The organism is Chitinophaga jiangningensis, assembly GCF_900142605.1.
GTDB classification, from domain to species: domain Bacteria; phylum Bacteroidota; class Bacteroidia; order Chitinophagales; family Chitinophagaceae; genus Chitinophaga; species Chitinophaga jiangningensis.
This window is the reverse complement of record NZ_FRBL01000006.1, coordinates 230,686-287,248: the sequence shown is the minus strand read 5'-3', so window position 1 is coordinate 287,248 and position 56,563 is coordinate 230,686. Positions and strand designations below refer to the sequence as shown.

General features: G+C 45.4%; 61 protein-coding genes (1 of these 61 cut by a window edge). 15 read left to right on the top strand and 46 right to left on the bottom strand.

All coding sequences use genetic code 11. The features are described from left to right. Positions 1-465: 465 nt before the first annotated feature. The 4 genes from BUB18_RS16745 (at position 466) to BUB18_RS16730 (ending at position 4,626) form a co-directional block, all read left to right on the top strand. Positions 466-2,655: a glutamine synthetase III family protein gene (locus BUB18_RS16745; RefSeq protein WP_073083304.1), complete on the top strand. Its 2,190-nt coding sequence runs from the start codon at positions 466-468 to the stop codon at positions 2,653-2,655. Positions 2,656-2,915: 260 nt separating this feature from the next. Then, entirely contained in the window at positions 2,916-3,683 is a 768-nt protein-coding gene (locus BUB18_RS16740; protein WP_073083301.1) for a hypothetical protein, read from the top strand. Further along, complete coding sequence (locus BUB18_RS16735) at positions 3,676-3,882, top strand: hypothetical protein (protein ID WP_073083299.1); 207 nt, start codon at positions 3,676-3,678, stop codon at positions 3,880-3,882. Before BUB18_RS16740 ends, BUB18_RS16735 begins: the two co-directional genes overlap by 8 nt. A 78-nt stretch (positions 3,883-3,960) precedes the next feature. Beyond that, positions 3,961-4,626: a hypothetical protein gene (locus BUB18_RS16730; RefSeq protein ID WP_143159974.1), complete on the top strand. Its 666-nt coding sequence runs from the start codon at positions 3,961-3,963 to the stop codon at positions 4,624-4,626. Positions 4,627-4,735: 109 nt separating this feature from the next. On the opposite strand, the gene accC is transcribed toward BUB18_RS16730, so the two are convergent. The 3 genes from accC to efp form a co-directional block, all read right to left on the bottom strand. Further along, a complete protein-coding gene (gene accC, locus BUB18_RS16725; protein WP_073083295.1) occupies positions 4,736-6,073 on the bottom strand; it encodes an acetyl-CoA carboxylase biotin carboxylase subunit in 1,338 nt (445 codons plus the stop codon). A gap of 103 nt (positions 6,074-6,176) precedes the next feature. Continuing rightward, complete coding sequence (accB, locus tag BUB18_RS16720; RefSeq protein WP_073083293.1) at positions 6,177-6,659, bottom strand: acetyl-CoA carboxylase biotin carboxyl carrier protein; 483 nt, start codon at positions 6,657-6,659, stop codon at positions 6,177-6,179. A gap of 60 nt (positions 6,660-6,719) precedes the next feature. Further along, entirely contained in the window at positions 6,720-7,283 is a 564-nt protein-coding gene (gene efp / locus BUB18_RS16715; protein WP_073083291.1) for an elongation factor P, read from the bottom strand. A gap of 188 nt (positions 7,284-7,471) precedes the next feature. On the opposite strand from efp, the gene BUB18_RS16710 reads away from it, so the two are divergent. From BUB18_RS16710 to BUB18_RS16700, 3 genes are all read left to right on the top strand, one after another. Beyond that, entirely contained in the window at positions 7,472-7,975 is a 504-nt protein-coding gene (locus BUB18_RS16710) for a peroxiredoxin family protein (RefSeq protein ID WP_073083289.1), read from the top strand. 209 nt (positions 7,976-8,184) lie between these two features. After that, the gene (mdh, locus tag BUB18_RS16705) at positions 8,185-9,126 is read left to right on the top strand and encodes a malate dehydrogenase (RefSeq protein WP_073083286.1); all 942 of its coding nucleotides are present in this window, start codon (positions 8,185-8,187) and stop codon (positions 9,124-9,126) included. Between the two features lie 160 nt (positions 9,127-9,286). Next, positions 9,287-9,748: a MarR family winged helix-turn-helix transcriptional regulator gene (locus BUB18_RS16700; RefSeq protein ID WP_073083284.1), complete on the top strand. Its 462-nt coding sequence runs from the start codon at positions 9,287-9,289 to the stop codon at positions 9,746-9,748. Positions 9,749-9,750: 2 nt separating this feature from the next. On the opposite strand, the gene BUB18_RS16695 is transcribed toward BUB18_RS16700, so the two are convergent. The 3 genes from BUB18_RS16695 to BUB18_RS16685 all read right to left on the bottom strand — a co-directional run bounded on the left by BUB18_RS16695 (position 9,751) and on the right by BUB18_RS16685 (position 13,138). Then, a complete protein-coding gene (locus BUB18_RS16695) occupies positions 9,751-10,986 on the bottom strand; it encodes an MFS transporter (protein ID WP_073083282.1) in 1,236 nt (411 codons plus the stop codon). Between the two features lie 93 nt (positions 10,987-11,079). Next, on the bottom strand, positions 11,080-11,769 hold the full coding sequence (locus BUB18_RS16690) for a DedA family protein (protein WP_073083279.1): 690 nt from the start codon (positions 11,767-11,769) through the stop codon (positions 11,080-11,082). A gap of 94 nt (positions 11,770-11,863) precedes the next feature. Further along, positions 11,864-13,138, bottom strand: a complete 1,275-nt coding sequence (locus BUB18_RS16685; protein WP_073083278.1) for a dicarboxylate/amino acid:cation symporter — start codon at positions 13,136-13,138, stop codon at positions 11,864-11,866. 189 nt (positions 13,139-13,327) lie between these two features. Here BUB18_RS16685 and BUB18_RS16680 point away from each other — a divergent pair, with 189 nt between their 5' ends. Both BUB18_RS16680 and BUB18_RS16675 read left to right on the top strand, forming a co-directional pair. Then, positions 13,328-14,824: an amino acid permease gene (locus tag BUB18_RS16680; RefSeq protein WP_073083275.1), complete on the top strand. Its 1,497-nt coding sequence runs from the start codon at positions 13,328-13,330 to the stop codon at positions 14,822-14,824. A gap of 82 nt (positions 14,825-14,906) precedes the next feature. Then, a complete protein-coding gene (locus tag BUB18_RS16675; protein WP_073083274.1) occupies positions 14,907-15,617 on the top strand; it encodes a YebC/PmpR family DNA-binding transcriptional regulator in 711 nt (236 codons plus the stop codon). Between the two features lie 146 nt (positions 15,618-15,763). Here BUB18_RS16675 and BUB18_RS16670 read toward each other — a convergent pair whose 3' ends face one another. Beyond that, entirely contained in the window at positions 15,764-16,519 is a 756-nt protein-coding gene (locus BUB18_RS16670; protein WP_073083271.1) for a response regulator transcription factor, read from the bottom strand. A 292-nt stretch (positions 16,520-16,811) separates the two neighbouring features. Continuing rightward, a complete protein-coding gene (locus BUB18_RS16665; protein WP_073083268.1) occupies positions 16,812-17,771 on the bottom strand; it encodes a D-2-hydroxyacid dehydrogenase in 960 nt (319 codons plus the stop codon). A gap of 167 nt (positions 17,772-17,938) precedes the next feature. On the opposite strand from BUB18_RS16665, the gene BUB18_RS16660 reads away from it, so the two are divergent. The 4 genes from BUB18_RS16660 to BUB18_RS16645 all read left to right on the top strand — a co-directional run bounded on the left by BUB18_RS16660 (position 17,939) and on the right by BUB18_RS16645 (position 25,265). Next, on the top strand, positions 17,939-18,508 hold the full coding sequence (locus BUB18_RS16660; RefSeq protein WP_073083267.1) for an RNA polymerase sigma-70 factor: 570 nt from the start codon (positions 17,939-17,941) through the stop codon (positions 18,506-18,508). A gap of 65 nt (positions 18,509-18,573) precedes the next feature. Continuing rightward, on the top strand, positions 18,574-19,683 hold the full coding sequence (locus BUB18_RS16655) for a FecR family protein (RefSeq protein WP_073083264.1): 1,110 nt from the start codon (positions 18,574-18,576) through the stop codon (positions 19,681-19,683). 392 nt (positions 19,684-20,075) lie between these two features. After that, positions 20,076-23,477: a TonB-dependent receptor gene (locus BUB18_RS16650; RefSeq protein ID WP_073083261.1), complete on the top strand. Its 3,402-nt coding sequence runs from the start codon at positions 20,076-20,078 to the stop codon at positions 23,475-23,477. Positions 23,478-23,495: 18 nt separating this feature from the next. Then, on the top strand, positions 23,496-25,265 hold the full coding sequence (locus BUB18_RS16645) for a RagB/SusD family nutrient uptake outer membrane protein (RefSeq protein ID WP_073083260.1): 1,770 nt from the start codon (positions 23,496-23,498) through the stop codon (positions 25,263-25,265). Between the two features lie 225 nt (positions 25,266-25,490). Here the strand turns inward: BUB18_RS16645 and BUB18_RS16640 are convergent, their stop codons facing one another. Next, positions 25,491-26,804 carry a DUF3472 domain-containing protein gene (locus BUB18_RS16640; protein WP_073083257.1) on the bottom strand — a complete coding sequence of 438 codons (1,314 nt, stop codon included), beginning with the start codon at positions 26,802-26,804 and terminating at the stop codon, positions 25,491-25,493. Between the two features lie 242 nt (positions 26,805-27,046). Then, on the bottom strand, positions 27,047-29,449 hold the full coding sequence (locus BUB18_RS16635) for an alpha-ketoacid dehydrogenase subunit alpha/beta (RefSeq protein ID WP_073083255.1): 2,403 nt from the start codon (positions 29,447-29,449) through the stop codon (positions 27,047-27,049). Between the two features lie 198 nt (positions 29,450-29,647). Here BUB18_RS16635 and BUB18_RS16630 point away from each other — a divergent pair, with 198 nt between their 5' ends. Both BUB18_RS16630 and BUB18_RS16625 read left to right on the top strand, forming a co-directional pair. Beyond that, on the top strand, positions 29,648-30,043 hold the full coding sequence (locus BUB18_RS16630; RefSeq protein WP_073083253.1) for a DUF1573 domain-containing protein: 396 nt from the start codon (positions 29,648-29,650) through the stop codon (positions 30,041-30,043). Positions 30,044-30,169: 126 nt separating this feature from the next. Continuing rightward, positions 30,170-31,372, top strand: a complete 1,203-nt coding sequence (locus BUB18_RS16625; RefSeq protein WP_073083250.1) for a pyridoxal phosphate-dependent aminotransferase — start codon at positions 30,170-30,172, stop codon at positions 31,370-31,372. An 841-nt stretch (positions 31,373-32,213) separates the two neighbouring features. Here BUB18_RS16625 and carA read toward each other — a convergent pair. The 36 genes from carA to fusA form a co-directional block, all read right to left on the bottom strand. After that, positions 32,214-33,326 carry a glutamine-hydrolyzing carbamoyl-phosphate synthase small subunit gene (gene carA, locus BUB18_RS16620; RefSeq protein WP_073083247.1) on the bottom strand — a complete coding sequence of 371 codons (1,113 nt, stop codon included), beginning with the start codon at positions 33,324-33,326 and terminating at the stop codon, positions 32,214-32,216. A 138-nt stretch (positions 33,327-33,464) separates the two neighbouring features. Further along, the gene (locus BUB18_RS16615) at positions 33,465-34,292 is read right to left on the bottom strand and encodes a hypothetical protein (protein WP_073083245.1); all 828 of its coding nucleotides are present in this window, start codon (positions 34,290-34,292) and stop codon (positions 33,465-33,467) included. A 141-nt stretch (positions 34,293-34,433) separates the two neighbouring features. Continuing rightward, positions 34,434-34,928 (bottom strand): 50S ribosomal protein L17, encoded by a 495-nt coding sequence (rplQ, locus tag BUB18_RS16610; RefSeq protein WP_073083243.1) that lies wholly within the window; start codon positions 34,926-34,928, stop codon positions 34,434-34,436. A gap of 100 nt (positions 34,929-35,028) precedes the next feature. Next, a complete protein-coding gene (locus BUB18_RS16605) occupies positions 35,029-36,024 on the bottom strand; it encodes a DNA-directed RNA polymerase subunit alpha (RefSeq protein ID WP_073083240.1) in 996 nt (331 codons plus the stop codon). Between the two features lie 67 nt (positions 36,025-36,091). Next, the gene (gene rpsD, locus BUB18_RS16600; protein WP_073083238.1) at positions 36,092-36,697 is read right to left on the bottom strand and encodes a 30S ribosomal protein S4; all 606 of its coding nucleotides are present in this window, start codon (positions 36,695-36,697) and stop codon (positions 36,092-36,094) included. 157 nt (positions 36,698-36,854) lie between these two features. Further along, positions 36,855-37,256, bottom strand: a complete 402-nt coding sequence (gene rpsK / locus BUB18_RS16595; protein WP_073083840.1) for a 30S ribosomal protein S11 — start codon at positions 37,254-37,256, stop codon at positions 36,855-36,857. 112 nt (positions 37,257-37,368) lie between these two features. Continuing rightward, the gene (rpsM, locus tag BUB18_RS16590) at positions 37,369-37,749 is read right to left on the bottom strand and encodes a 30S ribosomal protein S13 (RefSeq protein ID WP_073083235.1); all 381 of its coding nucleotides are present in this window, start codon (positions 37,747-37,749) and stop codon (positions 37,369-37,371) included. Between the two features lie 59 nt (positions 37,750-37,808). Beyond that, complete coding sequence (gene rpmJ / locus BUB18_RS16585; RefSeq protein ID WP_073083232.1) at positions 37,809-37,925, bottom strand: 50S ribosomal protein L36; 117 nt, start codon at positions 37,923-37,925, stop codon at positions 37,809-37,811. 66 nt (positions 37,926-37,991) lie between these two features. Then, positions 37,992-38,210, bottom strand: a complete 219-nt coding sequence (gene infA, locus BUB18_RS16580; RefSeq protein ID WP_012789309.1) for a translation initiation factor IF-1 — start codon at positions 38,208-38,210, stop codon at positions 37,992-37,994. Positions 38,211-38,358: 148 nt separating this feature from the next. After that, a complete protein-coding gene (gene map / locus BUB18_RS16575; protein WP_178372151.1) occupies positions 38,359-39,159 on the bottom strand; it encodes a type I methionyl aminopeptidase in 801 nt (266 codons plus the stop codon). A gap of 112 nt (positions 39,160-39,271) precedes the next feature. Beyond that, the gene (secY, locus tag BUB18_RS16570; RefSeq protein ID WP_073083227.1) at positions 39,272-40,615 is read right to left on the bottom strand and encodes a preprotein translocase subunit SecY; all 1,344 of its coding nucleotides are present in this window, start codon (positions 40,613-40,615) and stop codon (positions 39,272-39,274) included. A 78-nt stretch (positions 40,616-40,693) separates the two neighbouring features. Further along, positions 40,694-41,140 (bottom strand): 50S ribosomal protein L15, encoded by a 447-nt coding sequence (gene rplO, locus BUB18_RS16565; RefSeq protein ID WP_073083224.1) that lies wholly within the window; start codon positions 41,138-41,140, stop codon positions 40,694-40,696. 122 nt (positions 41,141-41,262) lie between these two features. Beyond that, positions 41,263-41,448, bottom strand: a complete 186-nt coding sequence (rpmD, locus tag BUB18_RS16560; RefSeq protein ID WP_073083222.1) for a 50S ribosomal protein L30 — start codon at positions 41,446-41,448, stop codon at positions 41,263-41,265. 93 nt (positions 41,449-41,541) lie between these two features. Continuing rightward, positions 41,542-42,060, bottom strand: coding sequence for a 30S ribosomal protein S5 (gene rpsE / locus BUB18_RS16555; RefSeq protein WP_073083219.1), 519 nt, complete (start codon positions 42,058-42,060; stop codon positions 41,542-41,544). Positions 42,061-42,110: 50 nt separating this feature from the next. Then, positions 42,111-42,464, bottom strand: a complete 354-nt coding sequence (gene rplR / locus BUB18_RS16550; protein WP_073083217.1) for a 50S ribosomal protein L18 — start codon at positions 42,462-42,464, stop codon at positions 42,111-42,113. Positions 42,465-42,556: 92 nt separating this feature from the next. Next, the gene (gene rplF / locus BUB18_RS16545) at positions 42,557-43,111 is read right to left on the bottom strand and encodes a 50S ribosomal protein L6 (protein ID WP_073083215.1); all 555 of its coding nucleotides are present in this window, start codon (positions 43,109-43,111) and stop codon (positions 42,557-42,559) included. A 128-nt stretch (positions 43,112-43,239) separates the two neighbouring features. Next, the gene (gene rpsH / locus BUB18_RS16540; RefSeq protein ID WP_073083212.1) at positions 43,240-43,638 is read right to left on the bottom strand and encodes a 30S ribosomal protein S8; all 399 of its coding nucleotides are present in this window, start codon (positions 43,636-43,638) and stop codon (positions 43,240-43,242) included. Between the two features lie 103 nt (positions 43,639-43,741). Next, the gene (rpsN, locus tag BUB18_RS16535; protein WP_073083209.1) at positions 43,742-44,011 is read right to left on the bottom strand and encodes a 30S ribosomal protein S14; all 270 of its coding nucleotides are present in this window, start codon (positions 44,009-44,011) and stop codon (positions 43,742-43,744) included. Positions 44,012-44,024: 13 nt separating this feature from the next. After that, complete coding sequence (gene rplE / locus BUB18_RS16530; RefSeq protein WP_073083207.1) at positions 44,025-44,600, bottom strand: 50S ribosomal protein L5; 576 nt, start codon at positions 44,598-44,600, stop codon at positions 44,025-44,027. Continuing rightward, a complete protein-coding gene (gene rplX / locus BUB18_RS16525; protein ID WP_073083204.1) occupies positions 44,600-44,938 on the bottom strand; it encodes a 50S ribosomal protein L24 in 339 nt (112 codons plus the stop codon). The genes rplE and rplX overlap by 1 nt, the downstream gene beginning before the upstream one ends. Before the next feature lie 173 nt (positions 44,939-45,111). Further along, on the bottom strand, positions 45,112-45,480 hold the full coding sequence (gene rplN, locus BUB18_RS16520) for a 50S ribosomal protein L14 (RefSeq protein ID WP_073083202.1): 369 nt from the start codon (positions 45,478-45,480) through the stop codon (positions 45,112-45,114). A 73-nt stretch (positions 45,481-45,553) separates the two neighbouring features. Next, on the bottom strand, positions 45,554-45,814 hold the full coding sequence (rpsQ, locus tag BUB18_RS16515) for a 30S ribosomal protein S17 (RefSeq protein WP_073083200.1): 261 nt from the start codon (positions 45,812-45,814) through the stop codon (positions 45,554-45,556). 62 nt (positions 45,815-45,876) lie between these two features. Continuing rightward, positions 45,877-46,077: a 50S ribosomal protein L29 gene (rpmC, locus tag BUB18_RS16510; RefSeq protein WP_073083198.1), complete on the bottom strand. Its 201-nt coding sequence runs from the start codon at positions 46,075-46,077 to the stop codon at positions 45,877-45,879. A 69-nt stretch (positions 46,078-46,146) separates the two neighbouring features. Then, a complete protein-coding gene (rplP, locus tag BUB18_RS16505; protein ID WP_073083196.1) occupies positions 46,147-46,566 on the bottom strand; it encodes a 50S ribosomal protein L16 in 420 nt (139 codons plus the stop codon). A gap of 55 nt (positions 46,567-46,621) precedes the next feature. Continuing rightward, complete coding sequence (gene rpsC, locus BUB18_RS16500; protein ID WP_073083193.1) at positions 46,622-47,395, bottom strand: 30S ribosomal protein S3; 774 nt, start codon at positions 47,393-47,395, stop codon at positions 46,622-46,624. A 58-nt stretch (positions 47,396-47,453) separates the two neighbouring features. Beyond that, the gene (gene rplV, locus BUB18_RS16495; protein WP_073083190.1) at positions 47,454-47,801 is read right to left on the bottom strand and encodes a 50S ribosomal protein L22; all 348 of its coding nucleotides are present in this window, start codon (positions 47,799-47,801) and stop codon (positions 47,454-47,456) included. A 45-nt stretch (positions 47,802-47,846) separates the two neighbouring features. After that, positions 47,847-48,113, bottom strand: coding sequence for a 30S ribosomal protein S19 (gene rpsS, locus BUB18_RS16490; RefSeq protein WP_073083188.1), 267 nt, complete (start codon positions 48,111-48,113; stop codon positions 47,847-47,849). A 67-nt stretch (positions 48,114-48,180) separates the two neighbouring features. Continuing rightward, entirely contained in the window at positions 48,181-49,014 is an 834-nt protein-coding gene (gene rplB, locus BUB18_RS16485; protein WP_073083185.1) for a 50S ribosomal protein L2, read from the bottom strand. Between the two features lie 86 nt (positions 49,015-49,100). After that, complete coding sequence (rplW, locus tag BUB18_RS16480) at positions 49,101-49,400, bottom strand: 50S ribosomal protein L23 (RefSeq protein WP_073083182.1); 300 nt, start codon at positions 49,398-49,400, stop codon at positions 49,101-49,103. Positions 49,401-49,452: 52 nt separating this feature from the next. Further along, positions 49,453-50,091: a 50S ribosomal protein L4 gene (gene rplD, locus BUB18_RS16475; protein WP_073083179.1), complete on the bottom strand. Its 639-nt coding sequence runs from the start codon at positions 50,089-50,091 to the stop codon at positions 49,453-49,455. A 1-nt stretch (position 50,092) separates the two neighbouring features. Beyond that, entirely contained in the window at positions 50,093-50,710 is a 618-nt protein-coding gene (gene rplC, locus BUB18_RS16470; protein ID WP_073083178.1) for a 50S ribosomal protein L3, read from the bottom strand. A gap of 192 nt (positions 50,711-50,902) precedes the next feature. Continuing rightward, positions 50,903-51,208: a 30S ribosomal protein S10 gene (gene rpsJ / locus BUB18_RS16465; protein ID WP_012789286.1), complete on the bottom strand. Its 306-nt coding sequence runs from the start codon at positions 51,206-51,208 to the stop codon at positions 50,903-50,905. A gap of 1,513 nt (positions 51,209-52,721) precedes the next feature. After that, the gene (locus BUB18_RS16460) at positions 52,722-53,318 is read right to left on the bottom strand and encodes a hypothetical protein (protein ID WP_073083175.1); all 597 of its coding nucleotides are present in this window, start codon (positions 53,316-53,318) and stop codon (positions 52,722-52,724) included. 276 nt (positions 53,319-53,594) lie between these two features. Beyond that, complete coding sequence (locus BUB18_RS16455; protein ID WP_073083172.1) at positions 53,595-54,371, bottom strand: polysaccharide deacetylase family protein; 777 nt, start codon at positions 54,369-54,371, stop codon at positions 53,595-53,597. A 10-nt stretch (positions 54,372-54,381) separates the two neighbouring features. After that, the gene (locus BUB18_RS16450) at positions 54,382-55,167 is read right to left on the bottom strand and encodes a glycosyltransferase (protein WP_083550146.1); all 786 of its coding nucleotides are present in this window, start codon (positions 55,165-55,167) and stop codon (positions 54,382-54,384) included. A 276-nt stretch (positions 55,168-55,443) separates the two neighbouring features. Continuing rightward, positions 55,444-56,563 carry the 3' portion of an elongation factor G gene (fusA, locus tag BUB18_RS16445; protein WP_073083170.1) on the bottom strand. Its footprint extends 1,025 nt past the window's final position, so 1,120 of the gene's 2,145 nt are visible here — the last part of the coding sequence; its start codon lies off the right edge, out of view; its stop codon occupies positions 55,444-55,446.

Here is a 56,563-nt window from a genome sequence, read left to right as displayed (position 1 = left end):
TAAGATATAAAACGAGTGAATAATGGGTAATACAAATTACATGATTTTCATACAACTGCCAAAGTGAAACATACCTGTCCCACGCACTTGTTTCTCATCTGTTCTCATTTTGGAGCGGGCCGGTGGCCCGCTCCAAAATGAGGTTCTAAGTGAGGGCCGAAGGCCCTCACTTAGAACCCAAACAATAAAATCCCCTATGATCCATAATATACTTTTCTCCCAGTCTCCACTCCGAAACCTGCCATGGGTATGAGATAGAAATATTTTCACATAAGATATGCAAGTGCTTATTATATTAATAATTTTTTAATTTATCAGTTTCAGACTCAACAAGCATCTTTTTTTTGACCAAATGGAAAAATAAGCAGCTTTTTTAGACCCAAAATGTAATTTTTTGGTTAAAGTGAACAATTTTATTGCATTTACCGGTGTTATTATGTTCTTTTGTGTAAAATTAATTACAGCATGCAATCGTTACGTTTTACCGCGCTGGAAGGATTAGCTGGCGTAGACTCTAAACTCACCGAACACAATGGCAAGATCACCGAGGTTTTCGGTTCCAATGTATTTGCCGGCAGAATTGTACGTGAATATTTGAGCGACGAGGCTTATAAGAGCCTGATGAATTCCATTAAAAACGGCTCTAAATTAGAGCGTAAAATGGCAGAACAGATTGCCTCCGGTATGAAAGCCTGGGCAATGAAAAAAGGTGTGACTCACTATACACACTGGTTCCAACCGCTGACTGGTACTACTGCAGAAAAACATGACTCTTTCTTCACCCTGAAAAGCGATGGCTCTGCCCTCGAAACTTTTGACGGTGATGCCCTGGTACAACAGGAGCCAGATGCTTCCAGCTTCCCTAACGGTGGTCTGAGAGCAACTTTCGAAGCTCGTGGTTATACTGCCTGGGACCCTTCTTCTCCTGCTTTCATCCTGGAACAGGGTTATGGCAAAACACTTTGCATTCCTACAATTTTCGTTGCTTACACCGGTGAATCACTGGATTACAAAGCACCTTTACTGAAAGCACTCGCTGCGATCGATAAAGCTGCGGTAGACGTATGTAACTATTTCGATAAAAACGTTACCAAAGTTACTCCTACCCTCGGTTGGGAACAGGAATACTTCCTGGTAGACGAAAACCTCGCTAACGCTCGTCCTGACCTGATCATGACCGGTCGTACCGTTGTTGGTCACGCCCCTTCTAAAGGTCAGCAGCTGGAAGACCACTACTTCGGTGCTATTCCTGAAAGAGCTTACGCTTACATGCGCGATTTCGAAGAAGAATCCTACAAACTGGGTATTCCTTTAAGAACGCGTCACAATGAGGTAGCTCCTTCTCAGTTTGAGTGCGCTCCTATCTTCGAAGAGTGTAACATCGCAGTTGACCACAACTCCCTGCTGATGGACGTGATGAACAAAGTTGCTAAACGTCACAAACTGAAAGTATTACTGCACGAGAAACCATTTGCCGGTATCAACGGTTCCGGTAAACACAATAACTGGTCTATGGCTACCGATACCGGCGTTAACCTGCTGGCTCCTGGTAAAACTCCTAAGACCAACCTCATGTTCCTCACTTTCTTCGTTAACACGATCAAAGCGGTACATGACTACGCAGACCTGATGAGAGCGTCTATCGCTTCTCCATCTAACGACTTCCGTCTGGGTGCTAACGAAGCTCCTCCTGCTATCATCTCCGTATTCTCCGGTAAATACCTCTATGATGTGCTGCAGGAAGTTAAATCCCGCGTAAACAACAAGTTCGACGAACAAGACGAAGCTATCCTGAAACTGGATCTGCACCGTCACATTCCAGAGCTGATGCTGGATAACACCGACCGTAACCGTACTTCTCCGTTCGCCTTCACCGGCAACAAGTTCGAGTTCCGCGCCGTAGGTTCTTCTGCTAACTGTGCCTCTGCAATGACCGTTCTGAACTCAATCGTGGCTAAAACCCTGACTGATTTCAAATCTGAAGTAGATGGCCTGATCGAAAAAGGTGAGAAAAAAGAGATTGCAATTATGCAAACTCTTAGAAAATATATTGTAGATTCGGAAAGAATCCTGTTTGAAGGTGACGGTTACTCCGAAGAGTGGGAAAAAGAAGCTGAAAAAAGAGGTCTTGAAAATATCAAAACCACTCCTAAAGCGCTCGACGCATTCGTTACGCCTAAAGCTGCCAAACTGTTCACCGAAATCGGTGTTTACAACGAAAAAGAACTGCATGCACGTCACGAAATCCTCCTGGAAGACTACGTGAAAAAAGTGCAGATCGAAGCACGCGTTATCGGCGACCTCGCTACCAACAACATCCTGCCTTGCTCTATCAGCTACCTGAACGAGCTGATCGAAAACATCAAAGGCCTGAAAGAAATTGGTTTCGGCGAAGAGTCCGTGAAAGCGCAGAAACAAATCGCTGCTAAAATTTCTGAACATATTAATGTCATCAGTGAGAACGTACAGGCTATGATCGAGGCGCGTAAAGTTGCTAATAAACTTACCGACAGCCGCCAGAAAGCGATCGACTACTGTGAAAAAATCAAGCCTTACTTTGATGTGATCCGTTACCACTCCGATAAACTGGAGTTCCTGGTAGATGACAAGAAATGGGCATTGCCTAAATACAGAGAGCTGCTTTTCTTGCGATAAAACCGTAAGATTGTTTTGGTGTATGATTAGCCCCGGATTTTCATCCGGGGCTTTGTTTTTTTAGAGAGATGTCAACTTCCCAAAGCTGTTTTTACCCTTTCTTATCCCCACTATCCCCCTGAAAAAACCATTATTTCCGCTGCTATTTTTCCCGGCTTCCATAATATCTTGCTAAAACCTTATACCGAATCCACCTCTCATTTTACCCATACCCTTTGTAGCCTGCGTCAATCATTTTTTCACCCCTCAACTGATTTTTTATGAGAAAAAATTTTCTCCTTCCGCTCCTGTTGCCAGTATTGGTGGTACTGTTTTCCTGCAAAAAAGATCACCACTATCCGTACCCGTTAGAACACAGGAAACACCGTATCAAACAGGTAATTAATTTCTCCAAGCTGGATTTCGAGCCGGATACCCTGACCTTTTACTACGACAAGAAAGGTAATCCTACCCGCATTATCCGTAACAAGGTAGGTACCGGCAAACCTAACATCCGGTTTAATTACGATGCTAAAGGCAGATTATATACTTATGTCAGTGAATATGAAGCTGGTGGCGATTTCACCGAGTTTGCACGTAAATTCTTTTACGATGCGAACAACAGAGTAATAGCTGACTCTGTATACGTTTACGCAGGCGTAAATGAGGATGTTTTCTTTCCCGCTCCGCCTTATAATGTTTATGGCCTGATCGGTAAAACCTCCTATTTTTATGATAACCAGGATAGAATCATTAGACTGGAAGTTGAAAGAGGAGGATCTTTCCCTGGCCATGATACCTATCATTTCACCTATAATTCCAATGGTAACCTCAACACCTATACGATTTGGGATAATAACGTGAATCCACGCAGGCTACATCCGGTATGGCAGCTGATCAGCCACGATTACAGCGTTAATAATCCCTTTACTACCGCTACTTACAACGACTTTAAGCTACCTATCCAAACACCCGGTGTGGATAACTATCTCAATGATGTTTTCCTTTATGATATTCCCTTGTCCAATTCTAAAATAGTATATGAATAGGGCTGCTTATGCGACTATAGCAATTTCGGGAGCCATGGCCGCTACAAGTGCTACAAGCAATACAGGTGCTACAGGTGTTACAGGTGCTACAGGTTTTACAGGTGCTATGGATGCTACAAGCACTAAGGGAGCGGGAGCGGGCCGCCGGCCCGCACGACCCCTCTCCATCGCCGAAGGCGATGGAGAGGGGTCGTCTTAACTAAACTTTACAAAATCTTAAACATTTCCTATTTAAACCCCGGAATCCCGCACAGGTCTAACCCTAAAACAACCTATTATGCTTAAGAACTTACTAATGATCTGCTTAATGGCGGCAGCCATTCCAGCCACGGCACAGGATTCCAGCAGGACTAAGCAATTAAACCTGACTTCAGAACAGCAAACAAAGCTGAAAGACATAAACCAATCCTTCTTTAAAGATGCCCAACAGGTACGGAAGGATACAACACTGTCTCCGGCTGACAAGAAATCTAAAATGCAGGCGCTCAGCAACGCCAGGGAAGCAAAGGTGAAGTCGGTACTCACCCCCGACCAAACCGCCAAATGGCAGCAGCAACACACCGCCATGAAGCATAAAATGGCGGATATGCATCAGAAAAATATGCACCGCAGCGACAGCACCAGGGGCAAAAAGGCATTAGCTTCCTTAAAACTCTCTGATGACCAAACCGCGAAAATGCAGGCTATCCACAAGGATTTCAAGTCTAAAGTCAAAGCGATCCGGCAGGACAGCACCGCTGCCAAACAAGATCAGCTGGCTAAATTAAAAGCCCTGCACCAGGAAAAAGATGCGCAGGTGAAATCTGTGCTCTCCGCTGATCAATACCAGCAGTATCAGGCCATGGCAAATGAAAAGGGTAAACACCACAAACATGGCCATCACAAAGGAGCTAAAAAGGATTTCAACAAAGATGATAAAGCTGCGGATAGTACCGCGAAGTAATGGATAAAGTTGCTAGTTGATTGTAAGAGGGTCGCCGTTGGCGGCCCTTTTTTAAACTCACAAAAAAAGGCCGCCACTGGCGGCCTTTCCTTTATATGTCTTCATTTCCTTACTGCATCTTGAAAGACTCAATAAACTTCGTGGTAAAGTTACCTTTACGGAAGTCTTCGTTCTTCATCAGTTGCTGATGGAAAGGAATGGTAGTTTTAACTCCTTCGATTACAAACTCGCTCAGGGCGCGCTCCATAGTATTGATGGCTTCTTCACGGGTTTGTGCCACCGCGATGATTTTAGCCACCATGGAATCGTAGAAAGGAGGAATAACGTAACCGGCATAGATGTGTGAATCCACACGTACACCGTGACCGCCAGGAATATGCAGGGTAGTGATTCTTCCCGGAGACGGACGGAAATCGTTGTATGGATCTTCCGCATTGATACGGCACTCAATAGCGTGCATCTGCGGAGTATAGTTTTTACCGGAGATAGGAATACCAGCTGCGATTTTGATTTGTTCTTTAATCAGATCGAAGTTGATTACTTCTTCGGTTACACAGTGTTCTACCTGGATACGGGTGTTCATTTCCATGAAGTAGAAGTTACGGTGTTTATCCACCAGGAACTCAATGGTACCAACGCTTTCGTAGTTGATAGCGCTGGCGGCAGCGATAGCTGCAGCACCCATTTTTTCACGCAGTTCAGGTGTCATGAAAGGAGAAGGTGATTCTTCTACCAGTTTCTGGTGACGACGCTGGATAGAGCAATCCCTTTCAGAAAGGTGACATACTTTACCGTACTGGTCGCCTGCTACCTGGATTTCAATGTGGCGAGGCTCTTCCACGAATTTCTCCATGTAGATACCGTCGTTGTTAAATGAAGCACGGGCTTCATTCTTAGCCATATTGTAAGCATTCTCCAGTTCAGCTTCTTCCCAAACTACACGCATACCTTTACCACCACCGCCGGCAGTAGCTTTCATGATTACAGGGTAACCCATTTTATTGGCCAGCATCTTAGCTTCTGCCACATCTTTGAGCAAACCTTCAGATCCCGGAATTACAGGAACACCGGCAGCAATCATGGTTTCTTTCGCAGTCATTTTATCACCCATTTTGCGGATCATCTCCGGAGTAGGGCCGATAAATTTGATGCCGTGCTCACCGCAGATCTCAGCAAAACGGGCGTTTTCAGCCAGGAAGCCGTAACCAGGGTGGATCGCATCAGCGTTGGTGATCTCCGCTGCTGCCATCAGGTGAGGGATATTCAGATACGACTCGCTGCTCTGCGGCTTTCCGATACAAACCGCCTCATCTGCAAACTTCACGTGCAGGCTGTCTTTATCTGCTGTGGAATATACTGCCACCGTTTTAATACCCATTTCCTTACAGGTACGGATAATACGGAGGGCAATCTCTCCACGGTTAGCAATCAATATTTTTTTGAACATTGTTTTCCTGATAAGTTAAGAAAAGAGGATAGCCCCCAGCAATTAGCCTTTAGTTATGCAAAGCTGCGAAAACTAAAGGCTAACAACCAAAGGCTACATGCAATTATGGTTCTACTAAGAATAAAGGCTGGTCGTATTCAACCGGAGAAGCGTCATCTACGAGCACTTTCACGATTTTACCGCTTACTTCACTCTCAATTTCATTGAACAGTTTCATCGCTTCGATGATGCAAACCACTTTACCTGGCGCAACTTCATCACCTACGTTGATGAATGGTGGCTTATCAGGACCCGCAGAACGATAGAAAGTACCGATCATTGGAGATTTAATGGTAATCAGGTTGTCAGCTTTAGGTGCTGCCGGAGCAGTGGCTGCTGGTGCAGCAGGTGCAACAGGCGCAGCTGCAGGAGCTACAGGTGCTACAGCCTGTACTGGCGCCACTGGGGCAGGTACAGCTATAACCTGTTGTACTTCGTTGTCTTTCTGTTTTATTGTAATCTTAAACTTGTCCTGCTCGATGCTCAGTTCACTGATATTTGATTTATTAATCATTTTTACCAGTTCCTGAATCTGTTTAAAGTCCATGTAGACAGCTTTTGGTTTAGAAATGTGATATAGTTAGTCTAGTAGTCTCTAGTCTGACAATTATTTTACTCTCTCGATATATTCGCCGGTCTTGGTGTTTACACGGATCAGCTCTCCTTCATCCACAAACAGCGGCACCATCACGGTAGCACCGGTTTCGATAGTAGCAGGTTTCAATGTACGGGTAGCAGTATCACCCTTAACGCCTGGTTCTGAGTAAGTTACCAGCGCAACGATTTTATCAGGCAACTCCACCGCCATGTACTGGTCAGTTTCGGTGTTGATCTGTACAGATACTTCCTGGCCGTCTTTCAGGAACTGAGGAGCATCAATAGTTTGCTCTTCCATCACGATCTGCTCGAAAGTTTCGTTGTCCATGAAGTTGTAACCACTCTCATCTTTATATAAAAACTGGAAAGGCTTCTTCTCGATACGAACCGGGTAAATGGTATCGCCGGAGTTCCAAGTATGCTCGATAGAACGTGTATTATCAACGCCCTTCAATTTAGCCCAAACCTTTGCAGCTGCGCGGGCGGTTTTGTTCTGACCAAACTCTACAACAGAATACAAGCTGTTATCCAGCTTGATGATTAATCCTGTTCTGATATCTGCGGTGGTAGCCATAAAAGCTTACTATTTTTTAAGTTAAAAATTTATAAGGAATGCAAAAGTAAAAATTTTCGCATATGAACAATCAATTTCCTCTCAAAAATAGGCAGAATAGTCCCTTTTTGACCCATTTTTCTTCAATTTTATGCAAATAATGACATTAAAGGGGTAAATTGACCCTAAATTTTAAGAAACTCTGAACTATGCGTTATTTGTTTTTACTGCTGTGTGCCTGCATGCCAATGATGCTGAAAGCCCAGTTCAATACAGCCGCTGCCAACAACAAACCGCCTTACCTCCAGTATCCGGTAAAGCCAGCCTTCGAAATGACCCTCCCTGATGGCCATAAAATCACTAAAAATGACCTCCGAAAGGAAAAAACCATGGTTTTCGTGTTCAGCGTAGATTGCGATCATTGCAAACACCTGACGGAAGAAATGCTCAGGAATATGGACAAATTCAAGAAATACCAGATCCTGATGGTCACTCCTTTCAATGTTGACCAGATGAAAGAGTATTACAAACAATATAACATCGCCAAATACCCGAACATCATTATGGCCAGCGAGCCTACCCGCCAGATCATGTATTTCTATGACCTGCACTACTTCCCCGGCCTCTATATTTACAGCGCCAAAGATAAGTTCGTAAAAGGGTTTGAAGGCTCCGCCAAAGTAGATTCCCTGTTGTTTTATTTAAATAAATAGTTCTGCTATTTGTGGCCTCCGGCCGCAAATAGCAGAACTATGAGCAGGGCCGCAGGCCCTGCTCATAGTTCTGAACCCTAAAAACGCTGTCCTGATAATCATTGATCTCCCCATAAAATTAAAATCCCCTCCAAAAACTCATTTGTTGAACCCAATTACGTAAATTCATCACCATAATATTTTTCGTTCACCTAAAAGCCATAGACAAGATGAAAGTTACAGTAGTAGGAGCCGGTAATGTGGGAGCCACCTGCGCCAACGTCCTTGCACACAGAGATTTCTTAACGGAGGTGGTTTTGCTTGATATCAAGGAGGGAACAGCAGAAGGGAAGGCACTGGACACGTGGCAGCAAGCGCCCATCGATTATTACAGCACCAAGGTAACCGGGGTTACTAACGACTACGCCAAAACCGCTAACAGCGATGTTGTAGTCATCACCTCCGGATTGCCACGCAAACCCGGTATGAGCCGGGATGACCTGATTTCTACCAATGCCAACATTGTAAGATCAGTTACAGAAAACGTTACCAAACACTCACCAGACGCAGTGATCATCGTAGTTAGCAACCCGCTCGATGTAATGACCTATTGCGCCTACCTCACCGCTAAAAAAGACAGCAGCAAAGTTTTCGGAATGGCCGGCATCCTCGATACCGCCCGCTATCGCGCCTTCCTGGCCGAAGAAATCGGCTGCTCCCCTAAAGATATTCAGGCCATCCTCATGGGAGGCCATGGCGATACCATGGTGCCCCTCCCCCGATACACCACCGTGGCAGGTATCCCCGTTACAGAACTGGTTGCAAAAGATAAACTCGACGCTATCATCCAACGTACCAAAGTTGGTGGCGGCGAAATCGTAAACCTCCTGGGAACCTCCGCCTGGTACGCACCTGGCGCAGCTGCCGCCCAGATGGTAGAAGCCATCCTCAAAGATGAAAAACGCGTGTTCCCCGTGTGCGCATGGCTCACCGGCGAATATGGCCTCAAAAATATCTACCTCGGCGTACCCGTAGTACTTGGGAAAAAAGGCATCGAGAAAATTATAGAACTCCAGCTCAACGGCGAAGAAAAAGCCTTGCTGGAAACCTCCGCCCAACACGTGAAAGAAGTGATGGACGTGCTGGACAACATGAAGGAACAAAAAGTATAACAGTACCATTCCACTCAAAAAAACTAAAAGGATCGGCAGCTTTTCACCGCCGATCCTTTTTATTTTCAAGGCATTAAAACCTGCAAGTGTTAATTACTGTTAAAAAAAGAATCGTATTTTCGTTATTATTCTGATACCATCTGATACATCTTTTGTGCATATGTCTAACCTGGAAAAGTTAATTACTCAAAAATCCTTTCTCAACGAGTATCACAAAGGACTTGTAAGTCTGATTTTTGTGGGCAACTGGCTGACATCCCGCCACCAGCAATTCTTTAAGAAGTACGATATCACCATGCAGCAGTTCAATATCCTGCGCATCCTCCGTGGCCAGCACCCCCAGGCCGCCAGTATCAACGTGCTTAAAGAACGTATGCTCGACAAAATGAGCGACGTTTCCCGCCTCGTAGAGCGGCTGCGTAAAGCCGACCTGGTAGTACGTAAAAGCAGTGAACTCGACAGGCGCTCCGTGGACGTTCGTATCACCGATAAAGGCCTGGAGCTGCTCAGCAAAATTGATGATGATCTCGAAGAACTGGAAAATACGTTGAAAGGCCTCGATGAATCCGAAGCCGCCCAACTAAACATGTTACTGGATAAGGTCCTGGACCGTTATTCCTGAACCTATATTTCTTCCAGGTAATTTAAATCTTTATTGAAGGTTTCCTCTATCGTCCAGGCAGCCAGCATAGCCACGCCTATACATATCACCGCCACTATCGCACCGCTCTGCAGCAAACTAAAGTGCGACTGCGCCGTCACAAATAAAATAGAGATCAGCGGCAGCATACCTCTCGCAAAATTAGGTACCGTAGTAGCCACTGTAGCCCTAAGGTTGGTACCAAAACTCTCCGCGCCTATTGTTACAAATATGGCCCAGAAGCCTACACTAAAGCCCATCAGGGTACAAACGGTATAAAACAACGCGGTACTGGCGCCATGCAGGTTGAGGTATATAGCCACCATAATGGCCGTGAGAGCAAGGAACAAGAGCATTACCTTTCTGCGGCTTTTCAGTAACTGGCTGATCACCCCACTGCTGAAGTCACCAATTACGAGGCCCGCGTAACAAAAAGCCACTGCATCTCCCGGATTAATATTTCCCTGAACATTCATTTCCCGGGCAAACTTGTTGGAAAAGGCAATCAGGATGCCCACCACAAACCAGGTAGGGGTACCGAGCAAAATGCATTTAATATATTTCAGTAGTCGCGCCCTGTTAGTAAACAGTGCCAGCAGGCTTCCACGGGTAGTAGCCGTTGCTTTTACCTGGTTAAACAAATGGGATTCCATTACAGAGATACGTAATACCAGCAGGGCCAAACCCAATCCACCACCAATAAAGTAACAGATGCGCCAGTCACCTACAGCCTTGGCAATCAGGTTGGCAGCAACTGCCCCCGAAACGCCTACGGTAGCCACTATCATAGTACCATACCCCCGCTTTTCCTTAGGCAGGATTTCAGAAACCAGCGTAATCCCCGCTCCCAGTTCACCAGCCAGCCCAAAACCGGCTACAAAACGCCATAACACATAGCCATTAATGCCCTGCACAAAACCATTGGCTATATTGGCTACCGAGTAAATGAGGATAGACCCGAACAATACACTCAAACGGCCTTTTTTATCTCCCCATACCCCCCAGAAAAGCCCTCCCAGCAGCAAACCTACCATTTGGACATTGATCAGCAGCAACCCCGCACCTGAGTCGATCTCACTCTGGGGCAGGCCCAGCGACTGCAAACTGGGAACTCGAACGATGGTAAATAACAGCAGGTCATAGATATCTACAAAATAACCCAGCGACGCGACGATGACGGCAATGTTAAAGATAGAAGCTGATTGGCTCTCGGTTTTCATGTGCGTGGTTGATAAAACTTAAAAAATAAACGTGGTTGATAAAAACAAAAATGCCATGAAAGATAGTATTTCATGGCATTTTTTCTTAATTATTTATTTGTTTGATTCTGTCAGTTCATCCGGATGATTCTCCCTGGTATGCTCATGCGGCACCTTAGCCTTTCCGAACACCAGTTTGAGGATAACGGGTAAGGTGGTGATCAGGATCAGGATACCCACAATCAGCTCCAGGTGATTTTTGATGGTAGGATAGCTGTTACCCAGGAAATAACCTGCCAGCATCATGGAAAACACCCAGGCAAAAGAACCTACAATGTTATAGAACATGAATTTCTTACGTTCCATACCCACAATTCCGGCAACAATTGGAGCGAAAGTGCGGATAATCGGCAGAAAACGGGCAAGAATGATAGCACCGCCACCATGTTTATCAAAAAACTCCTTCGCCTGAAAAAGATGCTTCTTTTTAAACAGGAAGGTATCCTTCCTGCTAAACAGTAACGGACCTGACTTACGGCCAAACCAGAAACCTACAATATTACCCAGCACACCGGCCATGGCAATAAGCAGCATTAATACAAAAAACGGCGCATCGTAAAAACTGGCACTTAACTCTTTACCGTAGATACCCGCCAGGAAAAGCAGGGAGTCCCCGGGCAGAAAGAAGCCTACAAACAGGCCGGTTTCTGCAAAAATGATTGCTACTAACAGGTATAACCCTCCGTGTTCAATAATCCATGCTGGATTAATGAGATGCTTAAATAACTCTATAATCTGGTCCATGCGCTTTTAAATAAACTTTCGGGATCGGTAAATTATAAATTATTCTCTAATGAGAATGTTAATGTTTTGGCAAAGGTCTTTATTGTCGGGCATTTCAGGCTTTCACTTCCGTCCCATTGAGGTCCAGCTTGTTTTCCCATTTCGATACTACAGCAGTAGCCATGGCATTACCGATTACGTTGGTAGCGGAGCGACCCATATCGAGCAGGTGGTCTACTCCCAGCAACAGCAGCAGGCCTGCTTCGGGGATGTTGAACATGGACAGCGTGCCTGCAATTACCACCAGGCTGGCGCGGGGAACCCCGGCAATACCTTTACTGGTGATCATCAGTACCAGCAGCATAGTGATCTGCTGGTCGAATGGCAGGTGCATACCATAGGCCTGGGCTATAAACAGGCTGGCAAAGGTCATATACATCATAGAACCATCCAGGTTAAAAGAGTAACCCAGTGGCAGTACAAAGCTTACTATACGTTTATCGCAGCCAAAGCGCTCCAGTTCTTCCATGGTGCGCGGGTAGGCCGCTTCACTGCTGGCAGTACTGAAAGCCAGCAGCACCGGGTCTTTGATAAGCCCGAGCAGGCGTAGAACAGGTTTCCCGAGTATCAGGAATCCTACGAATGCCAGCACTATCCAGAGGCTGAACAGCCCTGCATAGAACTGCGTAATAAATTTACCATAGATCCAAAGAACACTGAGGCCTTTATCCGCGATGATGGCTGCCATGGCCGCAAATACGGCAAACGGCGCGAAGTTCATCACAAAACCGGTTACTTTCAGCATAATATGTGCTACGCTGTCCATCAGCTTCACCACCGGGTTAGCCTGCTCACCAATAGCAGCAGCAGCTACACCAAAGAAGATGGCAAAAACTACGATCTGTAATATTTCGTTGTGGGCCATGGCGTTGATCACGCTGTCGGGCACCACGTGGTGGAAAAATCCTCTTAAGGTCATATCTGCCTTGGAGATACCGGAATCAGCGTGGGTATCAGGCAGCGGCAATGCCAGGGATAAACCTGGTTTCATCAGGTTTACCAGCACCAGTCCAAGGAACAATGATACAAAGGTTGCACTGATAAACCACAGCATGGTTTTACCGCCTACGCGGCCAACAGCTTTGATATCACCCATTTTGGCCACACCAACAACGAGTGTGGAAAACACCAGCGGAGCGATGATCATTTTAACAAGGCGTAGGAAAATGTCTGTCAGTATTGATACATTATCGGCAAACTTCTTAATACTTGCCTGTTCCTCCTGAGTGGGTGTTCCATTTCCAAAAGAGTAGTTTACGATGTATCCCGTTGCGATACCAATTATCATGGCGGCAAAGATGTACAAAGTAAGCTTGTTGGATTTCTTCATGCGACGGTAGAATTAATTGCGGTAAGTGTTTGTAACCTAAAATTTCCCAAAAATAAGGTTACTGGCTTAAATATGAGCCGCCGGAGGTAAAATAAAACCGGGCATTTTGATTTGCAGTTATTATATTTGGCGATTAACAATCAACAACAAACAAATCTACCTTTAAAACAATCAACCAACATTTGGCTTATGAGCAAACTATTTGCCAAGAAACAACTGTCTGTTCTGCTGTCTGAAGCTTCTGACTCTGAGAAGGGGCTTAAAAGGACTTTAGGCGCGGGCTCCCTCATTGCATTAGGTATTGGTGCCATTATCGGTGCTGGTCTTTTTGTTAGAACTGCCGCCGCTGCTGGCCAACACGCAGGTCCGGCTGTTACAGTTTCCTTCATTATTGCAGCTATCGGCTGCGCCCTTGCAGGATTATGCTATGCCGAATTTGCTTCCATGATTCCGATTGCAGGAAGCGCTTACACGTATTCCTATGCCACACTTGGTGAATTTATTGCCTGGATTATTGGTTGGGACCTGGTGCTTGAATATGCCCTCGGTGCCGCCACAGTGGCCATTGGCTGGTCACAGTACCTCAATAAGTTACTGACTAACGTCTTTAACATTACGATACCCTATGAGTGGTGTCATAGTCCATTTGAAATCAGCGATGCCGGCGTAAGAGGTATTATGAACGTTCCTTCCGTGTTCATTCTGCTGTTACTCACCATGCTGCTGGTTCGTGGTATTTCGGGTTCTGCTATTGTAAACAACATCATCGTGATTTGTAAAGTGGCTATCGTGATCCTGTTTATCTTCTGTGGATGGCAGTTCATCAACCCGGCTAACCACACGCCTTTCACCATTTCACCGGATGCAGGTACCGTTACCATGCACAACGGCCATGTGGTGGACTATTCCAACTTCTTCAACCATGGATGGGGAGGTGTACTAAGGGGTGCCGGCGTGGTATTCTTTGCGTTCATCGGTTTTGATGCGGTGTCTACTGCGGCGCAGGAAACCAAGAATCCTAAGAAAAACATGCCGATTGGTATCCTCGTTTCCCTCCTGATTTGTACGGCGCTGTATATCCTGTTCTCTTTTGTGCTGACAGGTGTGGCTCCGTTTAAAGACTTCCTGAAAGCAGGTGGTGAAGCTTCTGTGGCTTATGCGATTGATACCTATATGCCTGGTTATGGCTGGTTATCCACCCTGATTACCGTGGCGATCCTCGCAGGTTTCTCCTCTGTAATTCTGGTGATGCTGCTGGGTCAGACCCGCGTATTCTACTCCATGAGTAACGACGGCCTGGTTCCTCCTGTATTCTCTAAACTGCACCCTAAATATCGTACACCATACCGTTCACAGTGGATGTTCTTCGTATTTACCTGCCTGTTTGCTGCCTTTATTCCGGACAGCGTGGTGGGCGATATGACCAGCATCGGTACCCTGTTTGCGTTTGTACTGGTTTGCGTGGGCGTAATCGTAATGCGGAAGAACAATCCGGATGCACCACGTGCATTCAAAACACCTTGGGTGCCGGTAGTACCTGTTGTAGGTGCATTGTTCTGCCTCACTATGATTGTGAGTCTGGGTGTTGAAAACTGGTCCCGCCTGTTTGTATGGCTGGGAATAGGCTTTATTATCTACTTTGGGTACAGCGTGAAGCACAGTAAGGCCCGTAAGATGATGGATTAACCTGCCGGTGATTTCATTACTTAGCCAGATTAGCTTAAATTTGCGGATTATTTTAAAGATCCAACAATAAGATACCACTCCAATGGGAAGAATATTTGAAGTTCGTAAATCCACCATGTTTGCCCGCTGGGACAGGATGGCCAAACAGTTTACCAGAATTGGAAAGGACATTGCAATTGCCGTAAAGGCTGCGGGTCCTGACCCGGAAAATAACCCTGCACTGCGTCGCTGCATTGTGAATGCGAAAGCGGTGAACATGCCGAAAGACCGTGTTGAAGCGGCGATTAAGCGTGCAATGGGGAAAGACAAAACTGATTACGAAGAAGTTGTATATGAAGGTTACGCACCACATGGCATCGCCATCATGGTGGATACTGCTACTGATAACACTACCCGTACCGTTGCAAACGTGCGTACGCACTTCAACAAATGCGGTGGTAGCCTTGGTAACAGTGGTTCCGTGGCGTTTATGTTCAACCGCGTGGGCGAGTTTAAAGTGAAGAATGCCGGCCAGGACCTGGAAGAACTGGAACTGGAGCTGATCGACGCAGGTCTGGAAGAAATTGGAGAGGATTCAGAAGGTAATATTATTATCCGCGCAGCCTTTACCGAGTTCGGTAACATGTCTAAAGCCCTGGAAGACAAAGGCCTGGAAGTTATCAGTTCAGAACTGAAACGTATCCCTGCCAATGTGGTGGAATTATCAGAAGAACAGGCCAAAGAGGTGCTGGAACTGGTAGACCGCCTGGAACAGGACGACGACGTACAGGCTGTTTTCCACAATCTGAAGTAAGTACAATTTACCATACAAAAGAGAGGTCCTGCCAGTGAGGCAGGACCTTTTCTTTTTGTCAAGGAACCGAAATGATAAAGGTGTGTAATAGGAGCGCGCATAAAGCGCTTTGTAGGTTTTCAACGGAAAGTAGCAGCCACTGTTAATCAGGCTTTGATAATTTCCTGGTGCCGGTCCGCCTCATTGGCAATAAACATGATGCCTTTGCCGTGGTAGGTAGCCACGCTGAGGGTAGGATCCGGGGCAATATACCGGCGCAGCCGCGTCAGGTATACGTCCATAGATCGTTTATTGTATGATTCATCCCCATCCCATACGCAGGACATGATCTGGTCGCGTTTGAGCTTTTTATTGGGATTTTCACACAGGTATTTAAAGAGATCGGATTCTTTCGGGGGGAGTTGCAGGTGCTCTACTTCGATTTTAGTACCGCCGTCAGGAGCCGGCTTTTTAACTTCCACTACCACGTTGCACTGCTGATAGTTAAATCGCAGGTTGCCAACCAGGTAGGTAATTTGTTTTTCACTACGTAACAGCCTGGCTCTTTTGATAAAAACGTCCAGGCGAAGCAGGAATTCCTGCATGTTGAAAGGCTTTACGATGTAGTCGTCTGCTCCATTTTCAAATCCCAGCATACGGTCCTGCTCCATATAACGGGAAGAAGTGATGATGATAGGCACATTCTCGTTGATCGAACGGATGTCTTTAGTCAATGCAAATCCGTCTTTTTTGGGCATTACCACATCGAGCACGCACAGGTCAATGTCCCGTTGTTGGAATGTTTCCCATCCGGCCTCTCCATCGGCACAGTACAGTACTTCATAACCGGCTTTTTCGATATGTCTTTTCATCACTTTAGCAAAAAACTGGTCGTCTTCCACCAATAAAACGGTCGGCTTCATTTTAGATAGATTTTAATTGTAACGATTTAAACAAGCTAGACAGCGATTCTCGATTTTGGGCTTCACCCTGAAAAAGCAAAGGGTATTTTTTACGTTTATTCAAAGTACCGATTTCCTTGTGGTTCTACAATCGGTCTTTTCGTTCATTAAAGGAATTTCCGTTCATTTTGTTCATTCCTGGGGTTATTAATGAACATATGTATAAGTAGTTTATAGTGAGATGCAAACGCATAGTTTTTGAAAACCGTTTATTTTTTTCATCAACTATGCGTTTGTTTTAATATAAAATTTATTAACTGTTAACGACATTTATTGACCTTCCCGACAGGAATGCGTCAAGGTTGGCGACCACCGCCGATAATAACCTCCCCCGCGCCGCAGCAGTAGCCCAGGCAATGTGAGGCGTAATCAACATGTTAGGAGCACCCAACAGCGGATTGCTTGCCGGTGGCGGCTCCGAAGAAAGCACATCCACACCCGCACCTGCAATACGGCCGCTACGCAGCGCCGCCGCCAGGTCAGCCTCATTAATAAGGCCGCCGCGACTGGTATTAATCAAAAATGCACCTGGCTTCATCGTACCCAGCAACGCCGCATTCACAAACTCCTTGTTGGCAGCGCTCATCGGCGTGTGCAAGCTCACTACATCCGCTTCCCGAAAGCAGGTAGCCAGGTCCACAAAGCTCACCCCGTCCATCTTATCACGCTCCGGGTGCTTGTGGTGGGCGATCACCTTCATCCCAAACGCCAACCCTATTCTGGCTACCGCCTGCCCTATCTGCCCCAAACCTACTATACCCAATACCTTGCCCGCTAACTCCACCAGCGGAAAATCCCAGAACGAAAAATCTTTACTGCTGCTCCACCTGCCCTCGTGAACAGCCTCGCTATGCGCACCCACATGATGACATAACTCCAGGATCAATGCAAACGTCAGCTGCGCCACCGCTGCAGTACTGTAAGCCGGTACATTCGTGACCGTTATACCCCGTTCCTTGGCAGCAGCAATATCCACTACGTTATAACCGGTAGCAATCACCCCAATATATTCCAGCTTCGGCAAAGCCGCTATGGAAGCCGCACTTAGTATCGACTTATTAGTGAGCACAATCTCTGCATCTTTTGAACGCTCCACCACGAGCGACTCCGGCGTGCGATCGTATACCGTAACTTTGCCCAGCGCCTCCAGGCCATCCCAGCTTAAATCCCCCGGGTTGAGGGCATAGCCGTCCAATACAACTATATGCTTCATATCGTCTTTTAAAATGCTAAAAAAATCAGGCGATAAAAATATATAAACTCAGCCAATACCCGCAAACAAGAAAATAACATGATCTAATGCGAAAAAAACATCAATAATGAGCGGCTATAAAAAGTAGATTGCAGGTATAATATCCCGCTTAAATTTATTATCGGCTTATGTTCGGTTGGACAGCGATGGAGGACAGTGAACTACTTTCGTACCTGAAAGACGGCAACGTGCGTGCGTTTGATACGATTTACGCACGTTACTGGGCTGACCTGTACAAACACGCTTGCTGCACGCTCCGCAACCGGGAACAGGCACTCGATATTATCCAGGAAGTATTTACCTGGCTATGGGTAAACAGGGAAACCGTGCAAATCACCTCGCTCAAACAATACCTGAAAGGCGCTGTCAGATTCAAAATGGCCAACTACCTCCGCGCCAGCAAATCACAAAAGCAATTAATCAATTCACTCCAATACCTCGCAGAAGATACCGTCGCACCTGTCGACATCCACCTGAAGGAATTACAGTCCCTCATAGCATCCGCGGTGGATGCACTTCCGGAAAAATGTAAGGAAGTATACAGCATGAGTCGCCATGAACAACTCTCCCATGCTGAAATTGCCAGTCGCCTCAATATTTCCGTTAAAACAGTGGAGAACCAGATTTCCATTGCACTAAAGCGCATCCGCATTCACATCGGTTCTACCCTGCTCTCCCTTCTCCTGCTCCTGCTCTGAAAAAAAATTAAAATTCTTTTGGGGGATAAACCTCTCTCACGTTACTAGGATATAAACGGCCTTACTTGATCCACGAAAAACTGGCTGCCATTGCTGAAAAAATCGCCGATGGCACCGCAACCAAACAGCAAATAGAGACGTATCATGCACTGCTGGACACCCTGGAAGAAAGTGAACAATGGGACGAAACCCTGATGGGAAGCCAGCAGGAAACAGCCACCCTGCTGAAAGCACGCATATATGAAAATGCCGGCATAACCCGGAAAGTGCAGCGCATACGCATGATGCGCCTCAGTGTGGCCGCCAGCGCAGCCCTACTGATAGGCCTTACCACCATGTTGTGGCTGCATTACAAACAACCGGCAGGTAGCAAACAAATGCTGGCAGATCATACAGCCGGCCAGCACGTGGTGCTCAAACTGGCCAACGGCAGGGAAATTACACTCAGCAACGATTCATCCGTCATTACACAGGGCAGCAGCACCATCACGCTCGCTAAAGGCGGAGCCACCTATCATAACAGCGCCGCCGCACCGGATGAAATCAATGAACTGATTACGCCACCAGGATTTCAATTTATGATGGTACTGGGCGATGGCACCAAAGTATGGCTGAACACCGCATCCCGCTTACGTTTTCCTGCCGCCTTTCATGGCCCCGAACGGGTGGTGGAACTGACAGGAGAAGCCTATTTTGAAATCGCACAAAATGTTAACATGCCTTTTGTGGTAAAAAGCAATGAAAAAACCGTCAGGGTATTAGGAACCAGTTTCAACCTGATGTCCTACGCGGACGAACCTACGACTAACATCACCCTCCTTAACGGTGCAGTGAAAGTCTATCATAAACAGGATTCCCTGCTGCTGCATCCGGGCCAGCAAGCCAGGATGACAGATGACAAAGGAATAACGCTGATTCCGCACGCAGATATTTCCAGCATTACCGCCTGGAAAAATGGCTACTTCGCCATGCAGGGTGAAAATACAGCAGTGATATTAAGGCAAATCGCCAGGTGGTACAACCTGGATATCGAATATACCGGGAACATTCCCGATCTGAAATTTGAGGGCAGCATCAAAAAAAGTTATGAATTACAGGATGTAATAGCCATCCTCAGCGAAAGCGGCATCCACCTGAAACTGGAGCATAAAAAACTGGTAGTATTTCCAAACTAGATACTAACATAATTATCATGTAGCTAAACAAAACCAAAATAAAACCGGGCATGCGCCAACATAACCCGGTTTAAATGGCAATAAACACAATACGATCAAGCATTTTTTTATCACCTAAATCAAATTTATGTTTTTAGCAACTCCTTGTCAAACGCAATCCGCAAGCTAACCTGAAAAGGTACATCACAGTGAACAATTTGCCTGAGGAAAATACGCCTCCGCAATCCTGATGCTCACCTAATTCCAAATGACACTAAACCGGACAGCCACGTCACGGACGTACACGCCTGTCCCACTATTCTGGTATCCTTAATCATCCAAACATGCAGTTATTTACAACTCTGCTAAATCGTTTAAGTCGTCACCGACGTCACACCAAAATCTGGAAAGTTATGAAACTAACAACGGTACTTTTGTTGGTAGGTTTCCTGCAGGTAAGCGCCCATGGCCTCGCCCAGAAAATTACCATGAGTAAAACCGACCGGCCGATCCAGGAAGCACTGACTGAAATAGAAAAACAATCAGGCTATAAATTCTGGTACCATGCCGGCCTGCTCAACAATGCAAAAAACGTAAGCATCAGCGTCACCGATGCACCGCTCACCGCCGTACTCGACCTGCTGGTGAAAGACCAGGGCCTCTCCTGGAAAGTGATTAAAGAAACCATCGTACTAAATAAGGCCGCCACACCACCACCACCGGCACTTCCACCGGCCGATACCCTGCACGGGAAAATAGCGGACGAAACAGGCAACCCGGTACCCGGCGCTACCATCCTCGTAAAAGGCAGCAAGAAAGCAACGGTATCCAACGTGAACGGTGAATTCTCCCTGACAAATGTACCCGACAACGCTACCATCGTAGTATCCAACATCGGCTTCCAGACACAGGAAATTGCCGTAAACGGCAGATCACGCATTAATGTGAAATTCCTCGCGGAAGTATCGCAGCTGGAAAACGTAGTGGTAGTAGGTTATGGTACACAAAAGAAAGTAAACCTGACCGGCGCTGTAGCACAGGTATCCGGTAAAGTGCTGGAAAACAGGCCTATCACCCGGGTTACACAGGCCCTGCAAGGGATGGTGGCAGGTCTTAATATCACCTCCACTACCAGCGGTGGTGCACCTAATGCTACCCAGAACATTAACGTGCGCGGCTATACGGGACTTAACGCCTCCGGTGGCCCGCTCATCGTGATAGATGGTATCCAGGGTGGCGACATCAACGCCATCAACCCTTCTGATGTAGAAAGCATCTCCGTACTGAAAGATGCGGCCTCCACCGCTATCTACGGATCTTCCGCCCCTTACGGCGTAATCCTCATCACTACCAAAAAAGGTAAAGCCGGCCAGCCTACTAAAATTACTTACGACAACAATCTGTCGTGGGCACAGGCGATCAACCTGCCTAAAATGATGAACTCACTGGACTTCGCTAACCTCTACAACGAAGCCTTTGTAAACGCAGGCCGCGCACCATTTTTCGATGATGCTACGCTGCAGCGCATCAAGGATTACCAGGCAGGCACGCTCAAGGAAGAAGCCATGAAAAGCCCTTCTGCTCCTAACGACTGGACTTCCTGGAATACATCCAACGCTAATAACGACTGGTTTAAAATCTACTTTAAAGATTTTGCATTCAGTCAGCAGCATAACATCGGTATCAGCGGCGCCTCCGATAAAAGCAACTATTACATAGGCATTGGCTACAACAACAAGGAAGGGATGTACAACTTCGGCGACGATGATTTCAAACGTTTTAATATACGCGCCAACGTTAGTTCCAATGTTACCAACTGGTTGCAGTTTAACCTGCGCAGTACCATCAGTCGCACACTGTACAATACTCCCAATACTTATTCCGGCAAAACAGGCGGTAACTACATGCACCAGATCGCACGTAAATTCCCGACTGTACAACTGAAAAACCCTGATGGCAATTACTCCGACCCAAGCGATGTATTGCTCCACCAGCAAGGCGGACGCTGGAAATACACCGAAGATCAGCCGATGATTACCGGTGAGTTCAAAATCACACCGCTGAAAGATTGGACTATCACCGCCAACTATACCTTTGACGGCGACCTCTATGATGAACAGAACCAGACTAAAACCGTATTCACCTTTCTGCCAGATGGCTCCACTGCGCCTGTCAGCGGTACCACACCGAATAGCTTTTCACGCCTAAATAACCGCTATGAGCATCATATCGTGAACGCGTTTTCTTCCTATGAAAAAAGTTTTAACAAACACAATTTTAAAATACTGGGCGGCTTCACCAGTGAGCTGACCAACTTCACCTCGTATTCTGCATCAAACTCCCTGCTGTATTCCAACGATATCCCATCACTGAATCTGACCTACAACACTACCCCATCTGTAGGTGACGGTATTCGCAGGCTGGCTGTGGAAGGCTTCTTTGGCAGATTTAATTATGCATTTGCAGACAAATACCTGATAGAGATTAATGGTCGCTATGACGGTACTTCTCGTTTTCTTTCCGACAACAGGTGGAAATTCAGTCCGGGTATCTCAGCAGGCTGGAACATCGACAGGGAAAAATTCTGGCAACCGGTCAGCGAAGTAGTGAATACCTTTAAACTACGCGGTTCATTTGGTTCATCACCTGATCAGCTGTTCCTCGGGGATCCGTCTATCAGCACTTATTATCCGTTTTATCCGAGTCTGGCTACTACCCGCCCCAACAGTACTTCCTGGTTATTTGGTGGCGCTAAACAGGCTAGCGTAAGCCAGCCTTCATTGGTAAATCCTGATCTCACCTGGGTAACCACTACTTCCTATGATGTAGGTGCTGATTTTAGCATGTTTAAGGAGAGATTAAATGTCAACTTCGATTATTATATCCGTAAGGCAAATGATTTCGCGGGGCCCGCACAGGTACTGCCGGCCATCCTCGGTGCAGCCGTGCCACGCGTAAACAATGCAGCCATCCGTACAACCGGCTTTGAGCTCACCATGCAGTGGAACGACCGTATCGGACAGGTAGGTTACTCCGTACGCGCTAATCTCTCCGATTACAAAGGAACGGTAGTGAAATACAATAACCCTTCCCGCTCCCTCTCCACCTTCTATGAAGGTCAGAATATGGGCGATATCTGGGGTTATGTTTCTTCCGGCTTATATGCAACAGATGCGGATGCAGCCAAAGCACCCAAAGCACAGTTCTGGAACAGCACCTGGCGCAGCGGTGACGTGATCTATGAAGATCTCAATAAAGACGGTGTTATTAACAACGGAAAAAACACAGTGGACAGCAGTGGCGACCGCCGCATCATCGGTAACAACACCCCACGCTATCAGTATAGCCTGAATCTCTCTTTTGACTACAAAGGATTTGACCTTGGCATCTTCATGCAGGGCGTAGCTAAAAGAGATGCATGGGTGGGCTCCAACTACTTCTGGGGCATCGTTGGAAGTGAGTGGCAGAGCTCTCCTTTCAGTATTCACTACGACCGTTGGACGGCTACCAACCCCGCTGGTTATTTTCCTAAGTTTTACATGAGTTCTGAAAACGATAAGAATACACAAACGCAAACCCGCTATCTCCAGAACGGAGCCTATCTGCGTATTAAAAACCTGCAGCTGGGATATACTATTCCAACGCAGATACTGTCGCGCATCCATGCACAGAAAGTACGTTTATACTTCAGCGTGGAAAACCTTGCCACCTTTACTAAAATGGCCAAAACCATCGATCCGGAACTCTCCATCAGCGATGCGAAAATTTATCCGTTGCAAAGAACCTGGTCTTGTGGCATCAATGTAATTCTCTAATTAAAAACATTTGAGCATATGCGATTTCCGAAGATATTCACCGCCACTATACTATTGTCGTCCGTACTTTTTTCCTGCAAGAAAAGCTTTCTCGAAAGGTCGCCTGAAACGGTGATCAGTGACGCGCAGTACTGGAAAACATCGAACGACCTGAAACTCTACGCCAATAGCTTTTACAATAACTTCCCCGCCTATACGGGCTTTGGTACCATTGGCATTTACGGGGAAGATGCCGATCAGGGTTCGGATAACATGGTATACATCAGCTACAACACCCGTATGAACGGGGAAAGCGTGGTGCCTGCCACCTCCGACACCTGGAGTACTGCTTCCTGGGGTAACCTCCGCAATATCAACTACCTGCTGGCGAATTACAGCAAGGTAAAAGAGCCATGGAGCAATGTAAAAACCTATGTGGGTGAAGCCAGATTTTTCAGGGCTTACTGGTACTTCAACATGCTGCGCAACTACGGTGATCTGCCGTGGGTAAGCCAGGTATTGGACCCTTCATCAAAAGAGGTGTATAACAAAAGATTACCGCGCAATGTGATTGCAGATTCCATCATCGCGGATCTCGACAGTGCGATTGCTTACCTGCCGGCAAAAGGAACAGCACAGGCCAGCCGGGTGTTCAGGGAATATGCACAGGCTCTGCAGGCGCGTATAGCCCTGTACGAAGGTACCTGGGAAAAATACCAGGCCGGTACTCCTTTTGGTGTGAGCGGTGCTACACCTGACAAATACTTACAGAAAGCCGTTGAAGCGTCTGCTGCTGTGATGGCCAGCGGTGTATTCACACTGGATAACGTAGGTAAAAATTACGGTTACTGGTCGCTCTTTAACCAGGTGGATTACAGTGGCAGCAAGGAAGTGATTTTCTGGCGACAGTACAATATTACAACGGGTCCTTCCCATAACTGGCACAGATATACGAATACAGGCGCAGGCAGGGGCTTAACCAAGAGCCTGGTGGACGATTATCTCTGTGCAGATGGTCAGCCAATTTCGGTGAGTAGCCTGTATAAAGGCGATGATTCCCTGCAGTTGGTGGTAACCGGTCGTGATCCGCGCCTGGCGCAAACCATGTATGTCAACGACGGCAACCACATTGTTACCAGCAACCAGCCTAATGGTGCAGCCAACCTGTTATTCCAGGTCCCTACTTTTGATGCAGCCAGCGAAAACCGCCCTGCTACGGGCTACCAGGTGTATAAGGGGCATAATACCGATTATATGCAGCAGTATGCAGCAGAACTAGGTACCACCGGCCTGATCCTGATGCGCTATGCCGAAGTATTGCTGATAAATGCAGAAGCAAAAGCGGAATTAGGGGTTTTAACACAGGGAGATGTAGATCTCACTATAAATAAACTGCGCGACCGTGTAGGTATGCCCAAACTCAACATTGGCGCTATCGTTACCGACCCTAAATGGATATTCCCCCAGTTGAGTGCGGTAATGAACGAAATCCGCCGGGAACGCAGAGTAGAGCTTGCCTGCGAAGGTTTCAGGAGAGATGATATTTACCGCTGGGGCGCAGCACAACGCCTGATTGTAGGCTGGAAACCGAAAGGTGCCAAGCTGAAACAGTGGCAGGGCCGCGTTTCTGCAAGCCTGCTCTCCGGCTATCCGGTAGATGCTAATGGCTATATTGAACCTTATCAGAAGGTAGGAGCCCTGAGCAATGGTTACAAATTCAACGTAAACCGCGATTACCTGCTCCCTGTGCCACTGGGAGAGCTACAGGTGCCAGGTAATACCATGACACAGAATCCGGGCTGGAATTAGGCTTAAAATCAATTTTTTGAGAACCGGCCTTTCATCCATGTAAAGAAATCATTAATTAAGATCACCGCCATTCTAAAGACTGAAATATTACCCCACCTTTGCAGCGCCATAAATAATTAACTAAGCCTGCAACTGATTTAATTCATTTATTTAAAGAAGCCACTACACCAGCACTCTTATATGCTTTGTAGTGGCTTCGCCTATTTTACACGGAGCACCGCCTCATTAAGGAAGTGTGGAAAGGTTTACTGACGGCGCGCTGCCGCTGGATGGACGCGTGTAGGTTACGCCTACACTATTACCCACCTGGCGGAAACCACCACTGTACATATACATCATACTTGTTTCAATGCCTGCACCAATATCATATCGCTGGTGCGCCGCATCAGAAGCAGTGGTAGTGAAAGAAGCCTGTGTCACTTCTATCCAGTTGCCATTTTTAGTACGTACCCACTGGTTGCCATAGCGGGCTTTGAAATAATTTTGACCGTTACTGCCAAAGTTTTCCACAAAGGAATATAATCCTCCCAGCAGCTGTCCATTGGTTTTGGATTTATCCCATTCTGCCAGCAGTTTCCAGGCACCGTTTTCAGGCGCATAGTACCAGGCGGTGAAAAGTGTATGTGTACCAGCAGCCTCGGCGTGTACCAGCATTTTATACGTGTTGCCGGTTACCCATGGAAATACGAGGTAGGTTTGTCCGCCGGACCCCTCATTACCAAAGGCATTATCCACAACGCCTGTGCCTTTTCGCACCAGTGTTACCGCATAATCCGCCGGAATTTCATTCGGATCATTGGTGTTGTAATTACTCCAGATGCTGAAAAGAATCCTGCGCTCTGTCGGGGAATTTACCTGAATACCGAAATAACCATCCCAGAAGCCATTGGTCATGTAATAGGCATACAGCGGATCTGCGCCGGAAGGCACGTTTACTTCTGTGTAGAACCAGGAAATGGCGCTGTCGCCCGGATACTTATAGCTCAGGTGTGTAGCCGGTGCACCGCGATACTGGCTCTTATTGTACTTGAGCCCCAGTGAGCTGGTGATCACCACCGACTGTACATCCGGCAGGTAAGTACCATTTTTTGTAACGGCTTTGATCTCTATGCAATGATAGTTAGCCGACGAAATATTAAATGATCCTACGTTGAGGGTAACATAGGAAGAGGTTTGGTTTACCACTACGTTGTAGGCAGTACCTGAACTATCCAGGCGGATACGCAGCGTATTGGTGTTGCCAGGAGCCTTTACGCGGATAGATACATTAATACTACCGGTAGTAGTTGGATAGAAGTAAACCCTGGTGATGCCGGAAGTATCCGTCCAGGCGCCGAGCCCGGAGGTGCCGATGGTGCCATACCCATTGCTTTGCTCTTTCGGATATACGTAACCGTTACTGTATAGTGTAACCGTGTCCGTTGTAACCAGCTCGGTAGTGGCTTTTGGGGAATTACTTTTTTCTGCCAGTTCACTGTCAATGCTTTTTGCACATGCTGCCAGCAGCAGGCAAAGCATAATAATAGGGTACTTTTTCATGCGTGATCGGATTTTGGTTTAGCATATATTAAGTGCTCCGTGTACAAATGGAATTAACTACGTTCACTGGTGCTTGTCCACTGTTTAAATCAGATTTGCGCTGGGTCGGGTCTTCAACAAAATGAAGGTAATTTTTACATTTATTATTCGCTAATACCGGTTTTTTTTCTGGCAGTATTATGACACAAAAAAAGACCGATCCTGGCGATCGGTCTTTTTTATATTATGAGATGGTTTGTCGGCTATTCTTCCATCATTTCCATCACTATTTTGATCACATCTTCTGCATTTGGTTTGGAGAAGTAATCGCCATCAGAGCCATACGCCGGCCTGTGGGCCTGTGCGCTCAGGGTGCGTGGCGCTACGTCGAGCCAACGGTAACCACCCTGCTCTTCCATCACCTGCTGGAACATGTAGGCGGTACCACCACCTGGCACGTCCTCGTCAGCAAAGAGGATGCGGTTGGTTTTCTTCAGTGATTCAACAATGAGGTGATTGATATCGAAAGGTAATAACGTTTGCACATCAATTACTTCGCAGGAAACACCCAGTTCTTCGAGTGTACTTACTGCCTCTTCCACGATGCGGGTCATGGAACCGTAAGTAACGATGGTCACGTCATCCCCCTGTTTCAAAATTTCAGGGATACCTAATGGCACCGTGTATGCGTCGAGGTTAACCGGCAGTTTTTCTTTCAGGCGGTAACCGTTGAGTGATTCAATCACAATAGCAGGCTCATTGGCTTGCAGTAAGGTATTGTACATACCGGCTGCCTGCACCATGTTACGTGGCACGCAAACATACATACCCCGCAGGGAGTTGATAATCATTCCCATTGGAGAGCCGCTGTGCCAGATACCTTCGAGGCGGTGACCACGGGTACGTACAATCAGCGGACAGTACATGGCGCCTTTGGTACGGTATTGCAGGGACGCCACATCATCGCTGAGTGGTTGCAGTCCGTACAGCAGGTAATCCAGATACTGAATTTCAGCAATTGGGCGAAGGCCGCGGAGAGCCATCCCTATACCCTGCCCCATGATGGTGAGTTCGCGGATACCGGTATCGGCTATACGGAAACCTCCATGCTTTTGTTGCAGGCCTGCAAAGCCCTGGTTTACATCTCCTATTTTACCCACATCCTCACCAAAAGCAAATACTCTTGGGTTGTTGGTAAAGAGCTGGTCAAAGTATTTGTTCAGTACTTCGTAACCGTTGATAACGGTAGGCTCATCGCCGTATTGAGCAGGGATAACCGGCACATTCAGCGCGGAATTGGCGCCGGATGCGTGTAAACCTGAAGTATAGTTTTCCTTTTCCTGTTGGAAGTAGGTATCGTAGTAAGCTTGCAGTTGTTGTACTGCTGCTTCGTTTTTCTGTGCTTTGAGGCGTACAAGGATAGCAGCGGCAGCTTTCAGGATATCGCGGCGTTGCGGCTCGCGATTGGTCTGCACTTCATGAATGGCCTTCTGTACAAATTCTGCTTTGCTGCCTGCAATCGCCAGTACCGGCGTAGCAGTTGCTATAAACTGTTGAACATCGGCTTTAATCGGCGTGATGTATTTTTCCCATGCTGATTTACGGGCATCCTGGGCGGTAGTTTTTGCTTCCGCTTCGATGGCTGTGAGTGTAGCTTCATCTGCCAGGGCATTTTCCAGAATCCAGGAACGCATTTTTACGTTACAGTCGAATTCTTTTTCCCAGGCGAGGCGCTCCTTGCTTTTGTAACGCTCGTGGGAACCGCTGGTAGAGTGGCCTTGCGGCTGAGTGATTTCTTCCACGTGGAAGAGTGCGGGGACGTGGGTTTCACGGATCTTGCGGATGGCAGATTCCAGTACTTCGCACATGCCGGCATAATCCCAGCCTTTGATATTATATATGTCGAAGCCATTGGTTCCGTTAGCTTTACGGAATCCTTCGAGGGCTGCGGAAATGGAGTTTTTGGTAGTCTGGTATTTACGTGGTACAGAAATGCCATAACCATCGTCCCATACGAATACAGCCAGTGGCACCTGCAATACACCAGCAGCATTCATGGTTTCCCAGAAATGCCCTTCCGACGTAGAGGCGTCACCGATAGTAGCAAACGCGATTTCGTTACCGCCGTTAGAGAGGTGTTTCATATCCTGCAGCTCCTCCACTTTACGGAAAAGCTTGGATGCCAGGGCCAGACCTAATGCGCGGGGCATCTGGCCGGCGGTAGGTGCCATGTCAGCAGCAGAATTCTTCATCTCTACCAATGGCAGCATATTACCCTCCTTATCAATATTAGGAGTAGCAAAGTGCGAGTTCATTTGTCGGCCACCGGAAAACGGATCATGGTTCACATCCGGATCGGCGTATAACTGCGAAAAGAATTGTTCAGGAGTGGCGATGCCCGTAGCAAAAGCTACAGTCTGGTCGCGATAATAACCTGAGCGAAAGTCCCCCGGCTGAAAATATTTGGACATCGCTATCTGCGCCACTTCCTTTCCATCTCCAAAAATGCCAAACTTAGCTTTACCGGTAAGAACCTCCTTACGGGCGAGCAGACTAACTTCTCTGCTTACGCAGGCCAACCTGTAGTCATTTAACACCTCCTTGCGGAATTCTTCGAATGACAACCGGCTTTCTATATTCATAGCGAGTTCGTTATTTTCTATCATGCCTCATGGTTAAAGTACAAAAGTAAGGTTAATTATACAGTTCGGAAATGCCTTGAAAATTCATATTTAAAATAATCTGATTTTTTTAATAAGAATTTAATAAATTGTTAGGTAACAAACAGTTTTTGGCCGTAAATTTGTCTGAGAACTTGGAAAAATTTATTTTTTTTAACCAGTCGCTTTTAAAACCAGTATAAAATGAAAAAGTTTCTTCTATCCCTATTTGCAACTCTGTTGATCTCAACAGCACTCTGGGCACAACAAAACCCTGCTGACGCGAAGGTTAAATTCGCGAAAGAAACCATTGATTTCGGCAAAACCGATTTGAACAAGCCGGTGACAGTTGATTTCGAATTCACTAACATCTCAAAAGAACCAGTTTTGATTGAAGCGGCGCGAGCGAGCTGCGGTTGCACGACTCCAAAATGGACGAGTGAACCAATTCTCCCTGGCAAAAAAGGCAAGGTGACTGCCAGCTACAACGCGAGCAGCATCGGCCAGCAAAACAAAACTATCTGGGTTAAATTCAGAGGAGTGGATTCAGACAAAGAACTGCATCTGACTGGTACAGTAGGAAGTCCATCCAGCAAATAACACAAGTTATTTCTTCATAGAAAAAGCCTTACAGATAGTCTGTAAGGCTTTTTTGTTGCCTTTATGTTTGATATCCAGACATCTAATTCACCTATCTTTGCAACGCAAAAGAATCAAAACAATTATATGCCTACCATTAGCCAGAGAGGGAAGGTTATGCCGCCCTCTCCCATCAGAAAACTTGTCCCTTTTGCTGAAGCAGCAAAGAAGAAAGGTGTAAAGGTATATCACCTCAACATCGGTCAGCCGGACATTGAAACACCAAAACAAATCCTGGATGCGGTACGTCATTCTGACTTTAAAATTCTGGAATACAGTCACAGCGCCGGCAACGAAAGTTATCGCCGCAAACTGGTGGAATATTACAAGCGTTTCGATATCGCAGTGAATCACAACCAGATTATTGTAACCACCGGTGGCTCCGAAGCCATCCTGTTTGCATTTATGGCCTGCCTCGATCCGGGAGACGAAATCATTGTGCCGGAACCATTTTACGCGAACTACAATGGTTTTGCCGTAGAAGCTGAAGTTAAGATTAAAACTATCACTGCTAATATCAGCACCGGTTTTGCCCTGCCTGCCATGGAGGATTTCGAAAAAGCAATTACTCCACGCACCAAAGCAATCCTGATCTGTAACCCTAATAACCCAACCGGGTACCTGTACAGTAAAGAAGAGATGGAGGTGTTAAAAACCCTGTGTCTGAAACATAACCTGTACCTGTTTTCCGACGAGGCATACCGCGAGTTTTGCTATAGTGGCAAACATTTCAGCGCTGCCAACCTGGAAGGTATGGACAACAATGTAATCCTGATGGACACTATTTCCAAGCGTTACAGCGCTTGTGGTGGCCGTATCGGTGCATTTGTTACCAAAAACCAGGAAGTACTGGATGCTACCATGAAGTTTGCACAGGCCCGCCTGAGCCCTCCTTCCTTTGCACAGATCGCTGGTGAAGCCGCTGTGGATCTGCCAGCAGACTACTTCGACGGTATTAAGGCGGAGTATCAGAGTCGCCGTGACCTGTTGGTAAAAATGCTCAACGAAATTCCGGGCGTATTCTGTCCGAATCCCGGTGGGGCGTTTTATGCCATGGCGCAGCTGCCAATTGATGACTCCGATAAGTTCTGTCAGTGGATTCTGGAGCATTTCCAGTATGAGGGTCAAACAGTTATGATGGCGCCTGCTACCGGTTTCTATGCTACTGCCGGACTGGGATTGAATGAGGTGCGACTGGCTTATGTGCTAAACCTGGAGGATATCCGGAGTGCGATGATAAGCCTGGCAGAAGCTTTAAAAGTATATCCTGGCCGTACGGCTATCAAATAAAAAAAATCCATTGCAGGAGGTGGATGCTAAAATAAGAGCATAAAACACATTATAAAAAATTTTATATATTGTTTTTTGTCCAAAAACACGATTTTTTTAGGTGCACCTCTTGTAATTTTCGATTTTTGTTTCGTATATTTGATACAGAAACAACAAAGAAATCAAAAACAACCAAAAATAAAAATATTTACATATACGATGAATTTTGCAAAATCTAAACTTGTTTAAGAATAATTTAACCTGCAGAATTTTTCAAAACGTTCTTTTGGTCCGACCTTTGGATTACAATTACAGGATTGAGAAAATGGAATTATCAACAATCTGTAAAAAAACTAAGTTTAACTAAAACGTTTTAGCAAAATATCGTATTTTTGTATCAGTTTTTCATAACGTGGAATTTATAAAGGCAAACGGCTCTGATCACAGAGCCGTATTTTTTTGCCCTAAAGGCTGATTTCGTCCCTGATTATTGCGTTTTTGTCGCTTTTTCCCGTGATTTCGAAAAATTTACCCACTCCTTTTACTTATTGCACATGTTTTTTTTATAATATTGTTATGTAATAAAACGGCGGAACATACCCGTGCCTCGGCATGGTGATATTTTTCGTTTGTTTTCATAACGTGGAATTTTAAAATGCAACGGTCCCGACTCTTCGGGACCGTGTCATTTATATACATTATCATATTCCAGAGAACACCCGTGCCTGCGGCACGGGTGTTCTCTGGGTTCAAATGAATGCCTTCGGCATTCATTTGAACCCAGAGAAAGCTAAATACAAAAAAAATCCCTCCGCGACACCGCGAAGGGACCCTCTAAAAGAAAATATCTGATCTAACTGAATTATTTCATGTTAGCCTTGATCATGGTAAAGAAATCATCAAACAGGTAGCGGCTGTCGTGCGGGCCCGGAGTGGACTCAGGGTGGTACTGCACAGAAAACGCAGGCTTGTTTTTGATCCGGATACCTTCTACGGTATTGTCGTTCAGGTTGATGTGTGTTACTTCCACATTTGGATTCGCTTCCACCGCTTTCGCGTCTACAGCAAAACCGTGGTTCTGGGTAGTAATTTCACATAAACCGGTCTGCAGGTTTTTCACCGGATGGTTCAAACCGCGGTGACCGTGGTGCATTTTGTAAGTTGGGATGTCGTGTGCCAGCGCCAGCAGCTGATGACCGAGGCAGATACCAAACAGCGGCTTTTCAGCAGCCAGGATCTGTTTTACAGTATCAATCGCATATTTCAGCGGGGCCGGATCCCCAGGACCGTTAGAAATGAAGTAGGCGTTAGGTTTGAATTCTTCCGTTACTTCAAATTTGGTGTCGGTTGGGAATACTTTCAGGTAGGCACCTTTTTCAGACAGGCATTTCAGCATGTTACGCTTTACACCGTTGTCCATCACCGCAATGCGGATAGCTGCTTCCGGATCACCTACAGTGTAAGCTTCTTTGGTAGAAACTTCCTGGCTGAGTGCGAGGCCTTCCATGGAAGGAACTTTCGCCAGTTCAGCTTTCAGTTGGTCTACGTCCAGGATCTCGGAGGAAATGATGCAGTTCATAGCACCTTTGCTGCGGATATGAGAAACCAGCGCGCGGGTGTCTACATCATAAATCGCTACCAGGTTGTTGTCGGCCAGGAACTTTTCCAGTGATTCATCGGCCATCTTCCTGGAATAGTTGTACGCGATATTCTTAGCGATCAGACCACTGATCTTAACAGTGCTACTTTCTACGTCATCGGACTTAGTCCCGTAGTTACCGATGTAGCAGTTGTTCATAATAAGGACCTGTCCTTTGTAGGAAGGGTCTGTAAACACTTCCTGGTAACCCGTCATACCGGTATTGAAAGCTAACTCACCGGCAGCAGTGCCAATTTTCCCAAAAGCTTTTCCCTGAAAAACCGTACCGTCGTCTAACAGCAGTATGGCAGGTTGGATGGTTCTTGTCTGAGGCATTTCTGGTATCTGTCTTGTTTTATTTTTTTAAAAAAAACCTTCGAGGGCTTGTGCCCAGGAAGGTTCGGATAAAAAACCGTGCAAAGTTATGAAATGCAAGCCTTAATTCCAGATTTTTTTACCTCAGATTTGTAATCGCTATTTAATTTTAACAGATTTCAGTACGCGGGCGGCTACTTCCTGCCCCACAGGGTCATCGTCCCGGTAGTTAATATGGATCTGCCAACGGCTGCTTTCCCGCACTATGACGAGGTTTGAAAAGCTGAGCTTGATAGCGCCTTTGTATATATAGGTTCCTTCCTCCAGGGTTCCCTGTAATCCGGAAATTAATACCGGAACAGATTTGCACTGGATATCCGTGACCATTCCTCCATCCTGCAGTGCTTTGTGACTGCTGCTTACTGCCGATTCCAGGGAGTTATCGGATCCCGGCTTGTAACTGCGCAGGTTGACGGCTATTTGTACACCACCGCCATCTTCATTCCGGTAAGTTTTTGAGTATTCCACACTGGCGGCCTCTTCCGGTTTAAGGGGCTGGTCGTGCACCCATAATTTAAGTGGCGTGCTGATTTCCAGCGCATGCCGGCCAATGGTGGCGGTATGCCAGGCGGCATATAAGCTTGATGTAGGTACTTTCGGATATAGGAGCGTATATACGGCCCTTTTCCCGAAGAGTGTACCTGCACCAGCGATACAGATAAACAGAAGAGTAAAGAAGATAATCACTTTTCCCCGGTTCTGTGGCTGCATCTGCCGGTTTACCCAGGCGGTGAATATATTTTTGCGGGGAACTTTGATGGTGACGCCCACTGTTTGCTGAAATTCGGCAAAGGTAGCCATGGGGTGCGACTGACGCCAGTCTGCAAAAGTAATTTGAAATTTTTTGCCACAGGATTCACAGAAGGTCTGGTACTCAGACTTCATGACATTGGGATGCTGACAGTTTGCACAAATCAGGTATTTCATAGGGACGGTCAGGTTTTTATGGTATTTCGCTACGGTAAATATACAATTTTTTATAAATATATTTAGGTAGATGTTAAGGCTATAAAGCAGAAAGGCCTCGCAATGCGAGGCCTTTCCAAGTATTGTAATCTATTGAATAAATTACTCAGCTGATTTTTCTTCAGTTGAAGCATCAGCAGCAGGAGCAACTTCATCTTCAGCTTTTTTCTTAGCACCACCAGCGCGGCGTGTTTTCTTAGCAGGAGCTTTTTCAGCAGCGGCAGATTTACCGTAGATTTCGTTGAAATCAACCAGTTCAATCATTGCAACTTCAGCGTTATCACCTACACGTTTACCCAGTTTAATGATACGGGTGTATCCACCAGGACGGTTAGCGATTTTTTCGCTGATCACACCGAACAGTTCTTTGATAGCTTCTTTGTCTTGCAGGTAAGAGAAAACGATTCTACGGTTGTGAGTAGAGTCGGCTTTACCTCTGGTCAGGATTGGTTCAACGTAAACACGCAGTGCTTTAGCTTTAGCCAAAGTGGTGGTGATACGTTTGTGACTGATCAGTTCGCAAGCCAGGTTAGACATCAGGCTTTTGCGGTGTGCAGCTGTTCTGCTTAATTTGTTTAATTTAACTCCGTGACGCATGACATTTGATTTTACCCCTGCACCGTGTCAGGAATTGCAGGGTACTTTTATAAAAAATAAGAATCCCCTTCACACTTGTGGTGAAAAGGGGATATAAAGATTATTCTTCGTCGAGTTTCAGTTTGGACAGGTCCATACCGAAGTGCAGACCTCTTTCGCCCAGTACCTGTTCGATTTCGCTCAGAGATTTCTGACCGAAGTTTCTGAATTTCATCAGTTCTTCCTGTTCGTACTGTACCAGTTCGCTCAGGGAGTTGATTTTAGCTGCTTTCAGACAGTTGAATGCACGTACGCTCAGATCGAGATCTTCGAGAGGTGTTTTCAGTATCTTACGGAGCTGCAGTGTTTGTTCGTCTACTACATCTTCTTTTTCAGCGTCTTTGGTATCAAAGCTGATGTTTTCATCTGTGATGATCATCAGGTGCTGGATGAGGATGCGGGAAGCCTGCTTCACTGCTTCTTCAGGGTGAATAGTACCGTCGGTAACAACCTCCATGATCAGTTTCTCATAGTCGGTTTTTTGTTCCACACGGGTATTTTCTATGCTGTACTTTACGTTTTTGATTGGCGTAAAGATAGAGTCGATGGCGATATAGCCAAACACTGCATCCTTAGGTTTATTCTCTTCTGCAGGAACGTAACCACGGCCTTTACCGATAGTCAGCTCGATATCCATCTTAGCAGATGGGTCGAGGGTACAGATGAGTAATTCCGGGTTCATGATCTGGAAAGCGCTGGTGGCTTTTTCGATCATATCTGCACGGAATTCGGTTTTACCTTTGATTGACAGTGTGATCTTTTCGTTCGTCACATCATTTTCAGAAATTCTCTTGAAACGAACCTGTTTCAGGTTCAGAATAATTTCTGTAACGTCTTCGGTAACACCTTTCAGTGTAGCGAACTCGTGATCAGCCCCTTCAATCTTAATACCCACAATGGCATAGCCCTCCAAAGAAGACAACAGCACGCGACGCAACGCATTACCGATAGTCACAGCATAACCTGGTTCTAATGGTCGGAATTCGAATTGAGCTTCAAAGTCGGTAGACTTCTGCAATACGATCTTATCAGGTTTCTGGAAATTTAAAATTGCCATTGATATGATAGATTTATGAGTTTAAATATGAAGTTAGTCCATGGCCGGAGCCATGGACTAGTATTTATTACTTAGAATACAATTCCACAATCAGTTGTTCCTTGATATTCTCAGGAACGCTCTCTCTCTCAGGATAAGCAATGAATGTACCTTTCATTTCTTTCTCGTTCCAATCCAGCCAGCTGAATTTAGGATTTTTACCACGGATAACGCTGGTCAGAGCGGTATTGTTTGCGGTTTTGTTTTTCAGGGATACAATATCACCTGGTTTCAGTTGGAAAGAAGGAGTGTTAACAAGGATACCGTTAACAGTGATGTGTTTGTGAGACACGAGCTGACGAGCAGCAGGACGGGAAGGAGCGATACCCAGACGGAACACGGTGTTGTCCAGACGAGCTTCCAGTAATTTGATCAATACCTCACCAGTAACACCTTTTCTACGGTTAGCTTCGTCGAACAGGTTGCGGAACTGACGCTCCAGTACACCGTAAGTGTATTTTGCTTTCTGTTTTTCTCTCAGCTGCAGTGCGTATTCGCCTAATTGTTTACGTTTGCGGTTTGCGCCATGCTGACCCGGAGGGTTGCTGTTTTTACCTAAATACTTACCATTACCGAGAATGGGTTCACCAAAAATTCTGGAAATTTTGGTCTTTGGTCCTGTGTACCTTGCCATAATTGAAAATAATAAAGATTTTTTAGTTAATGATGTATGCTCTTCAAAAAATCTAAAAACCTGATCATACACCCATTTTTATAAATATTAAACTACAAAGTCCAGACACCAGTCAGTTATATCCTGACCAGTATCTGGAATCTGCAATAATATATTCCTACACTCTTCTTTTCTTAGGAGGACGGCAACCGTTATGAGGCAGAGGAGTAACGTCTTTAATCATGCTCACTTCGATACCAGAGTTTGCGATAGCACGGATAGCGCTCTCACGACCAGCACCCGGACCTTTCACAAATACATCTGCTCTTTTCAGACCGGCGTCCATAGCAACTTTAGCAGCATCCTGTGCAGCCAGCTGAGCTGCGTATGGAGTGTTCTTTTTAGAACCTCTGAAGCCCATTTTACCAGCAGAAGACCAGGAGATAACCTGACCGTGTTTGTTGGTAATGCTTACAATGATATTGTTAAAGCTAGCAGAGATATGAACATCTCCGTAGTTATCTACCTTTACTACTCTCTTTTTATTAGCAGCAGTTTTTGTATTAGTTGCTTTTGCCATAATGATATTAAATTCCAAATATTGAAATCCAGATCCCAAATCAACACCCTAAGTGTGTCACTTGAAACCCCCTCACCTTGGAATTCGGGATTTCAACCTGGGATTTTATTTATTATTTCTTAGTTGCTTTTTTCTTACCAGCCACTGTCTTACGTTTACCCTTACGAGTACGGCTGTTGGTACGGGTGCGCTGACCTCTTACCGGTAAACCTTTCCTGTGACGCAGACCACGGTAGCAAGCGATATCCAGCAGACGCTTGATATTCATTTGCACCTCGGAACGCAGCTGACCCTCTACCTTAAACTCGCCGTTGATAATGTTACGGATGGCAGCTTGTTCATCATCGTTCCAATCCTTCACTTTTTTGTTTACATCAATTTCCGCCTTGTTCAGGATATATTGGGCGGTAGAACGGCCTATACCGAAAATATAGGTGAGGCCAATTTCTCCTCTTTTATTTTTAGGAAGATCTATACCGGCTATACGTGCCATATTTCTATTTTATTTTTATATGATTCTGATTAAAAAATCAAATTCCGTCAAGAAACTAATTACCCCTGACGTTGTTTGAAGCGAGGGTTCTTTTTGTTGATCACCAACAGAACACCTTTTCTACGAACTATTTTACAATCCGCACTTCTTTTTTTGATTGCAGCTCTTACCTTCATGATGATTTATTTATAAAAGGTTATATTTTAAAATTGTATTTCCGTACTACACCGTTGCTCCCGCGCTTACTTGTATCTGAAAATTATACGGCCTCTTGACAAATCGTACGGGCTCATTTCAACCCCCACCTTATCTCCTGGCAGAATGCGGATGTAGTGCATTCTCATCTTTCCAGAAATGGTGGCCAGAATCTCGTGCCCGTTTTCCAGTTTTACACGGAACATAGCGTTTGATAAGGCTTCTAATATAATTCCATCCTGCTTAATGAGTGCCTGTTTTGCCATAAAAATTTTTAGGACTGCAAAGATAGCGATTATCTTTTGAAATAGAAAAATTTCCCCGGATTATTATTACTATTGCCCGTCTTTTAATTTAATCCTATCTCTCTTTTTATTAAATACTACTAAATATGAATAGGTATCCTATTTATAATTAATAGTTTGTATTCAATTCTGGGTTGTTTTTCTCCGCCTTTTCGATCTCTGCAAAATTGGACAAAATATCCGCTTTTCCTTTCCCAACAGCCACCGTATGCTCAAAATGAACGGATGGGCTGTTATCCCTGGTCACAACTGTCCAGCCATCTTCCAGGTATTCCACATCTTTGGAGCGGAGGTTGATCATTGGTTCGATAGCGATCACCAGGCCTTCTTTCATTACGGGTCCGCTACCGCGTTTACCGTAGTTAGGGACCTGTGGATCTTCGTGCAGGTGACGACCCAGGCCGTGCCCAACCAGTTCTCTTACCACACCGTAGCCTCTCTCCTTTTCAGTATATTCCTGGATAGCGTAGGAGATATCCCCGATACGGTTACCTACAATCGCCTTCTCGATACCTTTATATAAGGAGGCTTTGGTAGCGCCCATCAGGCGAAGGATGTTGTCTGCCACGTTGCCGATAGCAAAGGTATAGGCACTGTCGGCATGAAAACCGTTCATGAACACTCCACAGTCTACCGTCACGATATCACCGTCTTTCAGCACATATTTATCAGGAATACCGTGTACTACTGCTTCGTTTACGGAGATGCAGCAGGCAGCAGGGAATCCCTTATAGTTTTTGAAGGAAGGAGTAGCGCCATGATCAACAATGTATCTATCGGCCACTGCATCCACTTCCAGGGTAGACATACCAGGTTTGATGGTACGGGCTACTTCTGCCAGTGCATCGCTCAGGAGCAGCGCACTTTTGCGGATGAGTTCTATCTCTTCTTTTGTTTTATATTGAATCATAACAATCTTTTTCTAACCTGACAGTTAAATAACATAGCCACTAAAGCATAAAAATGGGTTTATGCTTCTGTGGCTATGTTTATTTCTATGCCCTTGCGGGCAGCCTGATAGCTTAAGCGTTTGCCGGGGCTGTTCTGCCTTTGATACGGCCGGTGCTCATTAAGCCGTCGTAATGACGCATGAGCAGCTGGCTTTCGATCTGCTGCAGGGTATCCAGGATAACACCCACCATGATGAGGAGGGAGGTACCACCGAAGAAGGTAGCGAAGTTGCTGTTAACGCGGAAAGCGGCAGCAACACCTGGAAGAATACCTACAAGCGCCAGGAAGAATGCACCAGGCAGCGTGATACGGTCCATTACCGCGCCGATGTAATCAGCAGTAGCGGTACCTGGTTTAACACCAGGGATGAAACCGTTATTGCGCTTCATTTCATCCGCCATTTGAGTTGGATTGAAGATGAGTGCAGTATAGAAATAAGTGAATACAATTACTAACACACCGTAGATCACGTTGTACCAGCCGTTCGTATGATCAGAGAAGATACGGATGAAGCTGGAAGCACTTTCAGAAGAAGTGGCAAAACCGATAACGGTGGCAGGAATAAACATGATAGCCTGGGCGAAGATGATCGGCATTACACCGGCAGCATTCACTTTCAGCGGGATGAACTGACGTACACCACCATATTGTTTATTGCCTACAATGCGTTTTGCGTAGTTAACCGGAATTTTGCGGGTACCTTGTACCAGGAGGATCAATCCTACAGTGATCAGGATGAAGATGGCAATCTCGATCAGGAAGAGGATCGGACCACCGCCACCACCTTCTACTTTAGTAGAGAATTCAGCGAGGATAGCCTGAGGCAGACGGGCAAGGATACCCATCATGATGATGATGGAAGTACCGTTACCGATACCTTTATCCGTGATTTTCTCACCCAGCCACATCACGAACAGGGTACCTGCTGTGAGGACGATGGTGGTAGATAACCAGAAGAAGAAGGTGCCATACTCAGGGATAATAGCGCCACCAGACTGATTACGCAGATAGGCCACGTAAGCACTTGCCTGGAATCCAGTTACCACAACTGTAAGGATACGGGTGTACTGATTGATCTTTTTGCGGCCGCTTTCTCCTTCTTTCTGTAATTTCTGGAAATAAGGTACTGCTATCGTTAACAACTGGATAGCGATAGACGCGGAGATATAAGGCATGATACCTAACGCAAAGATGGAAGCCCTTGAAAACGATCCACCTGCAAACATGTTGAACAGCCCCAGAATCCCCTGGTTAGAACTCTTGGAAAAGTTGGAGAGAGCGTTGGCATCAATACCAGGTAAAGTGATATAGGATCCTACACGGTAGATGAGGACCAGGAGCAGGGTGGTTAAGATGCGGTTACGCAGGTCCTCAATACTCCAGATATTCTTGATCGTTTCGATAAATTTCTTCACAGGAAGACAAAGGTTTAATAGCGCTATTAAATATGAAAAGACGCACTACTCCGTAGGCGTCTCCTCAGTCGTAAAGTCTTATACCAGTTCTACTGATCCACCTGCTGCTTCGATGGCTGTTTTAGCTTTTTCGCTGATAGCGTTTACTTTAACAGTCACTTTGCTTTTCAGTTCACCGTTAGCCAGGATCTTAACTTTAGCAGTTCTGTTGATCAGGCCATTCATGAACAGGTTGTCCAGATTGAACTCCTGCAGACCATATTTTTCAACTAAGTGATCGATCTGGCCCAGGTTGAAGATTTGGTATTCTTCGCGGTTATTATTTTTGAAACCACGTTTAGGCATACGGCGCTGGATAGGCATCTGACCTCCTTCGAAGCCTCTCTTGCTGGAGTAACCAGCACGGGATTGAATACCTTTGTTACCTTTTGTGGAAGTACCACCTTTACCGGAAGCCTCACCGCGGCCGAGACGTTTCTCTTTATGTACAGAGCCTTGTGCAGGCTGTAATGAATGCAGATTCATGATGTTAATTTTTTTTACTTGCGCGGAAATTAACCGCTCGCTTAAATGTATAATATCTGTTGTAAAGTTGCAAATGTAAAGGTAAGATTGTCAGCAGACAATCCCACAGCAGTGTTAGGTGATTAACCGTTTACCTGCTCAACTTTTACCAGATGGTTTACTTTGGTAACCATACCCAGGACCTGAGGAGTTGCCTCAACTTCAACAGAAGCGTGCATTTTAGTCAGACCCAGCGCCTTCAAGGTCAGTTTCTGCCTTTCAGGACGGTCGATACCACTTTTCACCTGAGTGATCTTAATCTTTGCCATAAATCCCTATCCGCCGGGGGCGGAGTAATTTAATTGTTAAAAAATATGTTAGCACTTCTCCGGGTTAAACCGGTTCTCCTTGCGGAGAACAGATTAACCGTTGAATACTTTTTTCAGAGCGATAGTTCTGGTTTTAGCTACGCTAACTGGTTCGCGGAGCAGACCCAGTGCTTTGAAGGTAGCTTTTACCACGTTGTGTGGGTTTGCAGAACCTAAAGATTTAGCCAGAACGTCGGTAACGCCAGCGCTTTCCAGCACAGCACGCATAGAACCACCAGCGATTACACCAGTACCATGAGCAGCTGGTTTAATCAGAACTTTGGCAGCACCTTCTTTTGCGAACTGATCGTGAGGGATAGTACCGTGCATAACTGGAACTTTAATCAGGTTCTTTTTAGCATCGTCTATACCTTTTGTGATAGCTTGCTGTACTTCTTTAGCTTTACCCAGACCATGACCTACCACGCCGTTTTCGTTACCTACTACAACCAGCGCGGAGAAGCTGAAAGTACGACCGCCTTTGGTGGTTTTGGTAACACGGTTGATCGCCACAACTTTCTCTTTCAGTTCCAGGTCACCGGCTTTTACTTTATTGAATGAATTCTTTGCCATTTTATTTTATAAGAATTACTTGTTCAGAATTATAAAATTCGGACCCTTTATTAAAATTGGAGACCGCCTTCTCTTGCACCTTCAGCAACCGCTTTGATACGACCGTGGTATAAGTAACCGCTTCTGTCGAATACACATTTGGTCAGACCTAATGCAATTGCTTTAGCAGCTACTGCAGCACCAACCATTTTAGATTTTTCAGATTTAGTACCTTTTTGTGCTTTGATATCTTTATCACGGGAAGATGCAGCAACCAGGGTAGTACCGTTGGTATCGTCGATCAGCTGCACGTAGATATCGCTATTACTGCGGAATACAGAGAATCTTGGTGTCTGTGCAGAACCAGAGATTTTCTTACGGATGCGGTAACGGATCTTCTGTCTCCTGTTAACTTTTGTGCTCATTGTGAGTTTTAGTTTTATAATCCCGATGCTGCCGGGATTGTGTTAAAATCAGCTAACCAGCTTTTTTGAGCTGATTAGCTAACTTAAATATTTTATTTACCTGCTGATTTACCAGCTTTCTTACGTACAACCTCATCGGAGTAGCGAACACCTTTACCTTTATAAGGCTCTGGTTTACGCAGGCTACGCAGTTTAGCGGCAACCTGACCGAGCAGTTGTTTATCAGTACCTTCCAGCATGATTTTAGGGTTCTGACCTTTTTCAGTCAGGGTAGAAACCTTCAGTTCAGCAGGAACTTCGAATACGATATTGTGAGAGTAACCCAGTGCGAGATCAAGCAGCTGACCAGCGTGAGTGGCTTTGTAACCAACACCCACCAGTTCCAGTTGTTTTTTGAACCCATCAGTTACACCAGTAACCATGTTCTGCAGCAATGCGCGATACAGACCGTGCAGCGCTTTGTGACGGATCTGATCAGTAGGGCGAACAACGTTCAGAACGCCGTCAGCAACCTCTACTTTAATATCCCTGTCGATGGTTCTTTTCAGTTCACCTTTAGGGCCTTTTACGGTTACTTCGTTGGCTGGGGAAACAGTAACTGTAACACCTGCAGCCAGTTTGATAGGAGCTTTACCTATACGAGACATAACTTTAAGTTTAAAGTTGTTATTGTTATAGTACCGATTATCCGTTTTCAGCGCCGTATAGTGAGCTTAGATGGCGGACAATCTACGCAGTTTACCGGTTGGAGACCAACCGGTAAACAAAAGATTTATTAGTAGATGTGGCAAACTACTTCACCACCAACGTTCTGAGCTTTAGCTTCTTTATCAGTCATTACTCCTTTGGAAGTAGAGATGATAGCGATACCCAAACCATTCTTCACACGTTTGAAGTCTTCTGGTTTAGAGTACTGACGCAGACCTGGACGGCTTACGCGAGTCAGTTCTTTGATAGCGGGTTCTTTAGTTTGAAGATCGTATTTCAAAGCGATTTTGATTACGCCTTGTTTGTTATCTTCTTCGAATTTGTACTTCAGGATATAACCTTTATCGTACAGAATTTCTGTAATACGTTTTTTCAGCTTGGAAGCCGGAATTTCCACAATCCTGTGGGTGGCCATTTGCGCGTTCCGGATACGAGTCAGGAAGTCTGCTATTGGATCAGTAACCATTGTTTAAATAGTTTGATGATGTTTTACAATGCGATATCCAATCAGTATAAGATGGGAATCAAATAACTTAATTGTTTGGAGCAGTTAAACTGCTACCGGGATATTACCAGCTGGCTTTTCTAACACCAGGGATTTTACCAGCGAGAGCCAGGTCGCGGAACATGTTCCTGCAGAGGCCGAAGTGACGCATGTATCCTTTAGGACGACCGGTCAGCTGGCATCTGTTTTTCAGACGAACAGGAGAAGCGTTTTTAGGCAGTTGGTCCAGAGCAGCGAAGTCACCAGCAGCTTTCAGCGCAGCGCGTTTTTCTGCAAATTTAGCAACCATAGCTTCTCTTTTCCTTTGTCTGGCTTTTACGGATTCTTTTGCCATAGTATATTATCGTTTACTGATTATCTTTTTTCATGTTTCTGAAAGGCATACCCATTTCTTTCAGCAGCTCATAAGCTTCTTCGTTGGTGGTAGCAGTGGTCACGAAAGTGATGTCCATACCGGAGATCTTAGTCACTTTATCGATATCGATTTCAGGGAAGATGATCTGTTCGGTAACACCCATGGTATAGTTACCACGACCGTCGAAAGCTTTTTCGTTGATACCTTTGAAGTCACGTACACGTGGCAGAGAAACTGAGATCAGACGATCCAGGAACTCGTACATGTTAACACCGCGGAGGGTAACGCGAGCGCCGATTGGCATGTTTTTACGGAGCTTAAAGTTGGAGATATCCTTTTTAGACAGGGTAGCGATAGCTTTCTGACCAGCGATACGGGTCATTTCGTCTACTGCGATGTCTACCAGTTTTTTATCACCTACAGCACCGTTGATACCTTGGTTCAAGCAGATTTTAGTCAGGCGAGGTACCTGCATAACGCTTTTATAGTTGAATTTCTTCTTCAGCGCAGCAACTACTTCGTTTTTGTATTTGGTCTGCAGTCTCGGAGTATAGTTAGTGTTTGCCATTATTTAATTACCTCCCCTGATTTTTTAGCGATACGAACTAATTTACCGTTTTCTCTCTGTTTGTTAACACGGGTAGGAGCACCAGTTTTAGCATCCCACAGCATCACGTTAGAGATAGCGATAGGAGCCTCTTGCTTCACGATACCACCTTTGGTATTCTGTGCAGTCGGTTTGGTGTGTTTGGTAATAATGTTAACGCCCTCTACAATAATGCGGGCTTTGTCAGGCTGAACTTCCAGCACTTTACGAGCTTTGGTCCTGTCCTTGTCATCACCTGCGATAACCGCAACCAGGTCGCCCTTCTTAATGTTGAATTTAGGCTTAAATCTAGTTTTCATTACTTTGATTTATTATTAAACGCCAAGCGAAACGTCTGTTTCGCTTGATAAATGTTTTTTCGTTCTTGCAAACGGGCTGCAAAGATAAGAAATATTTACAAATATTGGAATTTTGGGATTTTCGGGGAAAAATGCCTGAAAACACCAAAATTCCAAATTCGATAATAATTCTATTATAACACTTCAGGAGCCAGGGAGATAATTTTCATATAACCCTTGTCTCTGAGCTCACGGGCAACCGGACCGAAAATACGGGTACCGCGAGGTTCGTCTGAGTTGTTCAGCAGTACAACCGCGTTATCATCGAAACGGATATAAGAACCGTCTTTACGACGTAATTTATTTTTGGTTCTTACGATTACGGCTTTAGTAACCATACCTTTTTTCGCGCCACCGCCAGGAATAGCATCCTTAACAGTCACCACAATTTTATCACCTACTTTAGCGTAGTCCTGACCGGAGTTACCTAACACGCGGATGCAAAGAACTTCTTTAGCACCAGAGTTATCAGCTACGTTCAGCCTTGATTCTTGTTGTATCATCGTAATGAGATTTATTTTGTTTAGTCAGCGGCTGGAACCGGGATTGCCGGCCACAGCTTGAAACAAAGAATAATTATTTTACTTTTTCGATTACTTCTACCAGTCTCCAGCATTTGTTCTTAGACATAGGACGGATTTCCGCGATTTTCACGGTATCGCCAATGCTGCACTCATTGTTTTCGTCATGAGCCATGAACTTGGTAGTTTTTTTAACGAACTTACCATAGATTGGGTGCTTTACTTTACGTTCCACTTTAACAGTAATGGTTTTATCCATTTTGTTAGAGGACACCACACCAATCCTGGATTTTCTTAATTTTCTTTCGGTCGTCATTGTTGAAATATTTAACTCTCCCGGAGGAGGCCTTAAATGTTATGCTAATACTACTAGGAGGATTAGAAGCCCAGTTGTCTTTTACGCAGTTCGGTGTTCATGCGTGCGATATCGCGTCTCACAGAGCGGATGCTCATTGGATTTTCGATAGGCGTAATTGCATGACCGAATGTCATCTTCTTCAAGCGCAGTTGCTCAGCAGAGATTTTCTCTTTCAGCTCCTGTTCGCTCAGGCCTTTCAGATCCAGCTTTTCTTTTGCCATTGTATTGAGTTTGAACAGTACCCATTTTCATGGGGACTGGAATGTGTTTTAAAAATGTGTACCTGCTGATTATGCAACGAAGTCGCGGCTGGTTACAAATTTCACTTTGATAGGCAGTTTCTGAGCTGCGAGTTCCATTGCTTCTTTAGCAACTTGTAAAGGAACGCCTGCTGCTTCGAACAGAATTCTACCTGGTTTCACTACTGCTGCCCAATGGTCTGGAGCACCTTTACCTTTACCCATCCTCACTTCCAGTGGTTTAGCGGTGATTGGTTTATCAGGGAAAATACGGATCCAAACGTTACCTTCACGTTTCATGTGTCTGGTCAAAGCAACACGAGCAGCTTCGATCTGACGGTCAGTGATCCATTTAGGTTCTAATGCTTTAAGGCCGAAAGTACCAAAGGACAGGGTTGCGCCTCTTTTAGCGTTCCCTTTGATGCGACCTTTGTGCATCTTCCTATGTTTCACTCTTTTTGGCTGTAACATCGTCTATATTGTTAATGTTAATAGTAATTGTTTAAGTCTGGTTGTCGGTCAGATATTATCTGCGACCACCGCCACGGTTTTCACCGCCTCTTCTTTCACCACGCTCTCTTCTTTCGCCACCACGGTGGTGATCTTCACGGCCACCGCCACGGTTATCACCTTCTTTACCTGTCAGTACGTTAGGGTTCAGATCGCGTTTACCCAGTACTTCACCTTTACAGATCCATACTTTGATACCGATTTTACCGTAAACGGTTAATGCAAACAGGGAAGCGTAATCGATGTCCATACGGAAAGTATGTAAAGGAGTACGACCTTGTTTCATTTCTTCGGAACGGGCAATTTCAGCACCACCCAGACGTCCGCTTACTTTGATTTTGATACCTTCAGCACCCATTCTCAGTGCGGTAGCAATTGCCATTTTGATAGCGCGTTTGTAGTTGATACGGCTTTCGATTTGTTTAGCAATTGTTTCGGCAACGATGTTAGCATCCATTTCAGGGCGACGGATTTCCAGAATGTTAATCTGAACATCTTCTTTACCTGTCAGTTTCTTCAGTTCTTCTTTGATGCGGTCAACTTCGTTTCCACCTTTACCTATGATGATACCAGGTTTAGAAGTATGAACAGTGATAATCAACTTACCTAAAGTTCTTTCGATCACAACTCTGGAGATGCCACCTTTGTTGATACGGGCATTCAGATAAGTTCTGATCTTGTTATCTTCGATCAGTTTGGTAGCAAAATCTTTCTTGCTGCCATACCAATTAGAGTCCCATCCTCTGATGATACCTAACCTGTTACCAATAGGATTTGTTTTCTGACCCATGTTCTGGTTATTTGTCTATTAGATTAATAGTTTTAATTTCTCTCTGTGGTATTAACACTTAAGCGTTTTTACCGTCCACTACGATTGTAACGTGGTTACTTCTCTTGCGGATTCTGTAACCTCTACCTTGTGGAGCAGGGCGCATTCTTTTCAGGGTGCGGCCACCGTCTACGAAGATAGTTTTAACAATCAGGTTAGCATCTTCTACCCTTGCACCTTCGTTCTTCACTTTCCAGTTAGCGATAGCAGATACCAGCAGTTTTTCTAAAGGTACGCTTGGGTGCTTAGGATGGAATTTCAAAATATTCAAAGCCTTTTCTACATCCAGACCGCGGATTAAGTCTGCCAGCAAACGCATTTTGCGGGGAGATGTAGGATTATTGTTCAGCTTAGCTACTGCTTCCATTTTTAATTTCTTTTATTATTTAGTGTCTGATTACTCAGACTATAATTACATTTTCTTGTTAGCGTGTCCTCTGAAGTTACGGGTAGGAGCAAATTCGCCCAGTTTGTGGCCAACCATAAATTCTGTTACATAAACAGGAATAAATTTGTTGCCATTGTGTACTGCGAATGTGTGGCCTACGAAATCAGGAGTAATAGTAGAACGGCGGCTCCAGGTTTTGATAACTGTGCGCTTAGTGCCTTCGTTCATTTTTTCTACTTTATTCTCTAATTTCTGGTCTACGTAAGGACCTTTTCTTATGGAACGAGCCATGTTGTTTCTTTTATGATTTTCCAATTTCGGATTCCGGTTTTAAGGCCGGAATCCGAATTCCGAAATATTATAATTTTTTACCGTTCTTTCTGCTGATGATCAGTTTATCAGAGCTCTTATGCGGTTTTCTGGTTTTCAGACCTTTCGCATATTTACCTGTTCTGGATCTAGGGTGACCACCTGAAGATTTACCTTCACCACCACCCATCGGGTGATCCACTGGGTTCATCGCAACACCTCGGTTACGAGGACGGATACCTCTCCAACGGTTAGCACCTGCTTTACCGATAGATTGCAGGGCGTGATCGGAGTTAGAAACGGTACCTACAGTAGCCATACAAGTGTTGAGCACTTTACGGAGCTCACCAGAAGGCATTTTCAGTACAGCGTATTTTTCTTCCTTGTTGCTCAGTTGTGCGTAAGCACCAGCAGATCTGGCGATTGCACCACCTTTACCAGGTTGCAGTTCGATGTTGTGAACTACAGTACCGAGAGGCATATTTTTCAGCAACAGTGCGTTACCTACTTCAGGAGCAACGTCAGCACCGCTGATAACGGTACCACCTACCTGCAGACCCTGAGGAGCGATGATGTAACGTTTTTCACCATCAGCGTAGGAAACCAGCGCGATGAATGCGCTACGGTTTGGATCGTACTCGATGGTTTTAACTGTAGCAGGAATGTTTTGTTTGTCACGCTTAAAGTCGATTACACGGTACTGTTTTTTGTGACCGCCACCGATATAGCGCATTGACATCCTACCCTGAGCGTTTCTACCGCCGCTTCTCTTAGCAGGCTCGAGGAGGCTTTTTTCAGGAGTATCCGTAGTCAGTTCCGCATAAGCGTTACCGATTTTCCAACGGGTACCCGCTGTCATTGGTTTAAATTTCTTCAGTGCCATTACTTTCAGAAAAAATTAATTGTTATTAATTATAATTAGTGATCTGCATATACATCCACATCCCGGCTTATTGGGCCGGAAAGGCACTACATGTTAGCATACAGATCTATAGTTTCGCCTTCTGCGAGGGTAATAATCGCCTTTTTGTAAGACGGTTTTTTACCTGAAATGAAACCGGCTTTAGTAAAGCGGAATTTAGCTTTACCAGGCATCACTGCAGTGTTAACATCTGCAACACTCACACCGTAAAAATCTTCCACTGCTTTTTTGATCTCCAGTTTGTTGGCTTTTTTGTCAACGATGAAGTAGTAGCGGTTAAATTTATCGGTCGCCTTATTCACCTTTTCGGTTACTACCGGTTTGATTAAAACGTCTGATGGTCTCATCTTTTATAGCTTATAGCTTTACAGCTGTGTTATTTAATTGGTTTACAACCGCTTACGCTTCAACTGGCTCTTCAGTGAAGATTTTTGCAGCGCTTTCTGTGAATACCAGGTAGTTGCTGTTCATGATATCATAAGTATTGATATCGCTCAGCATTGCACCGTCCACAGTAGGGATGTTTCTTAAAGACAGGTAAACACTTTCGTTATACTCAGGGGTAATAAACATAGTTTTCTTACCGTCAACGTTGATGTTCAGGTTCTTTAAGATACCAACGAATTGTTTTGTTTTTGGCGTCTCGATAGCGAGGTCCTCAACAATGATGATGCTGTTCTCTTTAGCTTTCACTGACAGGGCGGAGATCTTAGCGAGATCTTTCACTTTTCTGTTCAGTTTAATAGCCCAGGAGTGAGGTTTTGGTCCGAAGATGGTACCACCACCTTTGTAGAGAGGGTTACGGATGTTACCTTTACGGGCACCACCAGTACCTTTTTGTTTGTGCAGTTTGCGGGAAGCACCTTTTACTTCAGCACGGGTTTTCACCTTGTGAGTACCCTGACGCTGCGCAGCCAGGTATTGCTTAACCGCCAGGTAGATTACGTGGTTGTTGGGTTCAACACCAAAAATCTCCTCAGGCAGGTCGATAGATCTTCCTGTTTGCTTACCTTGTATATTTAAGATATCGATCTTCATGTTACTTCTGGATTAAAACGATTGAACCATTGTGGCCGGGAACGGAACCACTTACCAGGATATAATTCTTTTCAGGGAATATTTTCAGAATCTTCAGGCCTTTCACTTTCACTCTTTCGTTACCTGTCTGACCTGCCATTCTCATACCCTTGAAAACGCGGGAAGGATAAGATGATCCACCTACGGAACCAGGAGCTCTGGATCTGTCGTGCTGACCGTGGGTAGCTTCACCCACACCGCTAAATCCGTGGCGTTTAACAACACCCTGGAAACCTTTACCTTTAGAAGTACCTACAACGTCAATCGTTTCACCTTCTGTGAAGATTTCACAGGTGATAGATTCACCGAGGGCTTTCTGTACATCCGGGTTGCGGAATTCTTTTACGAAACGTTTAGGGGAGGTGCTTGCTTTCGCGAAGTGATTCAATTCTGCTTTTGTGGTGTGCTTTTCTTTCTTGTCTCCGAAAGAAACCTGAATTGCATTGTAACCATCTGATTCCAGGCTTTTTACCTGTGTTACAACGTTGGGACCAGCTTCGATAATGGTGCAGGCAGTCTGCTTACCATTGGCTTCGAAGATACTGGTCATGCCAATCTTTTTACCAATAAGACCTTTCATTTTTATATGATTTTACCCAGCGCCTGGGGGATTTCTAGCTATCCCCAGGATGGGCGGTTTAAATACATTTATTGGGCGGCCGCCCAGAAGGCGCGACCTATGTTATATTTGTTAAAATTGTTACTCACTGGCAACCAGAGAGTAACCATAAATCAATTAAAGGCGGGCCTTTTGCCCAGCCTTGCTGTTGTCCTATGCTTTAATTTCAACTTCTACACCGGAAGGTAAATCCAGTTTGCTGAGCGCATCTACAGTTCTTGAGGAAGAAGTGTAAATGTCCAGTAAACGTTTGTGAGTACACAACTGGAACTGCTCGCGCGCTTTCTTGTTTACGTGCGGGCTACGCAGCACTGTAAAAATTTTCTTCTCTGTTGGTAAAGGAATTGGACCTGTTACCACGGCGCCCGTGTTACGCACGGTTTTAACGATCTTCTCAGCAGACTTATCTACCAGGTTATGATCGTAGGACTTCAGCTTGATTCTTATTCTCTGAGACATATGCAATGAACTTCTCTTTGTTTTTTCCCTTTACAATTTGGGAGGGCAAAGGTAACCCTTTCTTTTTATTTGGCAAATAATTCTCGGGAAAAAAATATAAGATGACCATCAAAAGACATGCTTTGCTGGCACAGCAGGTGGGGTTATAGGGGCTTACCGCATGCCTGAGCCTTGTAGAATGCATTCATTTTGTGATGCTTAGGCCTTAGTTTTTGTTAACATGCTGGTTTTGACAAATATAGGGAAACCTCATTCAGAAAACCAAAAAAAATTTAAAACTTTTTGCCGGTATGATGAAAATCTTGCCCTGGATCCTATCTGGAAGCGACTGCATCTCCAACGCAGCTTCGCCAGGTAAGTATACTGCCCCACAAGCCCGCTCCCCCTTGCAACCCTCCCCTTTAGCGTATGCTCATCTCCCCACAAAAAACAGAGGCTGCCCTCCCGGAGCAGCCTCGTGGAATAACCAGAGCAAAATCAGCCCGTAGCTCCTCTTACAGAGGTAAGCCACCGCCAATACCGCCCAGTAATGATTTTACTAATCCTAAGATCAGTGCCAGCAGTTGATTCAGTAAATCCATCGTTTAAGGTTTTAATAGGTAAACGCCTACTCTGATTCCCCTGGTTTTCGGCTGCCCCAGCTGATAACTTTCTTACCAGGTCCCGAAAATAGGCGCATATTTCCAGCTGACATACGTTCATTTTATTCATTTATGCCCATTTGTTCATTTCATTCATTCCGCTGCCAGCTTTGATTTTAGCAGACTCTTGCATCTACCAAAATCATAATACGGTAAGTAATCCTAATAAAAAACCGCTGCGTAAGCAACGCAGCGGTTCAATAATGCAGGAAGGGAATGTTTAAGCACCTTTGGGTCCCTCCTGATGAGGTTGTTAATTACAAACCTCCCAGTAATGTTTTCAGGAGCGCAACCAATTGTTGCAGCAATTGATTCAGTGTAGCCATAATGTTGGTAATTTCAGAGTTAAACGCCTACTCTATTCAGGGTTTTCAGCTGCCCCCTGCGCAGGATTATTACAAACCGCCAAGCGCTCTTACCAGCAACGCCACCAGACCTGTCAAAAAGGTGTTTAATGCATCAACAATCATTGTGTTAAGAATTTTGCTTCTGCCTACTCTTTGTGCGGGTTTTCGGCAATCCCCGGTTTAAGCACCGGCAGCCGCTCATTGCGCTACCAGCAGCCAATTACAGTGCGCCAGTTACAGTGTTCAGGAACTTTACCAGTGCCATAAAAATAGTATTCAGCATAGCAACAGTTTTTATCTATTCCGCCTACTCTATTCTTGGTTTTCAGCAATCCCAACCACCCCGCCTTGTGCAGGGCAGATCGCTAAAATAAAGGCTTCCGCGTAAATAGCCTTCGTTCAGTATATTCATTCATGGAGAGGGCGTTCATTCTGTTCATTCCGCCAGCGGTAAGGACTCCTAAATAAAAATGGTCCTGAAGATACCTCCAGGACCATTTTTCATATAACAGACTAAACAACTGCTTATTTACCCATCTCTTCCTTGTAAATCTGCTTCGCTTTAGCAGTAGGGAGGAAGATCTGGAAACCCAGACTGATACCCAGTCTATTAGCTGTGGTACTATTACCACCACCTACGGTAATATCCCAGTTCAGCATTGCATCCAAACCGATATTTGGGGTAATAAAATAGGATAAACCAGGAGACAGACCCAGATTCAAACCATTGGTAGAAGCACCGTTCGCCGGATTCAGCCCCGCCAAACCTGCATTAGCTTCCAGGAAGAACCTCGTGCGCTTGCTGAATTCCAGCTTACGCACATTTTTATCTTCTATGTAATACCGCGCAAACGCACCAATACCATAGCTCACATCGGAACCATTGTCTTTCTGCGTACGTAAACCGAAGTCTACATAGCCACCCACTGCCAGCCCGTCCTTAATGAACCAGCCCACCTTCGGGTTTAAATTGAATTGGAAAACTGTACTGTTGTTCTGAAACAAAAATCCCAGATCAGTAATATCGGAGCCAACCATGATATTTCCTTTTTGGATCTGTGCTTTTGCTGTGCCGAACACCAGGGTCATTAATACTAGGGTTAAGAGACGAATTTTTTTCATGGTCTAATTTTTAATTTAAAATGAATGACATGCTGATTGACGATGGAATTGCTATTTCAGGGTAGGAATAAATTAGGATGTCTGCCTCTTCTCTCTCTTCACAGGATCACTCATACGAAGACTTCATAATAATTGAAAATGAACAGAATAAATATTCATTTCTGCTTTTAAATATCAATAAAGCTCCGACTCGCTGCTGGTTTTAAATCCGCAACTAAGTCAATAACAGTTTTGACATTCATGTTGTTGAATGTCAGACAAAAAAAATGTTAAATTTTATTTTACCTGTGCGAGCAGATCAGCATGCGTGCAAAACTCACCGCGAGATTTCAGAAAAGACAGGAATCCTTCCAATTTAGCGCACATCTTATCTCCACTCACCTTCCGGATGTAAGCTGGAAGCTGGTATCCGGCCAGATCAGTCAATTCCCAGGGATGGAAATAAAAAGACAGATAAGGGTCTTTACGAAGGATCTGCCTGCTGAAATGCCTGGTTATCCATAGCGGGGCATTTTTTACACTCAGCCAAAAGATGGGGTACCTCACCAGGGGAGATACAGAGGATGGGATTATCCACAGTTTTTCACTGCGGAAAATAGTACGGGGTACATGCCAGTTATTGTACCGGCCCGGCAGCCAGGTAGGGTTAACCGAAGAATCGTATTGGTAACCGGCCTTCAACAACGCAGCCTGGCTAACAGGGCGCAGCCTTGGCATCCGGAAGCCGGTAACTTCCCGGCCACTGATTTCCTGGAGAGCAAGCCGGGAACCTTCGAGGTCCTCCTCACAAAATGAGCTATGGTAATAAGCGTGAGAGGCTATTTCATGCTTTGCAGCGATCCTGCGGATCAGCTCCGGAAAATGCTGCGCCCAGTATGCGGTAATAAAGAAAGTGGCCCTCACCTCGTATTGCTCGAATATTTCGAGGGTTTTGAGCAGGCCCCTGCGGGAAACTTCCAGTTTTTCCTGTAAAGGTACCTGTTGGCCAAATTCTTCAGGGATATCGAATTCTTCTACGTCTACACTAATCAATATCCGTTTCTTACTATGCATATAAGGCTATCTATGAAATATTTGTATTGATAATTATCTTAAAATAGTTGCGTAACTCCCGCAGCAGTAGTTTCATACGAAAAGCGGAGAATTTGATATCCGGCCGGCATAACACAGGCACGGAACTCATTTGGAGTCGCTTGCGCCTGCCCGCTTTGTAAATGAACTCGCTGTCGTACAGGAAGCCGTCGATCTCGGTTTGCAGCAGCACGTCCTTTCCGCGCCAGTTAAAGCCCTTTAACCCTGCCTGAGCATCATCTACCTTCAGGCGAAGAATAAAGCGGTTCATGGCTCTGCTAATGCGGGTTATGATCCTCCTTTTACGGGGCAGTTCGCGAAGGTACGCTTCTCCCCTTTCACCGGCAACGATATCGGCACCGGACTGGAGGGAATCATATACCTGTTTTACCGCTCTGACACCAAACGGGAAATCAAGGTCTGTATACACCTGATATTCAAACCGGGCATGCTTTACACCTGCCCTCACAGCGTACCCTTTGCCTCTGTTGATTTTATTATCTACAATCATAATCCCTGGTATAGCGGCTTCCAGCCAGGTAATATGCTGGGAGGTGAAGTTTTTCAGGGAACCATCGTTTACAAGGATCAGCTGCAGGGGAACTTCCGGCATCAGGGAGGTTAAATCGTGGTAATTGCGGATCAGGGATTCCACCCACTGCCCCGACGGGTTCCAGCAAGGCAGGATAAGGTCGAGGCCAGGAGTGAGAATTTCCGGTTGAACCGGATTTATTATAACAGTTGCAGGAGGTGCTGGTATCGTCAATGACAATGGCATAGATAAATTGGCTATCAGTAATTAATGCAGGTTGCTGTCACTTATTTCTCTATTGACGTACGAAGTGGGGATACCCTCTATTGCGGGCATAAAAAAAGGGCTCCCGGAAAACCGAAAACCCTGGCAGGCAAAAAAGCATTTATCAGTTGCAGGTTATTATAGCTAAAATAATCAAATACACTGCAACTACAATAGCATTTTAGGGGGATAGTGCTACAATGAAAAAGGGTGTTCCGGTAAACCGGAACACCCTTTAGTATGCGTTATGCTTAAGGATTAAGCGTTTACTTTTCCTTTAACTTTCGCGATCACTTCTTCAGCAACGTTGTTCGGAGCCGGAGCATAGTGAGAGAACTCCATGATAGAAGTTGCACGACCGGAAGACAGGGAACGCAGCTGAGTTACGTAACCGAACATTTCGCTCAGTGGAACTTTAGCTTTGATTACCTGAACACCGTTTTTAGAGTCCATACCTTCCAGCATACCACGACGACGGTTCAGGTCACCTGTTACGTCACCCATGTATTGGTCTGGGGTTTGAACTTCTACTTTCATGATTGGCTCCAGCAGAACTGGTTTAGCTTTACGGCCAGCTTCACGGAAGGCTTGTTTAGCACAAAGCTCGAAGGACATAGCGTCGGAATCCACTGCGTGGAAACCACCGTCGAACAGACGAACTTTCATGTCTACCAGTGGGAAGTTCGCGAGAACACCCTGGCTCATAGAAGCTTCGAAACCTTTCTGAACTGCAGGGATGAATTCTTTTGGAATAGCACCACCGAAGATATCGTTTACGAACTGGAATGATTTACCGTCGTTTTCTTTCAGCCATTCTGCGTCAGCAGGTCCGATTTCAATCTGGATATCGGCGAATTTACCTTTACCACCGGATTGTTTTTTGAAGGTTTCACGGTGAGAAACTTTCAGTGTCAGGGCTTCTTTGTAAGCAACCTGAGGAGCACCCTGGTTAACTTCTACCTTGAATTCGCGACGCATACGGTCAACGATGATTTCCAGGTGAAGCTCACCCATACCGGAGAGAACTGTTTGACCAGTTTCTTCGTCGGTTTTCGCTTTCAGGGTAGGATCTTCTTCTACCAGTTTAGCGAGGGCCATACCCATTTTATCCACATCTGCCTGAGTTTTAGGCTCGATAGCGATGGAGATTACCGGATCAGGGAAGGTCATTGATTCCAGTACGATAGGATTGTTCTCATCGCACAGGGTATCACCGGTTTTGATATCTTTAAAACCAACAGCCGCACCGATATCACCAGCTTCGATGAAATCGATAGGGTTCTGTTTGTTAGCGTGCATCTGCATGATACGGGAGATACGCTCGTTTTTACCAGTACGGGTATTGAGAACGTAAGAACCAGCATCCAGGTGACCAGAG

Bases quoted from the DNA above. Each gene is read 5' to 3' on its own strand.
- BUB18_RS16745 (WP_073083304.1), top strand. From the start codon at position 466: ATGCAATCGTTACGTTTTACCGCGCTGGAAGGATTAGCTGGCGTAGAC.
- BUB18_RS16740 (WP_073083301.1), top strand. From the start codon at position 2,916: ATGAGAAAAAATTTTCTCCTTCCGCTCCTGTTGCCAGTATTGGTGGTA.
- BUB18_RS16735 (WP_073083299.1), top strand. From the start codon at position 3,676: ATGAATAGGGCTGCTTATGCGACTATAGCAATTTCGGGAGCCATGGCC.
- BUB18_RS16730 (WP_143159974.1), top strand. From the start codon at position 3,961: ATGCTTAAGAACTTACTAATGATCTGCTTAATGGCGGCAGCCATTCCA.
- accC (WP_073083295.1), bottom strand. From the start codon at position 6,073: ATGTTCAAAAAAATATTGATTGCTAACCGTGGAGAGATTGCCCTCCGT.
- accB (WP_073083293.1), bottom strand. From the start codon at position 6,659: ATGGACTTTAAACAGATTCAGGAACTGGTAAAAATGATTAATAAATCA.
- efp (WP_073083291.1), bottom strand. From the start codon at position 7,283: ATGGCTACCACCGCAGATATCAGAACAGGATTAATCATCAAGCTGGAT.
- BUB18_RS16710 (WP_073083289.1), top strand. From the start codon at position 7,472: ATGCGTTATTTGTTTTTACTGCTGTGTGCCTGCATGCCAATGATGCTG.
- mdh (WP_073083286.1), top strand. From the start codon at position 8,185: ATGAAAGTTACAGTAGTAGGAGCCGGTAATGTGGGAGCCACCTGCGCC.
- BUB18_RS16700 (WP_073083284.1), top strand. From the start codon at position 9,287: ATGTCTAACCTGGAAAAGTTAATTACTCAAAAATCCTTTCTCAACGAG.
- BUB18_RS16695 (WP_073083282.1), bottom strand. From the start codon at position 10,986: ATGAAAACCGAGAGCCAATCAGCTTCTATCTTTAACATTGCCGTCATC.
- BUB18_RS16690 (WP_073083279.1), bottom strand. From the start codon at position 11,769: ATGGACCAGATTATAGAGTTATTTAAGCATCTCATTAATCCAGCATGG.
- BUB18_RS16685 (WP_073083278.1), bottom strand. From the start codon at position 13,138: ATGAAGAAATCCAACAAGCTTACTTTGTACATCTTTGCCGCCATGATA.
- BUB18_RS16680 (WP_073083275.1), top strand. From the start codon at position 13,328: ATGAGCAAACTATTTGCCAAGAAACAACTGTCTGTTCTGCTGTCTGAA.
- BUB18_RS16675 (WP_073083274.1), top strand. From the start codon at position 14,907: ATGGGAAGAATATTTGAAGTTCGTAAATCCACCATGTTTGCCCGCTGG.
- BUB18_RS16670 (WP_073083271.1), bottom strand. From the start codon at position 16,519: ATGAAGCCGACCGTTTTATTGGTGGAAGACGACCAGTTTTTTGCTAAA.
- BUB18_RS16665 (WP_073083268.1), bottom strand. From the start codon at position 17,771: ATGAAGCATATAGTTGTATTGGACGGCTATGCCCTCAACCCGGGGGAT.
- BUB18_RS16660 (WP_073083267.1), top strand. From the start codon at position 17,939: ATGTTCGGTTGGACAGCGATGGAGGACAGTGAACTACTTTCGTACCTG.
- BUB18_RS16650 (WP_073083261.1), top strand. From the start codon at position 20,076: ATGAAACTAACAACGGTACTTTTGTTGGTAGGTTTCCTGCAGGTAAGC.
- BUB18_RS16645 (WP_073083260.1), top strand. From the start codon at position 23,496: ATGCGATTTCCGAAGATATTCACCGCCACTATACTATTGTCGTCCGTA.
- BUB18_RS16640 (WP_073083257.1), bottom strand. From the start codon at position 26,804: ATGAAAAAGTACCCTATTATTATGCTTTGCCTGCTGCTGGCAGCATGT.
- BUB18_RS16635 (WP_073083255.1), bottom strand. From the start codon at position 29,449: ATGATAGAAAATAACGAACTCGCTATGAATATAGAAAGCCGGTTGTCA.
- BUB18_RS16630 (WP_073083253.1), top strand. From the start codon at position 29,648: ATGAAAAAGTTTCTTCTATCCCTATTTGCAACTCTGTTGATCTCAACA.
- BUB18_RS16625 (WP_073083250.1), top strand. From the start codon at position 30,170: ATGCCTACCATTAGCCAGAGAGGGAAGGTTATGCCGCCCTCTCCCATC.
- carA (WP_073083247.1), bottom strand. From the start codon at position 33,326: ATGCCTCAGACAAGAACCATCCAACCTGCCATACTGCTGTTAGACGAC.
- BUB18_RS16615 (WP_073083245.1), bottom strand. From the start codon at position 34,292: ATGAAATACCTGATTTGTGCAAACTGTCAGCATCCCAATGTCATGAAG.
- rplQ (WP_073083243.1), bottom strand. From the start codon at position 34,928: ATGCGTCACGGAGTTAAATTAAACAAATTAAGCAGAACAGCTGCACAC.
- BUB18_RS16605 (WP_073083240.1), bottom strand. From the start codon at position 36,024: ATGGCAATTTTAAATTTCCAGAAACCTGATAAGATCGTATTGCAGAAG.
- rpsD (WP_073083238.1), bottom strand. From the start codon at position 36,697: ATGGCAAGGTACACAGGACCAAAGACCAAAATTTCCAGAATTTTTGGT.
- rpsK (WP_073083840.1), bottom strand. From the start codon at position 37,256: ATGGCAAAAGCAACTAATACAAAAACTGCTGCTAATAAAAAGAGAGTA.
- rpsM (WP_073083235.1), bottom strand. From the start codon at position 37,749: ATGGCACGTATAGCCGGTATAGATCTTCCTAAAAATAAAAGAGGAGAA.
- rpmJ (WP_073083232.1), bottom strand. From the start codon at position 37,925: ATGAAGGTAAGAGCTGCAATCAAAAAAAGAAGTGCGGATTGTAAAATA.
- infA (WP_012789309.1), bottom strand. From the start codon at position 38,210: ATGGCAAAACAGGCACTCATTAAGCAGGATGGAATTATATTAGAAGCC.
- map (WP_178372151.1), bottom strand. From the start codon at position 39,159: ATGATTCAATATAAAACAAAAGAAGAGATAGAACTCATCCGCAAAAGT.
- rplO (WP_073083224.1), bottom strand. From the start codon at position 41,140: ATGAATCTGCATTCATTACAGCCTGCACAAGGCTCTGTACATAAAGAG.
- rpmD (WP_073083222.1), bottom strand. From the start codon at position 41,448: ATGGCAAAGATTAAGATCACTCAGGTGAAAAGTGGTATCGACCGTCCT.
- rpsE (WP_073083219.1), bottom strand. From the start codon at position 42,060: ATGGCAAAGAATTCATTCAATAAAGTAAAAGCCGGTGACCTGGAACTG.
- rplR (WP_073083217.1), bottom strand. From the start codon at position 42,464: ATGAGCACAAAAGTTAACAGGAGACAGAAGATCCGTTACCGCATCCGT.
- rplF (WP_073083215.1), bottom strand. From the start codon at position 43,111: ATGTCTCGTATAGGTAAAGCTCCTATCAAACTGGCTGCAGGTGTTACA.
- rpsH (WP_073083212.1), bottom strand. From the start codon at position 43,638: ATGGTTACTGATCCAATAGCAGACTTCCTGACTCGTATCCGGAACGCG.
- rpsN (WP_073083209.1), bottom strand. From the start codon at position 44,011: ATGGCAAAAGAATCCGTAAAAGCCAGACAAAGGAAAAGAGAAGCTATG.
- rplE (WP_073083207.1), bottom strand. From the start codon at position 44,600: ATGGCAAACACTAACTATACTCCGAGACTGCAGACCAAATACAAAAAC.
- rplX (WP_073083204.1), bottom strand. From the start codon at position 44,938: ATGAAAACTAGATTTAAGCCTAAATTCAACATTAAGAAGGGCGACCTG.
- rplN (WP_073083202.1), bottom strand. From the start codon at position 45,480: ATGATACAACAAGAATCAAGGCTGAACGTAGCTGATAACTCTGGTGCT.
- rpsQ (WP_073083200.1), bottom strand. From the start codon at position 45,814: ATGACGACCGAAAGAAAATTAAGAAAATCCAGGATTGGTGTGGTGTCC.
- rpmC (WP_073083198.1), bottom strand. From the start codon at position 46,077: ATGGCAAAAGAAAAGCTGGATCTGAAAGGCCTGAGCGAACAGGAGCTG.
- rplP (WP_073083196.1), bottom strand. From the start codon at position 46,566: ATGTTACAGCCAAAAAGAGTGAAACATAGGAAGATGCACAAAGGTCGC.
- rpsC (WP_073083193.1), bottom strand. From the start codon at position 47,395: ATGGGTCAGAAAACAAATCCTATTGGTAACAGGTTAGGTATCATCAGA.
- rplV (WP_073083190.1), bottom strand. From the start codon at position 47,801: ATGGAAGCAGTAGCTAAGCTGAACAATAATCCTACATCTCCCCGCAAA.
- rpsS (WP_073083188.1), bottom strand. From the start codon at position 48,113: ATGGCTCGTTCCATAAGAAAAGGTCCTTACGTAGACCAGAAATTAGAG.
- rplB (WP_073083185.1), bottom strand. From the start codon at position 49,014: ATGGCACTGAAGAAATTTAAACCAATGACAGCGGGTACCCGTTGGAAA.
- rplW (WP_073083182.1), bottom strand. From the start codon at position 49,400: ATGAGACCATCAGACGTTTTAATCAAACCGGTAGTAACCGAAAAGGTG.
- rplD (WP_073083179.1), bottom strand. From the start codon at position 50,091: ATGAAGATCGATATCTTAAATATACAAGGTAAGCAAACAGGAAGATCT.
- rplC (WP_073083178.1), bottom strand. From the start codon at position 50,710: ATGAAAGGTCTTATTGGTAAAAAGATTGGCATGACCAGTATCTTCGAA.
- rpsJ (WP_012789286.1), bottom strand. From the start codon at position 51,208: ATGTCTCAGAGAATAAGAATCAAGCTGAAGTCCTACGATCATAACCTG.
- BUB18_RS16460 (WP_073083175.1), bottom strand. From the start codon at position 53,318: ATGAAAAAAATTCGTCTCTTAACCCTAGTATTAATGACCCTGGTGTTC.
- BUB18_RS16455 (WP_073083172.1), bottom strand. From the start codon at position 54,371: ATGCATAGTAAGAAACGGATATTGATTAGTGTAGACGTAGAAGAATTC.
- BUB18_RS16450 (WP_083550146.1), bottom strand. From the start codon at position 55,167: ATGCCATTGTCATTGACGATACCAGCACCTCCTGCAACTGTTATAATA.